The 51,238-nt window shown below is 69.6% G+C and carries 50 protein-coding genes (1 of these 50 cut by a window edge); 25 read left to right on the plus strand and 25 right to left on the minus strand.

Annotation, left to right across the window (positions count from 1 at the left end; genetic code table 11):
• The 3 genes in view from ACWDSJ_RS06645 to ACWDSJ_RS06655 are tightly spaced (at most 47 nt apart) and all read left to right on the plus strand, a layout consistent with a single transcriptional unit that may run on beyond the window.
• Positions 1-511, plus strand: the end of a protein-coding gene (locus ACWDSJ_RS06645) for a cytochrome P450 (protein ID WP_450029756.1). The gene continues 707 nt to the left of window position 1, outside the view; only the last 511 of its 1,218 coding nucleotides appear in the window; its start codon lies off the left edge, out of view; it ends in the stop codon at positions 509-511.
• A gap of 47 nt (positions 512-558) precedes the next feature.
• Positions 559-1,215, plus strand: coding sequence for a HEAT repeat domain-containing protein (locus ACWDSJ_RS06650; protein WP_450029758.1), 657 nt, complete (start codon positions 559-561; stop codon positions 1,213-1,215).
• Positions 1,202-2,206 carry a HEAT repeat domain-containing protein gene (locus ACWDSJ_RS06655; RefSeq protein ID WP_450029760.1) on the plus strand — a complete coding sequence of 335 codons (1,005 nt, stop codon included), beginning with the start codon at positions 1,202-1,204 and terminating at the stop codon, positions 2,204-2,206. The genes ACWDSJ_RS06650 and ACWDSJ_RS06655 overlap by 14 nt, the downstream gene beginning before the upstream one ends.
• A 152-nt stretch (positions 2,207-2,358) precedes the next feature.
• Here ACWDSJ_RS06655 and ACWDSJ_RS06660 read toward each other — a convergent pair whose 3' ends face one another.
• Both ACWDSJ_RS06660 and ACWDSJ_RS06665 read right to left on the minus strand, forming a co-directional pair.
• Positions 2,359-2,817, minus strand: a complete 459-nt coding sequence (locus ACWDSJ_RS06660) for a nitroreductase family deazaflavin-dependent oxidoreductase (RefSeq protein ID WP_450029762.1) — start codon at positions 2,815-2,817, stop codon at positions 2,359-2,361.
• 44 nt (positions 2,818-2,861) lie between these two features.
• Positions 2,862-6,287, minus strand: a complete 3,426-nt coding sequence (locus ACWDSJ_RS06665; protein WP_450029764.1) for a BTAD domain-containing putative transcriptional regulator — start codon at positions 6,285-6,287, stop codon at positions 2,862-2,864.
• A 78-nt stretch (positions 6,288-6,365) separates the two neighbouring features.
• Between ACWDSJ_RS06665 and ACWDSJ_RS06670 the strand changes: the two genes are divergently transcribed.
• Positions 6,366-7,040, plus strand: a complete 675-nt coding sequence (locus ACWDSJ_RS06670; RefSeq protein WP_450029766.1) for a hemerythrin domain-containing protein — start codon at positions 6,366-6,368, stop codon at positions 7,038-7,040.
• Between the two features lie 22 nt (positions 7,041-7,062).
• On the opposite strand, the gene ACWDSJ_RS06675 is transcribed toward ACWDSJ_RS06670, so the two are convergent.
• The 3 genes from ACWDSJ_RS06675 to ACWDSJ_RS06685 form a co-directional block, all read right to left on the minus strand.
• Positions 7,063-7,410 carry a hypothetical protein gene (locus tag ACWDSJ_RS06675; RefSeq protein ID WP_450029768.1) on the minus strand — a complete coding sequence of 116 codons (348 nt, stop codon included), beginning with the start codon at positions 7,408-7,410 and terminating at the stop codon, positions 7,063-7,065.
• A gap of 148 nt (positions 7,411-7,558) precedes the next feature.
• Positions 7,559-8,215, minus strand: coding sequence for a GAP family protein (locus tag ACWDSJ_RS06680; protein ID WP_450029770.1), 657 nt, complete (start codon positions 8,213-8,215; stop codon positions 7,559-7,561).
• Between the two features lie 7 nt (positions 8,216-8,222).
• Positions 8,223-8,627, minus strand: a complete 405-nt coding sequence (locus ACWDSJ_RS06685; RefSeq protein ID WP_450029772.1) for a DUF7144 family membrane protein — start codon at positions 8,625-8,627, stop codon at positions 8,223-8,225.
• 148 nt (positions 8,628-8,775) lie between these two features.
• Between ACWDSJ_RS06685 and ACWDSJ_RS06690 the strand changes: the two genes are divergently transcribed.
• Positions 8,776-8,991, plus strand: coding sequence for a hypothetical protein (locus ACWDSJ_RS06690; RefSeq protein WP_387370649.1), 216 nt, complete (start codon positions 8,776-8,778; stop codon positions 8,989-8,991).
• A 273-nt stretch (positions 8,992-9,264) separates the two neighbouring features.
• Positions 9,265-9,480, plus strand: a complete 216-nt coding sequence (locus ACWDSJ_RS06695; RefSeq protein ID WP_450029774.1) for a hypothetical protein — start codon at positions 9,265-9,267, stop codon at positions 9,478-9,480.
• Here the strand turns inward: ACWDSJ_RS06695 and ACWDSJ_RS06700 are convergent.
• Together ACWDSJ_RS06700 and ACWDSJ_RS06705 are read right to left on the minus strand one after the other, a co-directional pair.
• Positions 9,469-11,100 carry an SIR2 family protein gene (locus tag ACWDSJ_RS06700; RefSeq protein WP_450029776.1) on the minus strand — a complete coding sequence of 544 codons (1,632 nt, stop codon included), beginning with the start codon at positions 11,098-11,100 and terminating at the stop codon, positions 9,469-9,471. The two genes, ACWDSJ_RS06695 and ACWDSJ_RS06700, sit on opposite strands and share 12 nt — an antisense overlap.
• Before the next feature lie 196 nt (positions 11,101-11,296).
• Positions 11,297-11,716 (minus strand): hypothetical protein, encoded by a 420-nt coding sequence (locus ACWDSJ_RS06705; RefSeq protein WP_450029778.1) that lies wholly within the window; start codon positions 11,714-11,716, stop codon positions 11,297-11,299.
• 146 nt (positions 11,717-11,862) lie between these two features.
• Here ACWDSJ_RS06705 and ACWDSJ_RS06710 point away from each other — a divergent pair, with 146 nt between their 5' ends.
• From ACWDSJ_RS06710 to ACWDSJ_RS06745, 8 genes are all read left to right on the plus strand, one after another.
• Entirely contained in the window at positions 11,863-13,590 is a 1,728-nt protein-coding gene (locus tag ACWDSJ_RS06710) for a DUF3556 domain-containing protein (RefSeq protein WP_450029780.1), read from the plus strand.
• Positions 13,587-15,944, plus strand: a complete 2,358-nt coding sequence (locus tag ACWDSJ_RS06715; protein ID WP_450029782.1) for an acetyl-CoA acetyltransferase — start codon at positions 13,587-13,589, stop codon at positions 15,942-15,944. Before ACWDSJ_RS06710 ends, ACWDSJ_RS06715 begins: the two co-directional genes overlap by 4 nt.
• 546 nt (positions 15,945-16,490) lie before the next feature.
• Complete coding sequence (locus ACWDSJ_RS06720; protein ID WP_450029784.1) at positions 16,491-17,804, plus strand: NERD domain-containing protein; 1,314 nt, start codon at positions 16,491-16,493, stop codon at positions 17,802-17,804.
• A gap of 92 nt (positions 17,805-17,896) precedes the next feature.
• The gene (locus ACWDSJ_RS06725) at positions 17,897-18,808 is read left to right on the plus strand and encodes a manganese catalase family protein (protein WP_450029786.1); all 912 of its coding nucleotides are present in this window, start codon (positions 17,897-17,899) and stop codon (positions 18,806-18,808) included.
• A gap of 45 nt (positions 18,809-18,853) precedes the next feature.
• Entirely contained in the window at positions 18,854-19,654 is an 801-nt protein-coding gene (locus tag ACWDSJ_RS06730) for an SDR family NAD(P)-dependent oxidoreductase (protein ID WP_450029788.1), read from the plus strand.
• A 9-nt stretch (positions 19,655-19,663) separates the two neighbouring features.
• On the plus strand, positions 19,664-20,182 hold the full coding sequence (locus ACWDSJ_RS06735; RefSeq protein ID WP_450029790.1) for a DUF421 domain-containing protein: 519 nt from the start codon (positions 19,664-19,666) through the stop codon (positions 20,180-20,182).
• 136 nt (positions 20,183-20,318) lie between these two features.
• Positions 20,319-20,573, plus strand: a complete 255-nt coding sequence (locus ACWDSJ_RS06740; protein WP_450029792.1) for a hypothetical protein — start codon at positions 20,319-20,321, stop codon at positions 20,571-20,573.
• A gap of 69 nt (positions 20,574-20,642) precedes the next feature.
• The gene (locus tag ACWDSJ_RS06745) at positions 20,643-20,999 is read left to right on the plus strand and encodes a hypothetical protein (protein WP_450029794.1); all 357 of its coding nucleotides are present in this window, start codon (positions 20,643-20,645) and stop codon (positions 20,997-20,999) included.
• Here the strand turns inward: ACWDSJ_RS06745 and ACWDSJ_RS06750 are convergent.
• The 4 genes from ACWDSJ_RS06750 to ACWDSJ_RS06765 form a co-directional block, all read right to left on the minus strand.
• The gene (locus ACWDSJ_RS06750; protein WP_450029796.1) at positions 20,996-21,580 is read right to left on the minus strand and encodes a cysteine hydrolase family protein; all 585 of its coding nucleotides are present in this window, start codon (positions 21,578-21,580) and stop codon (positions 20,996-20,998) included. The two genes, ACWDSJ_RS06745 and ACWDSJ_RS06750, sit on opposite strands and share 4 nt — an antisense overlap.
• A 26-nt stretch (positions 21,581-21,606) precedes the next feature.
• Positions 21,607-23,013, minus strand: coding sequence for an MFS transporter (locus tag ACWDSJ_RS06755; RefSeq protein WP_450029798.1), 1,407 nt, complete (start codon positions 23,011-23,013; stop codon positions 21,607-21,609).
• A 154-nt stretch (positions 23,014-23,167) separates the two neighbouring features.
• Positions 23,168-23,614, minus strand: coding sequence for a MarR family transcriptional regulator (locus ACWDSJ_RS06760; protein ID WP_450029800.1), 447 nt, complete (start codon positions 23,612-23,614; stop codon positions 23,168-23,170).
• A gap of 63 nt (positions 23,615-23,677) precedes the next feature.
• Positions 23,678-25,312, minus strand: a complete 1,635-nt coding sequence (locus ACWDSJ_RS06765) for an acyl-CoA synthetase (protein ID WP_450029802.1) — start codon at positions 25,310-25,312, stop codon at positions 23,678-23,680.
• A 139-nt stretch (positions 25,313-25,451) separates the two neighbouring features.
• On the opposite strand from ACWDSJ_RS06765, the gene ACWDSJ_RS06770 reads away from it, so the two are divergent.
• The 6 genes from ACWDSJ_RS06770 to ACWDSJ_RS06795 all read left to right on the plus strand — a co-directional run bounded on the left by ACWDSJ_RS06770 (position 25,452) and on the right by ACWDSJ_RS06795 (position 31,128).
• Complete coding sequence (locus ACWDSJ_RS06770; protein WP_450029804.1) at positions 25,452-26,426, plus strand: Gfo/Idh/MocA family protein; 975 nt, start codon at positions 25,452-25,454, stop codon at positions 26,424-26,426.
• Between the two features lie 70 nt (positions 26,427-26,496).
• Entirely contained in the window at positions 26,497-27,366 is an 870-nt protein-coding gene (locus tag ACWDSJ_RS06775; protein ID WP_450029805.1) for a sugar phosphate isomerase/epimerase family protein, read from the plus strand.
• Complete coding sequence (locus tag ACWDSJ_RS06780) at positions 27,363-28,682, plus strand: M20/M25/M40 family metallo-hydrolase (protein ID WP_450029807.1); 1,320 nt, start codon at positions 27,363-27,365, stop codon at positions 28,680-28,682. Before ACWDSJ_RS06775 ends, ACWDSJ_RS06780 begins: the two co-directional genes overlap by 4 nt.
• Positions 28,679-29,800 (plus strand): Ldh family oxidoreductase, encoded by a 1,122-nt coding sequence (locus ACWDSJ_RS06785; protein WP_450029809.1) that lies wholly within the window; start codon positions 28,679-28,681, stop codon positions 29,798-29,800. Before ACWDSJ_RS06780 ends, ACWDSJ_RS06785 begins: the two co-directional genes overlap by 4 nt.
• Positions 29,797-30,702 (plus strand): Gfo/Idh/MocA family protein, encoded by a 906-nt coding sequence (locus ACWDSJ_RS06790; protein ID WP_450029811.1) that lies wholly within the window; start codon positions 29,797-29,799, stop codon positions 30,700-30,702. Before ACWDSJ_RS06785 ends, ACWDSJ_RS06790 begins: the two co-directional genes overlap by 4 nt.
• A gap of 12 nt (positions 30,703-30,714) precedes the next feature.
• Positions 30,715-31,128 carry a DUF6917 domain-containing protein gene (locus ACWDSJ_RS06795; RefSeq protein WP_450029813.1) on the plus strand — a complete coding sequence of 138 codons (414 nt, stop codon included), beginning with the start codon at positions 30,715-30,717 and terminating at the stop codon, positions 31,126-31,128.
• A gap of 24 nt (positions 31,129-31,152) precedes the next feature.
• Here ACWDSJ_RS06795 and ACWDSJ_RS06800 read toward each other — a convergent pair whose 3' ends face one another.
• Genes ACWDSJ_RS06800 through ACWDSJ_RS06855 form a run of 12 tightly spaced genes read right to left on the minus strand, consistent with a single transcriptional unit; the run spans position 31,153 to position 45,065 of the window.
• Positions 31,153-31,728, minus strand: a complete 576-nt coding sequence (locus ACWDSJ_RS06800; RefSeq protein ID WP_450029815.1) for a hypothetical protein — start codon at positions 31,726-31,728, stop codon at positions 31,153-31,155.
• Positions 31,725-33,134 (minus strand): PEP/pyruvate-binding domain-containing protein, encoded by a 1,410-nt coding sequence (locus ACWDSJ_RS06805; protein ID WP_450029817.1) that lies wholly within the window; start codon positions 33,132-33,134, stop codon positions 31,725-31,727. Before ACWDSJ_RS06805 ends, ACWDSJ_RS06800 begins: the two co-directional genes overlap by 4 nt.
• Complete coding sequence (locus ACWDSJ_RS06810) at positions 33,131-34,831, minus strand: AMP-binding protein (RefSeq protein ID WP_450029819.1); 1,701 nt, start codon at positions 34,829-34,831, stop codon at positions 33,131-33,133. The genes ACWDSJ_RS06805 and ACWDSJ_RS06810 overlap by 4 nt, the downstream gene beginning before the upstream one ends.
• Positions 34,831-35,103 (minus strand): acyl carrier protein, encoded by a 273-nt coding sequence (locus ACWDSJ_RS06815; RefSeq protein ID WP_387370699.1) that lies wholly within the window; start codon positions 35,101-35,103, stop codon positions 34,831-34,833. Before ACWDSJ_RS06815 ends, ACWDSJ_RS06810 begins: the two co-directional genes overlap by 1 nt.
• The gene (locus tag ACWDSJ_RS06820) at positions 35,096-36,592 is read right to left on the minus strand and encodes a PEP-utilizing enzyme (RefSeq protein WP_450029821.1); all 1,497 of its coding nucleotides are present in this window, start codon (positions 36,590-36,592) and stop codon (positions 35,096-35,098) included. Before ACWDSJ_RS06820 ends, ACWDSJ_RS06815 begins: the two co-directional genes overlap by 8 nt.
• Positions 36,579-37,577 (minus strand): SDR family oxidoreductase, encoded by a 999-nt coding sequence (locus ACWDSJ_RS06825; RefSeq protein WP_450029823.1) that lies wholly within the window; start codon positions 37,575-37,577, stop codon positions 36,579-36,581. Before ACWDSJ_RS06825 ends, ACWDSJ_RS06820 begins: the two co-directional genes overlap by 14 nt.
• A complete protein-coding gene (locus ACWDSJ_RS06830) occupies positions 37,574-38,722 on the minus strand; it encodes an SDR family oxidoreductase (RefSeq protein ID WP_450029825.1) in 1,149 nt (382 codons plus the stop codon). Before ACWDSJ_RS06830 ends, ACWDSJ_RS06825 begins: the two co-directional genes overlap by 4 nt.
• On the minus strand, positions 38,719-39,906 hold the full coding sequence (locus tag ACWDSJ_RS06835) for an acyl-CoA dehydrogenase family protein (RefSeq protein WP_450029826.1): 1,188 nt from the start codon (positions 39,904-39,906) through the stop codon (positions 38,719-38,721). Before ACWDSJ_RS06835 ends, ACWDSJ_RS06830 begins: the two co-directional genes overlap by 4 nt.
• A gap of 13 nt (positions 39,907-39,919) precedes the next feature.
• Complete coding sequence (locus tag ACWDSJ_RS06840) at positions 39,920-41,533, minus strand: class I adenylate-forming enzyme family protein (protein WP_450029827.1); 1,614 nt, start codon at positions 41,531-41,533, stop codon at positions 39,920-39,922.
• Between the two features lie 12 nt (positions 41,534-41,545).
• On the minus strand, positions 41,546-42,811 hold the full coding sequence (locus ACWDSJ_RS06845) for a nucleotide sugar dehydrogenase (RefSeq protein WP_450029829.1): 1,266 nt from the start codon (positions 42,809-42,811) through the stop codon (positions 41,546-41,548).
• Positions 42,808-43,917 carry a DegT/DnrJ/EryC1/StrS family aminotransferase gene (locus tag ACWDSJ_RS06850; RefSeq protein ID WP_450029830.1) on the minus strand — a complete coding sequence of 370 codons (1,110 nt, stop codon included), beginning with the start codon at positions 43,915-43,917 and terminating at the stop codon, positions 42,808-42,810. The genes ACWDSJ_RS06845 and ACWDSJ_RS06850 overlap by 4 nt, the downstream gene beginning before the upstream one ends.
• Positions 43,917-45,065 (minus strand): DegT/DnrJ/EryC1/StrS family aminotransferase, encoded by a 1,149-nt coding sequence (locus ACWDSJ_RS06855; RefSeq protein WP_450029832.1) that lies wholly within the window; start codon positions 45,063-45,065, stop codon positions 43,917-43,919. The genes ACWDSJ_RS06850 and ACWDSJ_RS06855 overlap by 1 nt, the downstream gene beginning before the upstream one ends.
• 139 nt (positions 45,066-45,204) lie before the next feature.
• On the opposite strand from ACWDSJ_RS06855, the gene ACWDSJ_RS06860 reads away from it, so the two are divergent.
• Complete coding sequence (locus tag ACWDSJ_RS06860) at positions 45,205-46,026, plus strand: SDR family NAD(P)-dependent oxidoreductase (RefSeq protein ID WP_450029834.1); 822 nt, start codon at positions 45,205-45,207, stop codon at positions 46,024-46,026.
• 2 nt (positions 46,027-46,028) lie between these two features.
• Here the strand turns inward: ACWDSJ_RS06860 and ACWDSJ_RS06865 are convergent, their stop codons facing one another.
• A complete protein-coding gene (locus tag ACWDSJ_RS06865; protein WP_450029836.1) occupies positions 46,029-46,916 on the minus strand; it encodes a helix-turn-helix domain-containing protein in 888 nt (295 codons plus the stop codon).
• A gap of 205 nt (positions 46,917-47,121) precedes the next feature.
• Between ACWDSJ_RS06865 and ACWDSJ_RS06870 the strand changes: the two genes are divergently transcribed.
• From ACWDSJ_RS06870 to ACWDSJ_RS06885, 4 genes are all read left to right on the plus strand, one after another.
• Positions 47,122-48,306: a helix-turn-helix domain-containing protein gene (locus ACWDSJ_RS06870; protein WP_450029838.1), complete on the plus strand. Its 1,185-nt coding sequence runs from the start codon at positions 47,122-47,124 to the stop codon at positions 48,304-48,306.
• A 69-nt stretch (positions 48,307-48,375) separates the two neighbouring features.
• Positions 48,376-48,939 (plus strand): flavoprotein, encoded by a 564-nt coding sequence (locus ACWDSJ_RS06875; RefSeq protein WP_450029840.1) that lies wholly within the window; start codon positions 48,376-48,378, stop codon positions 48,937-48,939.
• 65 nt (positions 48,940-49,004) lie between these two features.
• Positions 49,005-50,015 (plus strand): hypothetical protein, encoded by a 1,011-nt coding sequence (locus ACWDSJ_RS06880; protein WP_450029842.1) that lies wholly within the window; start codon positions 49,005-49,007, stop codon positions 50,013-50,015.
• 110 nt (positions 50,016-50,125) lie between these two features.
• Complete coding sequence (locus tag ACWDSJ_RS06885; RefSeq protein ID WP_450029843.1) at positions 50,126-50,284, plus strand: hypothetical protein; 159 nt, start codon at positions 50,126-50,128, stop codon at positions 50,282-50,284.
• Between the two features lie 368 nt (positions 50,285-50,652).
• On the opposite strand, the gene ACWDSJ_RS06890 is transcribed toward ACWDSJ_RS06885, so the two are convergent.
• Positions 50,653-51,238: tetratricopeptide repeat protein (locus ACWDSJ_RS06890; RefSeq protein ID WP_450029845.1), on the minus strand; the 586-nt coding region annotated here is incomplete at its 5' end.

Consider the following 51,238-nt stretch of genomic DNA (forward strand, 5'->3'; position numbering starts at 1 on the left):
GTTCCTGCTACTGCTCGCGGGCCACGAGACCACCGCGAACATGTTGGCGCTGGGCACCTTCGCGCTGCTCGAGCATCCGGAGCAGGCGGACCTGCTGCGCGCCGACCCCGAGCTGCTGCCCGACGCCGTCGAGGAACTCATGCGATACCTGTCGGTGGCCGACATCTTCTATCGCTACGCCACCGAGGACATCGAACTCGGCGGCGAGACCATCCCCGCGGGCTCGACCGTGGTCGTCTCGCTGCTGGCCGCCAATCGCGACCCCGAACGGTTCGAGGATCCGGACACCCTCGACATCCGCCGCAAGGCCCGCGGCCACCTGTCCTTCGGCCACGGCGTACATCAGTGCCTGGGTCAGCAGCTGGCCCGCATCGAGATGCGCGCCGGATTCGGCGGCCTGCTGCGCCGGTTCCCGGATCTCGCGCTCGCGGTGCCCGCCGACCAGGTGCCGCTGCGGACCGATATGAACATCTACGGGGTCCACGCCCTCCCGGTCACCTGGGGTTCTTGACCTTCACACCGTGACAAGGCGTTCACTGGCGGCCGGAGGTGATCATCATGAATTCGGTACTCGAGGCGCTGGCCGCGACGAATTCCTCGACGCGGTTGCGGGCCGCCCTGGCGATGGGGACGCGGCCCGAGCCCGGTTTCCTCGACGCGCTCGTGGATCGATGCGCGGTCGAACCGGACTTCTTCGTGCGGGACATGCTCACCTGGGCGCTGACCCGGCTCCCGGCCGAGCGCACAATGCCGCGGCTGCGGGCGGAGCTGCGGTCCGACCGCGCTCAGGCCCGCAGCCAGGCGTTGCATACGCTGTCCAAGATCGGGGATCCGGGTACGTGGCCCGCGATCACGCGGTCGCTGCTGCACGACGCCGACGACCAGGTGGCGCGCAGCGCGTGGCGGGCGGCGGTCGTGCTCGTCCCCGAGGACGAGCGGGCGGCGCTGGCGCGGGAACTGGCGGCCGAGTTCGGGCGCGGGGACCGGGAGACGCGGCTGAGCCTGAGCCGCGCGCTCGTCGCGCTCGGTGAGGTGATCGAGCCGGTGCTGCGAAAAGCCATGGCGGACAACGACTCCGCGGTGGCAGAGCACGCCCGGGCCACCGAACGGCTGTGGCACGATCCGGACGGCGGCTTCGACCTCGCCGTCGACGCGGCGAAACGGGTCGCGGCGCTCGGCCCGGACCGAGAGGAGAGGACCGATGCTGATCGGTGAGGTGGCGCACCGCTCGGGGGTGAGCGCCCGCATGCTGCGGCACTACGACACCCTCGGGCTGGTGCGGCCGACCGGCCGCACCGTGGGCGGCTACCGGGAGTACGCGCCGGAGGACATCCGGCGCATCTTCCACGTCGAGGGGCTGCGCTCGCTCGGGTTGTCGCTGCGCCAGATCGCGCGCGCCCTCGACGATCCCGAATTCGCCCCGGCCGCCCTGGTCGGAGAGCTCATCCGCGACACCGAGGAGCGGTTGCGGCGGGAGCGGGAACTGCTCGAACGCCTGCGCCGGGTCGACGCCGCCGACCCGGCCGGGTGGCCGGACGTGCTGCGCGTGGTGGAACTGCTGCGCGGGCTCGGATCGACGAATGCCGCACGGCGCCAACAGGTTCTGCTCACCGCGGCCGAGGAGGCGCCGATGCCCGCCGACGTGCTGGCCGAGGCGATCCTCACCGAATCCGATCCCAATGTCGCCGGGGCCCTGCGCTGGGCGCTGGCCCGGAGCGGCGACGACGCGGTCGCGAGCCTGTCACCCGGCCTCACCGCGGCCGACGCCGAGGTGCGGCAACGCGCCGCGCTGGCCCTGGCCGAACTGCCCGGCGACGAGTCCACCGCGCTGCTCACCGAGGCACTCACCGACACCGACCCGACCGTCCGCCGCACCGCCGCACTCGCCCTCGGCGCACGCGGCGACACCGCCGCGATCCCGACGCTGGTGGCCACCGTCGTCGAGGGCCCGAACGACGTCGAGGCGGCCGAGCTACTCGGCGCATTATCCCGAGACCCATTGTGGGCCAACCGAATCCTCACCGCCCTCACCGCCGAACTGGACGCCCACCCCGAACCCCCGATCCGCATCCGCCTCACCCAAGCCCTCGCCGAACTCCCGGGCACCCTGGCCCTGAACACCCTCCGCCGCCTCACCACCGACCCCAACCGAGCCGTCGCCCTGCTCGCCACGTCCCTGGTGTCGGCGCTCAGCCAGGCGGAATGAGCTGTACCGGAAGGCGACCGCGCTCCACCGGGCCGAGTAAGCAGCATCAGCCGAAGCCGAGGGCGCGCAGGCGCGCGGAGTGGGCAGCACCGGCCGAAACCGACCGCGCTCAGCCGGACTGAGTAAGCAGTACCGGCCGAAGACGACCGCTCTCAGCCGCGCGGAGTGAGCAGCACCAAGGGAATTCGCCGCGTGGTCCGCGCCTGGTAGGTCCCATAGCCCGGATACGCCTCGAGCACCCGCGGCCACAGCGCGTTCCGCTCGTCCGGGTCGAGGACGCGGGCGGTCATCGGCCGCGTCGGGCCGTGCTGGAACGAGACCTCGACGGCCGGGTCGGCGCGCAGATTGTGGTACCAGTCCGGGGAGACGTCATCCCCGCCGCGCGAGGCGACGATCAAATAGGTGTCGCCGTCCACGACGGGGACGGTCAGAATCACGGTGCGCGGCAAGCCCGTTCGGCGTCCCGTGGTGGTGAGGGCCAGGGTGGGCATCTTCTTGAAGCGGGTGCCGAGGCGGCCGCCGCTGAGGGTGAGCAGTGTGCGGTGCGCGGCGGTCGAGGTCTTCAGGAACAGGTCGGTGGCCGTCCGGCGGCGGCGGGTCGTTGTGGTCATGCCGGTAACGGTCCGGATGCGGCTTGTGAGCGACTAGGAGACCGTCAGCGTTCGAGCCGTTCGGTGGCGGCCGCGATCCATATCGGATTCCCGCAACGCCGGGCGACGGCCAGCCCGGCCCGGTAGTGCTCGGCGGCGAGTCCGATGTCCCCGCGCCGGGCGGCGAGATCGCCCAGCACGGTGTCGACCGGTCCGACCGCGTAGGCGCCGGTATCCGCGCCGCCGAGAAGATCGCGATACCGGAGCAGCTCCGCGTAGACCGCCGCGGCCTCCTCGTCCGTGCCCAGTTCGGCGGTGACCATGCCGCGCAGGGTGAGGAAGAACGACCGGAACAGATCGTCGCGCACCGGGCGCGACCGGCGGCGCACCCGTGCGGCCTCGGCGCGGTCACCCGCCCCGAGCAGGGTCAGCACCAGGAAGTCGACGAGGGCGTCGAGGGTCGCCGCGCTGCCCGTGCCCACGAATTCGGCGACCAGCCCGGCCAGTTCGCCGACCCGCCCCTGCTGGAGCCGCACCACGAACATGGCCATGGCCAGAATGCCGCCCGCGTTGAGAATGCCCGCGCGCGTGAGCATTTCGTCGGCACGCAGGTAATGCTGTTCGGCCGCGTCCGGATCGCCGGTGGCGAGCGCGACCAACCCGCGCGCCATCGTGTTGGCCACCTGCGCCTGCCGCCACTGGTAGCGATCGGCGAGCACGGTGGCCGCCTCGAGGTGTTCGACGAGCGCGGGGATGTCGGCGGCGAATCCCGCGGCCTGGATGGCGACGGTGTGTCCGAGCAGCAGGTAGTCCCCGCGCCCGGCGCGCCGCCCGATCTCGAGGAGTTCCGCGGCGAGCGGGCCGCGGTCGGCGTCGCGGTAGAGCGAGGCGCGGGCCTGCAAGGCGCGGGCGAGCAGGTCGTCGTCGCCGAGTTCGCGGGCCAGGGCCTCGGCCTCGGCGGCGGCACGCGCCGCCTGTTCGCCCGCCTCGCCGCCGATCTCGTCGACCAGGGTGATCAGCAATCGGCAGCGGTCGGCGGGGATGAGCCCGGGATGGCGCAGCGCGTCCTCGATCCACCCGATCACGCGGTGTTCGATCACGCCGTACAGGCGATTCATCCACGGGGTCGGGGTGTCCCAGGCGGTGCACGCCCGCACCACCAGATCGGTGCGCCCGGCCTCCTCGGCCAGCGCGGCGGCGCGATCGCGGGCGGTGCGGGCCGCCAGCCCGGCGCCGCCGGAGAGGTGGGCGCGCGCGGCCCGGCACAGCACGGTGACCCGTTCCTCGACGGTGTCGACTCCGGTCATCCGCTCGAGCGCCGCGACCGCGCGTTCGTATCCGGCCGCCGCGATGTCGTGGGCGTAGCGGCGCTCGGCGCGTTCGGCGGCGGCCACCGCGTAATCGGCCGCGCGCCTTGCTGTTTCGGGAGTCACGGATTCGACGTAATGATGGGCCAGGGCCGCGAGATCACCCGGATCGATCTCCTCGATGGCGGCCGCGATCCGCCGATGCCAACGGTCACGGCGGAGCCGGGACAGATCGCCGAGCAGCGTGTCCCGGACCAGCACATGAGTGAAACGCGCTCGGCCGCTGGCGGGTTCGTCCAACAGTCCGGCCAGCACCCCGGCCTCCACCGCGTCCAGCACGTCGTCCTCGGGGACCTCGGCCGCGCGCACCAGCACCGCGATATCGAATTCGCGCCCGATCACCGCGGCCAGCCGCAGCAACGCCACGCCGGTCTCGGGCAGCCGGGAAAGCCTGCGGCGCAAGACGTCCCGCACGCCGTCGGGCACCTCGGAGGCCGCGACCACCGCACCCTCGCTCCGCAGCAGCCGCGCGATCTCGGTGAGGTAGAACGGATTCCCACCGGTGCGCTCGTGCAGGGTTTCCACCACGTCCGCCGCCGGTGCGCTGCCGGTGCGGGCGGCGATCAGCCGAGCACTGTCGTCGATTCCCAAGCCGCGCAACCGGATTCGGGCGCGAACGGTGGTGGCGAAGGACGCGAGCGCCTCGGCCAGCGCGGGCGGGACCTCGTCGGGTCGATACCCGACGACGATCAGCCCCGGCACCCGGGTCGCCACGGCGGCGAGCAGGGCCGCGGTCTCGGTGTCGCCGCGATGCGCGTCGTCGAGCAGGATCGCCAGCGGTCCCCCGGCGGCCACCTCGGTGAGATATCCGCACACCGCGCGGTGCAGCAGGAACCGGCCGTGGGCGCCGTCGCCGTCCGGTGTTCCGGCGCCGTCGGTGAGCAGCGGCGCGAGGGCGGGCGCGAATTCGCCCGGGTCGTATTCGCGGGTCAGATCGCGCAGGATCTCCACCCATGGCCAGGCGGACGGGGCGGCGTCGTCCTCGGGACAACGCCCGACCACCACCCGGTGCCCGGACGCGCGCAGGGCCGCACCGAAATGCCGTAGCAGGGTCGACTTTCCGCTGCCCGCCTCACCGACGACGGTCGCCGCGCGGGAGCCGGTTCCGGTGGCGGCCTCACGCAGGGCCGCCAATTCCGCTGCGCGCCCGAGCAATTCGTCGCCCGGCTCGGACTGCGTTGGAACGTGAATTCCGCTATCCCCCACCGGTATCCGCTGGGCGCGGATGTCGCCCTCGAGCTCGACCAGCGCCGATTCCGGATCGATAACGTGGGCGCCGCTATCCCCCAACGGTATCCGCTGGTCGAGGATGTCGGCCTCGGACTCGATCAGCGCCGGTCCCGAATCGATAACGTGGACGCCCCTGTCCCCCACCGGGATTCGCTGGGCCAGGATGTCGCCCTCGAGCTCGATCAGCGCCGGACCAGGATCGATGCCGAGCTCGTCCGCGAGGACAGCGCGCGCCCGCCGCAGCGCCGCCAGCGCGTCGGCCTGGCGGCCCGCCCGGTAGCGGGCCAGCGCCGTCAGCCGCCACGCCTCCTCCCGCAGCGGATGCTCCGTGCACAGCACCTCGGCCTCGGCGGCGGCCAGCGCGAACTCGCCCAGGTCGAGCAGGGTGGCGGCGAGCCGCTCCCGGGCGACCAGCCGCAACTCCTCGAGCCGGGCCGCCTCCGCGACGGCCCACGGCTCCGCGGCGAAGGCCGCGTAGGCGGGGCCACGCCAGCGGGCCAGCGCCCGTTCGAGCACGCGTCGCCGCTCACGCGGATCCGATTGCCGCCCAACGGCTTCCAGTTCGGCCCCGAACTCCCACGCGTCCACATCCGCGGTGGCCAACCGCACCGCGTACCCCGGGGCCCGGCTGATCAGCACCGTGGCCGGGGCGCGCGGGGCGCGCTCGGGTTCCAGCAGCCGCCGCAGATTCGAGACGTAGGCCTGCAACGCGCCCAAGGCCCGCGGCGGCGGCTCACCCCGCCACAGATCGTCGATCAGGCGGTCGACGGGCACCACCTCACCCCGCGCGACCAGCAGCCGCGCCAGCACGCCGCACTGCCGCGGGCCGCCGAGATCGAGTTCACCACGCTGGTCCGCCGCGGTCAGCGCGCCGAGTACCCGGATCCGAACCATGACCCGCCAAGTCTAAGGACACGGCCCGCGCAGCGCCTTACAAGTGACCCGCAAGCGGCGCGCCGCACAGTCGGAGCCATGCACAGCACCACCACCGCGACCGCCCGCCCCGACACCTACGACATGGTCGTCGTCCACAACGCCTTCCGCCGCCACTGCACCGCCCTGCCCGGCCTCGTCGCCGCGGTCACCCCCGGCGACGTGGCCCGCGCCCGCCGCCTGGTCACCTTCTTCGACGAACTCGGCACCGGCCTGCACAGCCACCACACCGGCGAGGACGAACTCATGTGGCCGATCCTGCTCGACCGCGCGCCCACCGACGCCGGGCTGGTGCTGCGCATGGAGGAACAGCACGAGCGCATCGCCGAACTCACCGACCGCGCCCGGCGCGAGGCGGCCGAATTCGCCACCGCCGCAAACGTTTCCGTGCGCGACCGCCTCGCGGCCACCCTGCGCGCGCTCGCCGAGGCGCTCGACGAGCACATGGCCGAGGAGGAGCGGCACATCCTGCCCCTGGTCGAGGACGTCATGACCGTTCCCGAGTGGCAGGCGCTCGGCGAACGCGGCCGCGAGCACCTGCCCAAGGACCGGCAGCTGGTCTTCCTCGGCTTCATCCTCCAGGGCGTGCCCGCCGCGGACCGCCGCAAATTCCTCGCCGAGATGCCGCTGCCCGCCCGTCTGGCCTGGCGGTTGCTCGGCCGCCGCGCCTTCGCCAAGGAGTACCGCGAGATCTACCTCAGCGACCCGGAGTGAGTGCTCAGGCGTGCCTCGACGCTCAGCCCGCGTGCCGCCGCCCGCCCAGCGCCGCCGCCGTGACCACGCGCACGAGCCGCCCCCCGGCGCGCAGTTCGTACAGCCCGTCGGGCCGATGCTCCTCGGCGGGCACCACCACCAGGGCCACCCGCGGATCCCGGGCGGCGGCCCGGGTCAGCGCCGCCACCGTCTCCCCGTGCGTATTGCGGTCGAGAAACGTTCCGCCCCAATCGAATTCCCAATCGACGGCGCTCACCCGCATCGACGACCCCAGCGCCCAGGGACCGTCCCCGGGCGGAAGATGGCGCGCGTTGATGTAGCCGAGCACAACCAACGCGGGCTCATCCAAGGGCTTGCGCTTCGGGAGCATGGACAACTGCCTTCCAACCCCAACTGTTCGGTCCGGACACGATCGACTGGCCAGACGACGATAGCCGCCGATCCTTCCATCCGGACGAACCGCGCCACCCCTGGTGAAAGGTCACAAAACGAACCGGTCACTTCCCTATCGATCTTGGTCAGAATCCTCCGATTCCCTTGCCCAGCACCGCCGCTCCCAGCACCACCAGCACGATGGCCAGCACGGCGTGGTTATTGGCCTGCAACCAGCTCCGGGTCGTGCCGAGCACCCCGCGCAGGCGGTCCGCGGCGACGGCGTAGGCAAGGACGACGGCCAGGACGGAGGCCGCGGCGAGCACGGTGAAGACGACCACCGCGACGACCTTCCCACCCGAACCCAGCGCGCTCGTCCCGATGGTCACCCCCGCCGAGAGACACAGCAGCAGATTCTTCGGATTCACCGCGGCGAGCAGCGCGCCCAGCCCCGCGGCGCGCGGCGGACTCAAACCGTCGAGGGCGCGCATCCAGGCGGGCGGTTCGGCATCGGAGCGGCGACGCCACTGCGCGGCGGCCGCGCCGAACAGCAGCACCCCCAGAACGATCTTGATCCAGGACACCGCGGCGGACGGCTCCCGCGCATTCGTCGAACCTAACGCCGCCGCGACCACCACGAAAACAGTTGTGGCCGCGGCGATTCCGATGACCCAACCCCCGGCGTATCCGGCCGCCCGCGCGGCCGAACCCGACAGGATCACCAGAATCGCCGCCACCATCGGGATCGGCGAGATCGCCACGCCCACGGCGAGCGGCAGCAGATCCCCGAGGACCGGGCTCATCGACGGGTCAGATCTGCGGGCGCCAGGTGGCGACGGCCCAGATGACCACGACGTCGAGGGCGATCACCGCGACCGACCACCACGGGTAGAACGGCAGCCACAGGAAGTTCGCGAGGATCGACAGCGCCGCGATCCCGATCGCCGCGCCCCGCGCCCACGCCGCACCCGTCATCAGACCGAGCGCGCAGACCGCGAGAATCACCCCGAGAACGATGTGGACCCAGCCCCACCCCGTGAGATCGAATTTGTACACGTAGTCGGGCCCGGTCACGAACAGATCGTCGTTCGCGACCGCCGAGACGCCCTGGAGAAACGACAGCACACCCACGGTGAGCAGCAGCACCGCGGCACCGACCGAGGTCCCCGCGGCGATGCCCTGTCGAACCGAATGGTCTTCCGACGTGGTTGCCATAATGTGCTCCTTCCTGATCTCGCGACTGTCGCGCAGCTCGCCCGACCGCGCGTCACCCGAACAGGGTGAGCCGACCGAACTCATCCCGCGCGGATGAGGCGCACCCCCGCCCCCGGCACCAGGCTCACGCCCGAGGAGGTGAACGCCGGTGGCCGATTCCGTCCGATACCAGTTCGTCGTCGAGGGCGAACTGTCCGACCGCGCCTTGGCCGCCTTTCCCGAGCTGAATCGCAGCGAGCGTTCCCTGTCCGGTACCACCACGTTGTTCGGGGCGGTGCCCGACAGCAGTGCGGCGCGTGGGGTGCTCGCGCGTATCGACTCGCTGGGGTTGACGTTGTTGGAGATGTCGCGGTTGCCGGATTAGCTTGCGGTGCAAGCATTTTCGGTAACCCAGTGCGCCTGCACGCCGATGTACGCGACATCGGATACGGCCGTGGACGAGCCGGTGACGGTTCACATTCTGGCAGTTTTTTTCATTACCGAGGACGCGTTAACATTCGGTCACGCATGTTAGAAAAATCATTCAACGCTCCCCTCTACGACACCAGCGCCGTACACTGAGCCGAAAGCACCGCGACGAAAGGGTTCGAGTGAGCGTTATGGCCCATTTGCCCGCTCGCACCCCCGGGGAGCAGAAATGACTGACGCAGAAATAGCCTATCTCGAGAAGTTGGGCGATGAAGAGGTAGCGAAAGCGAAGGCCGACGGTATTTTCGATCCCGACGACCTCGCATGGATCAGGGAAGTATCCATAAAGCACGAACAGACCCTGTTGAGCCAAGCTCGGGGGGATTGGAAGGCGCTGCAACGCGCACTGGCGAACCCTTGGCGAAGCGCGGGCTCACGGTCGTAACAACTCCTGACCCACATCGGTCAGTTTTCGGACAACGGATTCAGCGGCCGTCGCGATCTTCATCGGAATGTTCGTGCCGTTCTTCGCTCGCATGGCGGCGAGCGTGACGATGCCGACCGTCAGCTTGGGATCGTTGTCGGCATCGAGCCGGATAGGTACGGCCAGGTACCGGTCCCAGCGCCCGCCGAGGTGGAGGATCCATTGCCGCCGTCGCGGACTCACCTCCGGCTTGTCCCGATCCGCTCGATCGAGCCAGACCGGTTTCCCCTCGATGAAGCTGCGCACCGACGCGTTGTCGGTGGTCAACTCGATATCCTCGAACTTCAAAATCTTTCGGTCGCTGAGTATGCCCATCGAACCGCCCCACAGGGCCAAACGGCGAGTTCCGTTCTCTCGGGGCAGATATCGTACCCAGAGTTCCAGCTTGTAGACCTCATTGGGGTCCTTGCCCCAAGTCTTGATCGATTTGAGTTCTTCGAGTCGAGCGATGAGCGTGCTGTGGATCTTGTCGTGGTCGCCAGCCACTTCACCCGCAATCCATCGGTCCCACCACGCACAGAGTCGCTCGCCGTACCGTTCCGGAGCCTTCGGCGACGCGCAGGCGTACTTCTCCAGATCCGCTCCCATTTCCGCGCAGGTGAGTATTTCTTGGCAGAATTGCGCGATCTGACTGTTGAAGTCCGGCATGAGAAGCTCGACGCCGTAGCGGTTCATCCGCTGCGCGAAATGCTCTCCGAGCCTGGGATAGGCATCCTTGCCGAATTTCGTCAAACCCGTCGCGCTGGCGGGCATGAGAGCGTAACGGCCCGGGTCGCCGCCGCTCGGAGCCCTGTCCCTGGTGGCGTGCAGACTGGCGAGCAAGGGCGGGTCGGTCAGGCTGGCCCCCAGGATCAGAATGCTCGAGCCGTCGAAGCTCGCGGTGAGTCTGCGGGTGACCGCCGACCGAACCGAGTGATAATTTCGCTCCGAAACCACAAGGGTACCGGTCGCGTTGTCCTTCGGCGGAACCCTTCCGTGGACGTAGACTATTTCGATCACTCCGCCCCCGTGAATCGAGGGCACCCGCCGAATCGGATCTTTGACGCCGAGACATCTCACGACGAACCCTGGTGTCCGGCACACCCTTCCGAGGGGCGCGAACTTTCTCAGATACGCGAAGAGTTCGTCCTCCAGGTAGGTGTCGTAGTTCGTGGTGATTACCGTGATACTTTTTCCCAGGACTGTGAGCCCTACGGCCAGTCGCACCACATTGCGGACCAGTACTCCCGACTTCCACACGGTCCCCTTGTAGAGTTTCTGCTGGAGAATGGGCACATGCGGGTTGACCAGGCCCGCATCCTCCGCATACTGCTCGTAGATCGACGACAGATCCAGCGGCGACAAGGTGTCCCGAAGATGAATCGCCTCCTCTTCGGTCAGATCGTTCGAGGACGTGTGATCACACAACTGCTTCAGCAGCTCGAATATCAGATCTCCCCACCCGAGCCCGGTCCGGTCGATGGTGACGCCCGCCCCGCAGTAGATGGTCAACTTCTCCGCTTTCGCGAGATCCACCACCGCTTTCGGGGTTTGATCGTTCGAGAAGAACGGATTGCTCGCACGGGCGTACTCGGAATTCATCGAAACACTTTCTTAACCGACCGTTCAGTTCGGTTGCCGACAGCTCACAGCACTCGGCGCTTTGCGGTCCGGGTATCCACGGTACTGCCGCCCTGGAAACCACGCAGAGAATTATGCCGAATCGAGAGCAATCAGGTCTCGTCATGCGACAACTCGACATGTCCAGAGGTTTCAGTACCCGAACCTGAGAAGCAATTCAGCAGATCGGAGCCGAGTTGCCCTCGAAGACCAGCACGGCACAGAAGGTCTTCGCGGTGACCCGCCAGATCGCCCCGGCACGGACAGCCGCGCCCTGCTGACCCGTCAGGGCCGGTTTCCCGTTGACCACGAGCGTGAAGGTGATGTCCGCGTGGTCCGGTGCCGTCTCGGCGACCCGCTCGACGATCGCCGTAGTCCCCTTGACTATCGGAGCGTCGGCCCGCGCCCGGAGGGTGTCGGCGAAGGCCCTGCCGTTCTCGACCAGGTCGATCTTCTCGTCGGTGGGGCTGTGGCCGTCGAAGAAGCGCTGGTAGGTCTCGGCAACCGTGAGGTTGGGCGGTCGTTCGGCAGAGCTGGCACAGGCGGAGATGAGCGCACACGCCAAAAGCGTTGCGCGGGTGGGGAATCGGCGGGCCATTGCGCGGGGTCCCTCAAAGGAAGCGGGGAAGCGGGGTCGGGCGCGAGAGTACCCGCGCGGACCGAATCGGTGAATCCGATGTCCCCACACTTCTGTAACGTGTTCTAATTCCCTGGTATCCCCATGATCGTCCGACGGAGAGTGCGATGGGATTTGTCGAGCCCGAACTGCCCGTGGTGGATGTGGCGCAGTGGAGCAAGGGCACGCGGAGTGAGCGGATTCGGCCGATGGCCGAGCACTGGGCACAGGTGGGGTTCGGGACGCCCGTGGTGCTGCATCTGTTCTATGTGGTGAAGATCTGTCTCTACGTTCTCGGAGCTTGGCTGGTCGTGCTGACCACCGATGGGATCGACGGGTTCACGCGGGCCGGGGCGTGGTGGTCGGAGCCGATCGTGTTCGAGAAGGTCGTGCTCTACACGATGCTGTTCGAGGTGGTCGGGCTCGGATGTGGGTTCGGGCCGTTGAACAATCGGTTCTTCCCGCCCATGGGATCGGTTCTGTACTGGTTGCGGGCGGGAACGATACGGCTGCCACCGTGGCCGCGGTACGTGCCGTTCACCTCGGGAGATGGCCGCACGCCGGTGGATGTCGCGCTGTACGCGGCGCTGCTGGTGACACTCGGGTGGGCGTTGGTGGCGGACGGGTCCGGGCCGTCGGCGGAGCTGGACAGCGCGGTCGGGCTGCTGCCGTGGTGGCACGTCGCGATCGTGCTCGGCGTGCTCGCGGTGCTGGGACTGCGCGACAAGGTGATCTTCCTGGCCGCGCGCGGCGAGGTCTACGCGTCGCTGGCGGTGGCCTTCCTGTTCGGCGGGGTGGACGCGATTGTGGGCGCCAAGGTCGTCTTCCTCGTCATCTGGATGGGCGCGGCGACCTCGAAACTGAACAAGCACTTCCCGTTCGTGGTGTCGACGATGATGTCCAACAGTCCGGTGGTGCGGCCGCGGTGGCTCAAACGCAGGTTCTTCGAACGCTTTCCGGAGGATCTGCGGCCGGGCCGGTTGTCCCGCGTCGTCGCGCACGCCAGTACCGCCGTCGAGATGCTCGTGCCGCTGGTGCTGTTCTTCTCCGGCGGCGGCTGGCCGACCGTGGTGGCCGCGATCCTCATGGTGTGCTTCCATCTGGCGATCCTGACCGCCATCCCCATGGGCGTGCCGCTGGAGTGGAACGTCTTCATGATCTTCGGCGTCTTCGCGTTGTTCGTGGCGCACGCCGACATTCGACTCGAGGATCTGCATCGTCCGCTGCTCGTGGCGCTGCTGTTCGTCGTCCTGGCCGGAACCGTCGCCGCGGGAAACCTGTTCCCGCGCAAGGTCTCCTTCCTGCCCGGCATGCGCTACTACGCCGGGAACTGGGACACCACCCTGTGGTGCGTGAAACCCTCGGCCGCCGCGAAGATCGGCACCGGCATCGTGGCCATCGCGAGCATGCCGCAGGCCCAGCTCGAGCGGTATTACGGCAAGGACCGCGCCCAGATCCCGCTGTATCTCGGCTATGCGTTCCGCGCCATGAACACCCACGGCCGCGCGCTGTTCAGCCTCGTGCACCGCGCGCTGCCCGCCGGTCGCCAGGACGAGTACACGATCACCGACGGCGAGCGCATCTGCAGCACCGCGATCGGCTGGAACTTCGGCGACGGCCACATGCACAACGAACAACTCATCGCCGCGATGCAGAAGCGATGCAATTTCGAGCCCGGTGAGGTGCGCGTGATCCTGCTCGACGCGCAGCCCATCCACCGCCAGGAGCAGCGGTATCGGTTGGTGGACGCGGCGACCGGGGAGTTCGAACGCGGTGTGGTGCGGGTGGCCGACATGGTGACCCGGCAGCCGTGGGCCGACGACGTGCCGGTCCACGATGTGAAGGAGACGCGTTGAGCGACAATCGAATTCCGGTCATCGTCGGTGTGGGTCAGGTGTCGGAACGGTTGGACGATCCGGATTACCGCGCGCTGTCGGCGGCCGAACTGGCGGCGCGGGCGGTGCGCGCGGCGGTCGCCGACACCGGTGCGGCGGACGCGGAGATGATCGCCGCGCTCGACACGTTCGTCGCCGTGCGCGCCTTCGACGCGTCGAGCCCGTACGCGCAGGCGGTCCTCGGCGCGCCCGACAATGTGCCGCGCGCGGTCGCCGCCCGGATCGGGGCCCGGCCGCGGCGGGCGATCCTCGGCCCCACCGGCGGGCAGGGGCCGCAGCAGCTGGTGACCGAGTTGTGCGAGGCGATCGCGGCCGGAACATCCGACGGCGCGGTGCTTTTCGGCGCGGAGGCGATCTCCACGGTCCGCTCCCTCGCGACCCGCCCGGCCGACGAACGCCCGGATTTCACCGAGCGCGTCGCCGGGTCGCTCGACGACCGCGGTTACGGCATCGAGGGCATGACCCCGGCCCAGGCCGTCCTGCACCAGCTGGTGGAACCGGCGGTGTCCTACACCGTGCTGGACAATGCCCGCCGGGCCCGGCTCGGTGTGTCGCGGGCGGACTACGCGCGGGCGATGGGCGAGTTGTTCGGCCGCTTCAGCGCGGTCGCCGCCGCCAATCCCCATGCGGCGTCGCCCATTTCGCGCGACGCGACCGCGTTGATCACCGTGGACGATCGCAATCGGCGCATCACCGACGCCTACACCCGGCTGCTGGTCGCGCGGGAGCAGGTCAATCAGAGCGCGGCGATCGTGCTGGTGTCGTTGGAAACCGCGCGGCGGCTGGGCGTTCCCGAGGACCGGATGGTGTTCCTGCGCGGCCGCGCCGACCTGACCGAGCGCGAACTGTTGCGGCGCCCGGACCTGAGCCGTAGTCCGGCCGCGGTCGCCGCGGTGCGGACCGCGCTCGACATGGCCGGGATCACGCTGGACGACGTCTCGGCGCTGGATCTGTACAGCTGTTTCCCGATCGCGGTGTTCAACCTCTGCGACGGGCTCGGCCTGGCTCCCGACGATCCGCGCGGGCTCACCGTCACCGGCGGGCTGCCGTACTTCGGCGGGCCCGGCAACAACTATTCGACCCATGCGATCGCGGAAATCGTTGCGCGCGTGCGGGATCGGCCGGGAAGTCACGGGCTGGTGGTGGCAAACGGCGGGATCCTCAGCAAGCATTCGGTGGGCGTCTACTCGACCGCGCGCGGGCCGTGGGAACCGTCTCGTTCGGCGCTCGCGCAGGACGAATTGAACCGCGCGCCAATGGTTTCGGTGGTGTATCACGCGGACGGCGAGGCGACGATCGAGAGTTACGCGGTCCGCTACGAACGGGACGGCACGCGGGTCGCTGTCGTGGTGGGCCGGCTCGACGACGGCCGCCGGTTCCTCGCCAATCCGGCCGATGACGAGCTCGCCGACGCCCTGGCGGGCGACGGTGAGCCGATCGGCACGCGCGTGGTGGTTCGCGCCACCGACGCGGGCAATCGGGTCGCCCGTAGCAGGGCCGTACTGGACCAGCGCCTCGGCCGTCCGAACCCGGTGATCCGGGACGACTACGCGCATATCGCCGTCTCGCGCGGCGAGCATGTGCTCGAGGTGGTGATCGATCGGCCCGACAACGGAAACACGCTCACCGCGGCGGCGCAGCGCGAGCTCGACGAGATCTTCACCGCCTTCGAACGCGACAAGGACCTCTGGGTCGCGATCCTCACCGGCGCGGGTGAGGAAACCTTCTGCACCGGAACGGATTTCGACGAGATCGCCTCGCCGTTGCAGCTGTTGTCTCGCTCCCCCAACGGTTTCGGCGGTCTGGCGGCCCGGCGGATGTCCAAACCGATCATCGCCGCGGTGAACGGCCGCGCCGACAGCGGCGGCCTCGAACTCGCCCTCGCCTGTCATCTGATCGTGGCCGACGAGTCCGCGTCGTTCGCCTTGCCGGACACCGCCTTCGGCCAGGCTCCCGGTCCCGGCGTGCTCGCCCGGCTCCCCCGCGCGGTCGGCCGGGCCCTCGCCCACGACATGATCCTCACCGGCCGCCGCCTCGACGCCACCGAGGCCGCCGCCGCGGGACTGGTCGCCCGCACCGCCCCCACCGGCAAGGCCCTGGCCGTCGCCCGCGACATCGCCGCCGACATCGTGTCCCGCTCCCCCATCGCCCTTCGCGCATCGCTGACCTTCCTCTCCGAGACCGAGACCACCGATCCAGCCGAAGCGGCAGCCCACCCCGAGCCCCTCCTCGACACCCTCATCGCCCACCACGACCCGGTCGAGGGGCTCGCCGCCCGCCGCGAGGGCCGGGAACCACGCTGGCGCAACAGCTGAACGCCCCTGCCCGCACGGCCCGCCCGGACGGGCTTGGTCGAGCGGCTGGCCACCCAACGCGCGGCCCGGGAACCGCACTGGCACAACAGCTGAACACCTGCCCGCGCCACTCACCCAGACGGGCTCGGTCGAGGGCTGGTCGCCCGGCACGCGGGCGGGGAGCCCCGCTGGCGCAACAGCTGAACGGCCCTGCCCGCGCGGCCCCGCCCGAACGGGCTTGTTGAGCGGCTGGCCGCCCTCCGCACCGTCCGCGAAGCGCGCTGGTGCAACAGCTAAACGGCCCTGCCCGCGCCGCTCGCCCGGATCGGCTCGGTTGAGCGGCTGGTCGCCCGGCACGCGGGCCGGGAACCGTGGTGGCGCAACAGCTGAACGGCCCTGCCCGCGCCGCTCGCCCGGATCTGCTTGGTCGAGCGGCTGGCCGCCCGACGCGCGGCCCGGAAACCACGCTGGCGCAACAGCTGAACGCCCCTGCTCGCACCGCTCGCCCGGATACGCTTGGAGCAGCGCCTGTTTCGGCGTGTTCGCACGAGTAGGGGGTGTGACGGCGTGCTGGTCGTGAATGGTGAGCGCCGTGGGATTCCGCCGACCGAGCGTATGGTGCTGGACTGGCTGCGCGGGTGGAACGGTACGTACAAGATTGTCGGCGTGGCTGTTTCGGGGTGTTATGTGCCCGATCGGCGTGGTGGGACGCGGGCCGACGAGACGGATCTGGTGGTCATTACTCCCGAGGCGTGTGTCGTCGTGGAGGTCAAGGGGATTACCGCACCCGTGGGCGGGATCCTCGACTGTCCTCCCGGTGGGCCGTGGACGCTCGAGGGTTTCGACGGGAGTCCGCTGCACGTCCGCGCGGGCGACCAGAATCCGCTGGATCAGGTGAGCGGCGCGATGTACGGGCTGAAGAACCTCACCAAACGGCTGGGCCTGGAGACCTTCGTATCCGGCCTCGTCCTGATCATGACCCAGCCGGGCCAGGAGATCACCCTGCGCAAGGAGCAATCACGCACCGGCATGGACGTTCTCGTCGCCGACCCCGCCGAACTCCGCGCCTGGTTCCGCCGCGCCGCCCGCCGCAAATCCGTCCGCGGCGCGGAGCAGACCCACGCCCTCCTCGAGGCCCTGAACTTCGGCCGTTCACTCACCATCGCCGACCTCGTCGCCGAGGGATTCGACTCGGAATCCCCTGCGCCGCAACATGACTGGCCTACCCAGCCGCCGCACCCCTCCGACCAGTCCCCACCCATTACCCGCCTCCCAACCGGCGAACCCTCCCCCCAGATCCCACCTTCCGCCACCGCAAACCCCGATCCGGAACCATCCGCCCACCGCCTGACGATTCCCCCGGGCCTGAAGTCCACCCCCAACCCCGCTTCAGGCGCGGCCACCCCCACCGACGAGCCGTCCCGCCACCCGAAGACGCCGGGGCTGAAACCCACCCCACCTCCCGAAACGGCCGGCCCCACCCACCGCCTGACGAACCCACCCGGCCTGAAATCCACCCCGACCCCCGGCCCCTCACCGAGCACGACCACCCCCACTGACGGCCCCACCCGCCGCCTGACAACCCCGCCGGGCTTGAGATCCTCCCCACCACCCGAACCCCCGCCGACCACGACCCCACCCGCCCGCAGCCCAGCCCGCCGCCGCGTCCCGGGATTGCAAGCCGTAGTAGCCGTCGCACTTCTCGCCGTGGTGGCAGTCGTCTTTTGGCTCGTGGTGCACGGCCGCGTCGGAGTCGGCCCCGGCGGTGCGGGTACGACCACACCCGTCACCCCGTCGGTCGTGGAGCAATCGCCCCAACCACCGCAGGCACCCCCACCCCCACGGCCGACCGCGTGTTACCCCTTGCAGCCGAACTGTTGAGCCGACCCTCGACGATCGAACCGCGACCGTTTCGAATTCGCGATCCGAGGTAGCCGGGCCCCGAAGGTTCCAGAGCGACCAGGAGGTCAGGCGTGTTCCGTCATACGGACCATCTTCAGTTCGACGTCAAGCCGGAGAAGCCGGACCCCGTGTACGCGCGCAAGCTGCAGGAGCTGATCGGTGGCGCCTACGGCGAGATGACGGTGACGATGCAGTACCTGTTCCAGGGCTGGAACTGCCGGATGCCGGGCAAGTACAAGGACCTGATCATGGATGTGGCCACCGAGGAGATCGGCCATGTCGAGATGATCGCCACCATGGTCGCGCGCCTGCTCGAGGGCGCGCCAGCCACCCACGCGACCCGATCCGCGCTGAACGATCCGGTGATGGCCGCGGTGCTCGGCGGAATGGACCCCCAGCAGGCGATCGTCTCCGGCGGCGGCCCGGTGCTGGCCGATTCCAACGGGGTGCCGTGGAACGGCCGCTACATCGTGGCGAGCGGCAATCTGCTCGCCGACTTCCGGGCCAATGTGGCCGCCGAGGCGCAGGGCCGGATCCAGACCGCGCGGCTGTATCACATGACCGACGACCCGGGCGTCAAGGACATGCTGAAGTTCAACCTGGCCCGCGACACCTACCACCAGAACATGTGGTTGTCCGCGATCGCGCAGTTGAAGGCGGACGGCGTGGAGGACACGGTCGCGCCGAACGCGCTGTTCGACGAGGAGTACGCCGAACACGCCACCAGCCTGTGGCACCTGTCGGACGGCGCGGCCGCCGATCAGGGCGCGTGGGCGCACGGTACCGCCCCCGACGGGGTGCACGAGAACGGCTTCATCCCGAATCCGGAACCGTTGGGCGAGAAGGCATCCGCACCCGCGCCGGACCCGAAGCTGTACGCGACCTACGACGGTTCGATAGGCGACCCCCGCTCCACCGCCTTCGGCACCGAGGGCGGTCTGATGGGCAAGATCAAGGACGCGCTCGATCCCGAGAAGCCTTGAGCGACAAGGCGATACGATGCCCGACTCACACGAGATGAGAGACCCATGACCGACACACCTCCGCTCGCCCTCGTCACCGGCGCGTCCAGCGGTATCGGGTTCGAGATCGCCAAGCAGTTCCAGGCCCGCGGCTACGACCTTGTGGTGGCGGCCGAGGATGTGGCGATCGAGACCGCGGCGGCGGCGCTCGATGGGGGGACCGCGGTCCGGCCGGTTCGGGTGGATCTGCGCACGCCCTCGGGGGTCGAGCAGCTCTACGCGACGGCCGTCGAGGGCGGGCGCGGGCTGGACGCGGCGGCGTTGAACGCGGGCGTGGGGCGCGGTGGGCTGTTCGCCGAGACCGCGCTCGCCGACGAACTCGACATCATCGATCTCAATGTGCGTTCGACCGTGCACCTGAGCAAGCTCGTCGTACGGGACATGGTCGCGCGGGGCGGGGGCAGGCTGTTGTTCACCGCGTCGATCGCGGCCACGATGCCCGGGCCGCGGCAGGCGGTGTACAACGCGTCCAAGTCGTTCGTGTTGTCCTTCGCCGAGGCGCTGCGAGACGAGTTGCGCGACAACGGGATAACCGTCACCGCCCTGCTGCCGGGCCCGACCGACACCGACTTCTTCCGCCGCGCCAAGATGCTCACCACCCGAATCGGCCAGGGCCCCAAGGACGATCCCGCCGCCGTCGCCCGCCAGGGCGTCGAGGCCCTGCTGCGCGACGACCGCAAGGTGGTGGCCGCCTCGGTCGCGGTCAAGGCCGCCGCCCTGATGAACCACGTCCTCCCCGACCCGATCAAGGCCCGGATGAACCGGATCGTCTCGGCCCCGACCGATAGCGACCGCACAGCGGGGTAACCGGTCGGTGTGATCGACTGGGAGGCCCTGTTCGCTCCGCAGACCCCGCCGCTCGAGATGGTGCTGCGGGGCACGGTCATGTACCTCACGCTGTTCGCGCTGCTGCGCGTGGTCCTGAAGCGGGAGACGGGCGCGACCGGTATGACCGATCTGCTGGTGGTGGTGCTCATCGCGGACGCCGCGCAGAACGCCATGGCCGGGGACTACAAGTCGATCACCGACGGCGTGGTGCTGGTGGCGGTCATCGTCGGCTGGTCCTATCTGCTGAATTACGCGGCGTACCGGTGGCATTGGGCCGCCCGGCTGATCCGCCCCGAACCGCTGCGCCTGGTCCGCGACGGCCGCCTGCTCCGTCGCAACATGCGCCAGGAATTGATCACCGAGGCCGAACTCCTGGGCAAGCTGCGCGAACAGGGCATCGACGATCTGACCGACGTCCACCAGGCGTGGATGGAGTCCGACGGCCAGATCAGCCTGATCACCCACTCCCGCGACCAGCATGCGCGTCGTCGTCGCCCCGAACTCTGAGCGGGCGCACGGCTTTCACAGCTCGCGTCCAGTCGGCTTGCAGCCGAGCTCCATCCGCGGCCTCGAAGATCGGGGCGTGGGCCGAGAACGGGCCATCCGAGCCGGACCGGGAATCCGGGTGATGGGAGGAATGCGCATGAGGACGAGGGCGAGACTGATGAGCGTCGCCGTGGGCGGCGGAGTGTTGCTGGCCGCGCTGGGTGCCGGGGTGGCGAGCGCGGATCCCGCGCCGGGCCAGCCCGACGGTCCGGGGACCGGGCAGTGCCCGCCGCCGGGTGATCCGCAGGGGCCACCCCCGGGTGATCCGCAGGGTCCTCCGCCCGGCGACCACCAGGGCCCGCCCCCGGGCGACCCCCAAGGCCCGCCGCCGTGCCCCGCGCCCGGCCACTGAGACACGACGCAGCGAAAGGCCCCGCACCACCCGCGGGGCCTTTCCCGTATCGCCCCTACACTGAACGCCATGCTCGAATTCGGTTCGCGGACACGGACTTTGCCGCCGCCCCCGCACGTGGTGTGGGAGTCGCTGACCGAACCGCGACGTCCGGGCGCGCGCCCCTGGCTCGACCTGCTGGCCGACGAGACCGCCCCCGCGGTGCTGACGGCCGTCGCCCCGCACCTGGTCATGTGGTCCTCGCTGTGGCCCACCCGACCCGACGTCCGACTGCGCTTCGATCTCGCGCCCGCGGGCGGCGGCACCGCGCTGCGCTTCACCCTGCTGACACCCGGCCCGCTGCCCGACGAGAGCGTGATCGGGCACCTGCGGTACCGGGTCAACACCCTGCTGTTCGCGAATCTCCGCTATTCGTACGGCAATTAGCCGAACAGCGCCGCCAATTCGGCCGTGCCGGTCACCCGGGCCTGCCGGGGGAAGATCCGCTCCACCAGGAACTCGTGCACTTCCGCGTCGCGATCCGCGCAGGCGTCGGCGAGGACGGCCAGCCGGTAGTCGCGGTCGGCGGCGTCGCGGAGGGTGGACAGCACCGCGCCGCTGGTGGCGACCCCGGCCAGGATCAGCGAGTCGATCCCGGCGGCGCGCAATCGGTCGTCGAGGTCGGTGGTGGTGAACGCGCCGACCCGCGTCTTGCGCACGACGATGTCCTCCGGTTCGGGCGCGATCCGGTCGTGGATCGCGGTGGTCGGCGCGTCGGCGTGCAGGGCGGCGCGGCGTTCGGGGGTGGCGGCGGCGGCCATGGCGCTGGTGGCGGGCATGGTGTCGTAGTCGGCGTCGGTGAAGGCGACGCGCACGTAGCCGATCCGGCCGCCGCGCCCGCGCACGTCCGCGATCGCGGCGGCGGCCGTGTCCAGCAGCGCCGGGGCCTGGTCGAGGGAGCCGAGGATGCCCGGCTGGTAGTCCAGCACCAGCAGGGCGGTGCGGCGCGGGTCGAACACATCGGTCATGGGAAATCCTTTCGGGACAACGGTTCTCAGTCGACGGCGAGATGCCGGAGGCTGCGGTCGACGACGGTGACGAGGAAGAACAGGGCCGCCGCGGCGACCATGAACCAGGCCAGGTGATGCAGTCCGGCCGCGCCCGAACCCGGCGTCAGGAAACTGCCGCTGGCCGCCGCCGAGCCGATCGCGCCGAGGTAGAAGAACGTGCGCTGCAACCCGGCCGAGGACGCGGTGCGCGCGGGATCGGCCTGATGGTAGACGGCGTTCTGGATGGCGAGCGTGTTCAACCCCTGCGGAATGCCCATGACCAGCGCCGCGACCAACGGCAGCCACAGCGGCGCGGCCGGGGTCATGAACAGCAACAGCGAGCACGCCACCAGCTGGCCAGCACCGCCGACGAGCAGTTTGCCCCGAATTCTGTTGCGCCGCCCCGTGATCGCCGAGACCCCGATCGCGGTGAGCGACATCGGCAGCAGCATCAGCCCGGCCACGGTCGGGTTCAGCCCGCGCCCCTCCTCGAGCCATTGCGTGAAGCCGTACAGGAAGCAGTACGCCACGGTGGCCGTCAGCAGCGACCGCAGATAGGTCACCAGCAACGGCACGCTGCTCGCCAGCGCCCGGACGTCGAGGAACGGCGAGGCGGCCCGCGCCTCCCACCCGGCCAGCGCGACCAGGAGCACGATCGCGAGCGCAGCCCAATACCAATGCGCCACTTCCGGTTTCATCAGGAACAGCAGCAACGAGACCAGCATCCCCGCGAACAGGACCATGCCCGGCACGTCCAGCCCGGCCCGCGCCGCGCGCGGCGCGACCCTCGATTTCGGCAGCCACAGCGCGCCCACGACCAGACAGGCGACCGCCAGCGGGATATTGATGGCGAAGGTGGTGCGCCAGCCGCCGACGTGGATGAGCAGCCCGCCCAACGTCGGCCCGATCACGGCGATGGTCTGATTGGCGACGGCCAGCACGGTCATCACCGAGGTCTGCGCCGGGCGCCCGGTGCGGTCGGCCTCACTGCGCAGCAGATGCATGGCGGCGGGATAGCCCGCGCAGGTGCCCAGCCCGAGGATCACCCGGGCCAGCACCAGCACCCACAGCGAGGGCGCGGTGACCCCGAGGACGCCCCCGAGCCCCGTGAGCGCGGTCCCCGCGAGGAACAGCGGGCGCGGCCCGAACAGATCGATCAGCCGTCCCATAGCGGGCTGCCCGACCGCCGTCGCCACGTACAGCCCCGACACCAGCCACGCCGTCTGTGAGGGCGGCGCGCCGAACGCGATGCCGATCGGCACCAGCGAGACAGCGAGGATGGAGGTGTTGATCGGATTCAGGATCGACCCGAGCACCATCGGCAACAACAGTCTGCGATCGAACCCCTCGGCCCACCCGGCCCCGCGCGGTGTGGACTTCACGGCCGCACCGGCCCCGCGTGTGGAGGTCACTTCCGCACCGGCCCCGCGTGCCCCGGGTGGTGGGACGTCACTGCCGCACCAGCCCCGCGTAGCGCGTAAGTCACTGCCGCACCAGCCCGGCGCACCCCGCGTAGCGCGGAAGTCACTTCGGCACCGGCCCCTCGTATCCCGTGTAGCGCGTAAGTCACTGGCGCACCAGCCTTTCCAGCAGTTCCACCGCCGTCAGGATGTGCTGGCGTTCGGCCTCGGTGAAGCGCTGGTCGAGTTCGGCGGCCAGCCATTCCTGTCCGGCCTGGGCGCGGCCCTCGATGAAGTCGCGGCCCGTCGGGCTCAGCGACAGTAGTTGGCGGCGGCGGTCGTGTGGGTCGGGACGGCGCTCGACCAGGCCGCGCTCGTCCAGCACGGTCAGGCTCGCGGCGATGGCCTGCGGGCGCACTCGCTCGGCGGCGGCGATATCGCTGGCGGAGGCGTCGCCCTTCTTCAAGCGGCTCAGCACCGCCATCTGCGATGCGGTCAGCTCGCGGCTGTCGGACGCCTCCAGGAAGCGGCGGCGCAACCGGCCGATGAGCATCCGCAGTTCCCGCGCGGCCGCGGTGGCCGACGGGGAGGGGGGCCGCGCGTCTTCGGTCATGCGGCCAGGGTATTCCTTCAACCCAGATTGTTCAATTCAGATTGAACAACTGGGGTTGGCGGTTCAGCCCGGCACGTCGAGTTCGGCGAGCGGTGTGCGCAGCAGTTTGCCGGTGGCGTTGCGCGGGAGTTCGTCGAGGAAGATCACCTCGCGCGGAACCTTGTAGCGGGCCAGATTGGCCTTGACGTAGTCCTTGATCTCCTGGGCATCACGCGAGCTGTCGGGCGCGGGAACGACGAAGGCGCGCAGGCGTTTTCCGAATTCGCGGTCGTCCACGCCGACGACGGCGGCCTCGAGGACGTCGGGCCGGTCGGCGATGAGGTGCTCGACCTCCTGGGGGAAGACGTTCTCGCCTCCGGAGACGATCATGTCGTCGTCGCGACCGTCGAGGAACAGCAGCCCGTTCTCGTCGAAGTGCCCGACGTCGCCGGAGGAGATCATGCCGTCGACGGTCTCCTTGCCGCGCCCGTCGGTGTAGGTGCGGTGGGCGTGCGGATTCGCGATGAAGATCGTGCCGGTCACGTGCGGCGCGGTGATGCGCCGACGGTTCTCGTCGTAGAGGGCCAGCCGGATCCCCACGGGTGGGCGACCGGCGGTCGTCGGCGCGGACCGCAGTTCGGCGGGGGTGGCGACCGAGATGACGGTGCATTCGGTGGAGCCGTACATATTGTGGAGGATGTCGCCGAAGTGGTCGAGCGCGCGGATCACCAGATCGGGCGCCATGGCAGAACCCGAGGCGACGATCACCTTCAGCGACGAACAGTCGTGCGCGGCAAGCCTTTCCGGATCGAGGTTCAGAATGCGCTGCAACATGGTGGGGACCAGGACGAGCGCGTCGGCCCGGTGGCGCGCGACATTCGCCAGGGTGCGCTCGGCGTCGAATCGGCGCTGCTGGAACACGATTCGATTACCGAGGGCGAGACCGAGGGAGAACTGCGACAGGCCGGTGCCATGGAAGATCGGCGCGGCCATCACGATCGTGCCGTTGCGCGGCAATGGAATTCGATCCACGAACTGCGCGGAGGCGAACGGGCTGGTCTTCTCGCGCGGCGTGCCCTTGGGGGTGCCGGTCGTACCGCTGGTGAGCATGACCATCCCGCCCGGCCGGGGTGGTCTGGGCACGGGATCGGTGGCATGTCCGGCCGCCAAGGCGTCGATGGTCGGGGTGGCCGGGTCGATCTCGTCCCCATCGTCGACCCAGGTCAGCACGCGCGACATCGCGGCGGGGAGCGCGTCGGTCAACGGCGTGAACTCGCTGTCGTGCAGTACCGCGCGCACCCGCTCGCGGGCGGCGACGGCGGCCAGTTGCGGCGCGGCGAAACCGGTGTTCATCAGCACCGCGCGCACCCCGAGTTTCCCCGCGGCCAGCAGGGTCAGCACCATGCCGCGATGATCGCGGGCCAGTACCGCCACGACATCCCCCGGCCCCCAACCGTTTTCGGCGAGCCCGCGAGCGAGGGCATTGGAGCGCCGGTCGAGTTCGCCGAAGGTCAACTCACCTCGTTCGTCGACGATGGCCGCCGCGTCCGGGGTGACCCGGGCGCCCTGCATGACGACCCCGGCGAAGGGGCCGTAGCGGGTGACATTGCGCGCGGTGCCGAGGGCGTGGCCGGGCCGCAGCGGATCGAACAGTCCGCGGCGCCGCATCACGTCGACACCCCGTGCCAGATCGGCCAATGCGCGGAGCGTGCCTGCCATGTCTCGACAGTCGGCGAATTCCCGCGCGAAGGCATTAGCAAATACTTGCCACGCCGGAGACATTGCCCCGGAATCGCTTTCGATAGAGCGTTGTAGGCGGGCTCTCGGCCCGCAGCCATCCGAATTCGAGGACCAGATATTGCGCGCCTTCATTATCGGTCTCGGCCATGCCGGGCGGAATCTGCATCTGCGCGCGCTGCGCGGTATTCCCGAGCTGTGCGGCGGGGTCGAACCGCTGGGTTACGACCCGCTCCCCCGGCCGGTGGCGGGCGTGCGCCCGGTGCGCTCGCCGCGCGAGGCGCTGCGCCACACCGATCCTCGCGACACCGTGGTCCACCTGTGCACCCCGCCCGCCGTTCGTATCGAGCCGATGACCGAATTGGCGGCGCTCGGGTTCCGGACCTTCCTCGTGGAGAAGCCCCTGGCCCCGACCGGAAAGCAGGCCCGCGAACTCCTGGCACTGGCGCGGCGGCACGGACTGCGCGTGACGGTGGTGGCCCCGTGGCTGTCCAGTGCTGTGACACAACGCATTCGGGACATCGTCGCATCGGGTGAGCTGGGCGCCGTCCGCCGCATCGCCTTCCGGCAGACCAAACCGCGCCTCGCGCACACCGCCGCCTCGACCGCCCACGCAGACGCCTTCGAGGTCGAACCGCCGCACAGCGTCGGCGTCGCGCTCGCCCTCGCCGGGGACGCGGAGCCCGTCGCCGCGTGGCTGCGCGACACCCCGCCGGTCGAGGGCCGCGTCTTCCCGGGAATGGGCGGAGCCGGACTGACCCTCGCCCATCACGGGGGCGCGGTCACCGAGATCGTGTCCGATCTGACCGATCCGCTCCGCACCCGCCGGATCGAGGTGGACTTCGAGCGCGGCCGCGTGACCGGCCACTACTCGCCCAGCGCCGACGACCTCACCGGACGAGTGGAGGTCGGCGGCACCGTCGAAACGTTCCCCGACGACGCCCTGCGCACCCTGTTCACCCAGGTCTACACCCGCGCGGACCACACAGATCCCGCCGACCTCGAATCGCAGTGCCGCGTTGTCGAACTCCTCGAGGCCGCGCGTGCGCTGGCCCGTGCCGCCGTCGACGAGGGAGAGCATCGTGCCGCCCGCTGAGCAGAAATCAGCCGACAACGGAGGCAACGCCCCATCCGCTGAGCAGAACCCAGCCGACAAGGGAGGCAACGTGCCACGCGCCAAGCAGAACCCACCGGACATGCGCATCGCCGGAATCGGCGACGAGGCGCACGCCGAGCTGGGGCAGCAGATCGCCGCCGTGCGGAAACTGGGCTGGAACCGGCTCGAGCTGCGCAGTATCGGCGGGGTGCCGCTGGCCGATCTGCCCGGCGAGCGATTCGAGCGGTACGCCGAGCAGATCGCGGCAGCGGAAATCGAGGTGGTCTGTCTCGATTCGCGAATCGGCAACTGGGGCCGCCCGATCACCGATCCGCTCGCCACCGACCTCGATGAACTGCGCGTCCTGCTCGGGTACGCGCGCACCCTCGGCTGTCCCCGCATCCGAATCATGTCCTACCCCAATAACGGTCTCTCCGAACGGGATTGGCGCGCGGAGGTGATCCGCCGCCTGTCGGAGCTGGCCGCGGTGGCCGCCGACCACGGCGTGGTGCTGGTGCACGAGAACTGCGCGGGCTGGGCGGGCACCGATCCCCGCCGCGCGCTCGACCTGCTGCACAGCGTCGACTCCCCCGCCCTGCGCCTGCTGTTCGACGCGGGCAACGGCCCCGCGCACGGCTACACCGACGTCGACTATCTCGCAGCCGTGATCGATCTCGTCGAGCACGTGCACGTCAAGGACGCGATCGATACCGCCGAGGGGGTGCGGTACGTCCTGCCCGGCCACGGCCGCTGCCGGGTCGCCGACAGCGTGCGCATGCTGCTCGACCACGGCTATCGCGGGGTGTTCTCGATCGAACCGCATCTGACCCTGCGCCCGCACGAGACCATGACCGAGCTGACCGACATCACCGAATTCGTCGACTACGGAACATGTTTCGAGGAACTGCTCGCCGCCGTCGTGGCCGGGAGACCGTCGTGAACACCTCTGCCTTCGGCCCCGCGGATCGCGATCTGCTGCTGGATCTGCTGGCCCTGCCGACCGCCGGACCTCTCGAACATCCCGACGGCCCGCCGCCGCGCCTGTGGGAGGCGGGGCAGCGGATCGCCACGCACGCAGCGGGTTTCGGTTTCCACGTCGAACGGCACGCCCCTGCCGACCCGGCCTGGCTGCGACGGCCGGAAGTCCCCGAGATCGTGCGCCGGGCCGCCGCCGAACGCCCCGATTTCCTCGCCTGTCAGCCGAATCTGGTGCTGCGCTGGGGAATCGACGCCCCACTCGACCGCACACTCATGTTCAACGTGCACCTGGACACCGTCGCCGATGTGCCCGCCCCGCGCGTCGAGGGCACGCTCGTGCACGGACGCGGCGCGATCGACGCCAAGGGCCCGGCCGTCGCTCTGCTGGCCGGACTGCGGGCCGCGCTCGCCGATCTGGATCCCGAACGAGCCGGTATCCGCGTGCTGGTGCAACTGGTGGCCGGTGAGGAGGGCGGGGCCATGGGCGTTTTCGGCACCCGCCCGCTGGTCGCGGACGGTTACGTGGGCCGGATCAATGTGTTCTGCGAGCCGACGGGCGGTCGGCTGCTGCCGCGCAGCACCGCCGCCATGACCGCGCGCATCCGGGTCCGCGGCGAGGACGCCATCGACGATCACCCCGAGGCCGGGCACAATGCGACGGTCCTGCTCGGCTACCTGGCCCACCGCCTCGCCCTCACCGAGCCCGACTGGGCGGCCGGGGCTCGGGTGTGCGTCGCGGGGTTGCACACCGGGCACCTGCACAATCGCGTCTACGGGCGTGGCGATCTGCTGCTCAATATCGCCTACCGCGACCAGGACACCGCGCGGCGTGCCCGCTCGGGTCTCGAAAACCAGTGCGCCGCAGCAGTTTCCGAGTTCACCGCCCTGCACGCCTCCCGTCCCGCCCTGGCCCGCACCGCCGCCGACGCCGCCGAGCTGGTCGGCGTCGACTGGCTCAAAAGCGGTCTGCCGACGCTGGATTCGGCCGACCCGTGGGCCGCCGAACTGGTCGCCGGATCGACCCTCCCGTGGTGGCCGCCCGACGCGGACCCCTTCACCTGCGACGCCATCTGGCTGGGCGAGGTCCCCGGCACGTACACCGTGGTGTTCGGCCCCGGCGACCTCGACCGTAACCGCGCCCACGCCGACGGCGAATTCGCCGACCTCACCGACCTCGCGGCCTATTCGGCCGAAATCGCCGCGCTGGTGGGCCGTTTCGCGGACGCCCACGCGCCACACCCCGTACCCGCTGCCGAACGAATGGATGGGAACCGATGATCGAAGTCGAGACCGCCGACCGGCTGTCGGTCGACCACGACGAGTTGGTCGGCTTCGTGGCGAAGATCTTCGCCGGACGCGGGGTGCCCGCGGATCGGGCCGCGCTCGCCGCGCGCGCCCTGGTCTACGGCGACGCCGCCGGGCTCGGCTCGCACGGGCTGGCGAATCTGACCCGGCTGTATCTGCCGTTGTTCGACGATCGGCGGGTCGCGCCCGCCGCCGATCCGACGGTGGTGGCCGATCGGGGCGCGGCCGCGGTGGTGGACGCCCAACGCACACTGGGACTCTGGACCGCGTCGGCGATGCTGGACGACGCGGCCGAGCGGGCGGCGCGGCACGGGGTGGGAGTGTGCTTCGTGCGCAACGCCACCCACTTCGGCTGCGCCGGATTCCACACGCGTGCACAGGCTTTGCGCGGTCGCGTCGCGCTGCTGTCGTCGAATTGCGGGGCGCAGCGCATCGCCCGGCCGCCGGGGGGCCGGTACGCCATGCTGGGCACCAATCCGCTCAGCATCGCCGCGCCCGCGGGCGACGCCGATCCGTTCGTCCTGGATATGAGCACGACCGCGGTGCCGACCGGCAAGATCCGGGCCGCCGCCCGGCGCGGGGAGCCGATTCCGGAGGGCTGGCTGGTCGACGCGGCGGGCGAGCCGACCACCGATCCGGCGGCGCTGGATCGCGGCGACGGGTTCCCGACCTGGCTGGGTGGGCGGCCGGAGACGGGCGCGTACAAGGGTTACGGGCTCGCCTTGCTGGTCGAGGTGCTGTCGGCGCTGGTGTCCGGGGCGGCGCTGGGGCCGGACGCGGCCGCGTTCACCGGCTCCGGCGGACCCACCGGCCGCGACGACGATATCGGCTATTTCGCCATGGTCATCGATCCGCGTGCGCTGCACGGGAATTCGTCCATGGCCCCCGCCGCGGCCGCCATGTTCGCGGCGCTGCGCGACTGCGCCCCGATCGATCCGGCTCACCCCGTCGGCTATCCGGGCACGCGGGAGGGCGAGCGGGTGCGGGCGGCCGAGCGCGACGGGATCGTCCTCGACGCCGCGCTGTGGACCGAGATCGTGGACGTCGCCCGCGCCGAGGGCGTGGACGCACCCGCGGGGGTGCTGCGATGAGCGGCCCGCTGCGCGTCGGCCTGGTGGGTCTCGGCGTGATCGCCCCCTACTATGTGGCCGCCTTCGATCAGGTCGCCGACGCGGAGCTGGTCGCGGTGTGCGATCTGCGGCCCGATCGCCTCGACGGCGTCCGGGCCGACCGCTACACCGACCATCGGACCATGCTGGCCGAGGCCGGGCTGGACGCGCTGATCGTCAACGTGCCCAACGACGTTCACGCGACGATCTGCGCGGACGCCCTCGCGGCGCGGGTGGCGGTGTGCGTGGAGAAGCCCCTCGCCACCGAGGTCGCGGCCGCCCGCGAGTTGTGTGCGGCGGCCCGCGCCGCCGGCACCACGCTGTTCACCGCCTTCCATCGTCGCTACAACGACAATGTGCTGGCCCTGCGGCGGGCGGGCCGCGCGCACGGGCCGGTGCGCGCGGTGCGCGTGCACTACGACGAGCTCATCGAGGACCACGTCGGCGACGACCGCTGGTATCTGGACATGGAACGCTGCGGCGGCGGCTGCGTCGCCGACAACGGCCCCAACGCGCTCGACGTCGTCCGCATGTTCCTGCCCGACCTCGCGGTGAAGGACGCGCGGATCGAGCGCGACGCGGCAGGGGTGGACCGCACTGCCGACATCACCCTCGCGGGCGACGACGGCGCCACCGCGCGCGTCCTGCTGGACTGGTCCTATCCCCACGGCGAACGCAAGACGGTGGACGTCGAATACGCCGACGGCACAATGCTCTCCGCGGATATGTTGGCCGGATTCACGGGATTCAAGAGTTCGCTGTGGCACGAATACGTCGGCATTCTCACCGATTTCACGCGCGCGATCGGCGCGGGCGGCGAATACGGCGACGACGGCCTGATCGCCCTCGAATTGGTGACCGACAGTTATGCCCGCGCCCGATGAAGGAATGACACGATGAACGTATTCGAAGACGGCGCCAAATACGCGGTGTCCGGCGCGCTGGTGAAGGTGTTGCGGCACCGCCGCGACGATCGGGGCATGTCGGTGTCGGAGTGGGCCAGCCGCTGCGTCACCCGCGGCGAGGTGCACGAACTGGTGACCACCGACCACACCGACGCGAGCACCGGCGCGCGGGTGGATCGGGTCGGTTTCCTCGGTTTCGCGGAGATCACCTCGGCCGGGGTCATCGATCGCGGCGACGAGGTGCGTGTGGACGGCATCGTGATCGGCTCGGTGCTCGGATTCGACTGCTGCCACTACCCCAACCACTACAACGTGCTCATCCACACCGACCAGCCGCTGACCGGCGTGGGCCTCGGCCTCGCTCCGGGTTCGTCGGTCACCTTCACCCAGCCGGAAGCGCCCTGATCGCGCCGGGTTCGCCGGTCACCTTCACCCGACGGGAAGCGCCCTGATCGCCCGCAGGTCGCGGTGCAGCAGATGCCAGACGGTGTGGTAGCTGTCGAGCAGCGGGGAGGCCACGTGATCGAGGTTCCCCGCCTCGACGACCGCCACCGCCCTCCGGAAGCGATCCGGATACCCGGACCACAGGACGCTGGCCGCGCCGATCCGATCGATGAGATCGGTTCGGGCACGGTGGAATTCGATGATCGCCGCCGCGCCCGCCGCGTCGCGGGTGCGCTGGAAGGCGGTGACCCGCTCCTTCAGCACCGGATCGGAGCGTTCGAAGTCGGCGAGCAGGTCGGCGACGACCGACGCGGCGGGCACGTCCACCGCGCCTGCGGTGAGTGCCGAATCGACCTGAAGCACAACACCTTCCGCGAGTCCGAACAATCGCCCCTGCGGCGTATCCACCGCTTTGAGCAATCCCCGGTCCACCAGTTCCTCGATCGCTTCCGCCGACTCCGGCACCCACGCCGCGATCCGCTTCGCGCTCAACCAACCGCCGACCCGAACCGCGTGCAGCACCCGCACATCCAGCGCGGCGATCTCGATCTCCGTCGTCATCGTTCCTCCTCGATACCCGCCGCGGCGAGCACCGCCCGCAGCCGCGTCAGCCGGTCGCCGTCGGCCGGGGCCGGGCCGAGCAGATCCTCCGGCCAGTCCACGGCCGGGCGAGATATGGCGGGAACCGTTCCCGCCCAAACCTTTCCGGTGGTGCCGCACACCGTCACCGTCGCCGATTCGCTCTGCCAGTCCGGGTCGGCGAAGCGCGCGCCGACGACCGCGGGGCGGCCGAGTTCGCGGGCGACCACGGCGGCGTGCGAGCCGAAACCGCCCTCGAGAGTGATGATCCCGGCCGATTGCGCCATGCCGAGGAAGTCCTCCGGTTCGGTGGTCGGCCGCAGCAGCACCGTCGGCTCACCGATCCGGTCCAGCACCTCGGCCACGGTCCGCACGACCGTTCCCGTCGCGACACCGCTCGCGGCCCCGATGCCGGTGGCCAGCAAGGTTCCGTGGCCGGGCGCGGCCTCGCGACGGGTCTGCGTGCCCAGCGCCTCGGGTGAGAGCCGCGCCAGCGCCGTCGTGCGATCGAGCAGCCCGGCCCGCCACGCCTCGATCGTGATGGTGGTGTGCACCGCGTCCGAGGCGGTGGCCGCGCGCAGCTGCACCAGCCACAACCGCCCCCGCTCGACGACGAACTCCACCTCGATCAACACCCGCTGCCAGGCGAACAGCTCATCGACCACGCGCGCCAATTCGGCGTAGGCGTCCGGACATTCGCGGGCCAGCCCCGCCAGACCGTCGGGTGTGGCCTGCCCGCCGACCAGCGCCGCGCCGGTGCTGGCGGTCAGGTACTCGCCGTGCAGGCCGCGTTCGCCGGTGAGCGGGTCGTGACTGAACACCACCCCGCTGCCCGATCGCGCCCCGAGTCCGAAGGCCATGGCCTGCACGACGACGGCCGGTGCCAGCTCCTCCGAAATGCCGTGCGCGCGACGGTATTCGCGGGCGCGATCGTTGTGCCAGGAGTCGCGGACCGCCGTGACGGCCGCGTGCACCCGGTCGACCGCCGTCGTCGGCACGGCCGACCCGAGGTGGGTGCGCAGGTCGCGCTCCCCGATCGCGAGCAGGTCGTGCGCGAGTTCCGCGCCGCCGAGCCGGTCGGCCAGCGCGGGCACCGCCGACTCGTCCACGCCCAGGCCGAGCAGGGTGTCCATCATCCCGGGCATACTCACCGGCGGACTCGACCGGACCGCGAACGCGACCGACTCGGGGTGCACGCCCATCCGCTCGGATGCCCGCGCCCGCAACCGGTCCAGCAGTCGAGCGACGGCCGAACGGTCGATTCCGGCCCGGACCGCCGGGCCGTCCACGACCTCGAACGGCGGCACCGGATAGCCGCGCTCCCGCAGCTCCCATAGATGAAAGCCTTTGTTGCCCAGACGTTCCCGCGAGATCTCCGGGGCGCTCATCCCAATGCCTCCCGCAGCGGCGACCGCGCGCCCACGTGACACACCCGCGCCGCCACCGCGCCGATCTCCAGCAGCCGCCACAGCTCGGCGCGTTTGGGTTTGCCGCTGGTCGTGCGCGGCACCGCGCGCGGCGCGATCACGGTCAGCGCCGCGCGGTCGGCGGGCAGACCCATGCGGGCGAGCACCCCGAGCGCGGCGTCGACCTTGTCCGGCGGCACCCGCTGCTGGAAGATCAGCAGCGCCGCGACGGCATTCGGTTCGCCGAGATCGCGCAGCACCGCGGTCACCTTGTCGTGATGCAGCCCGAGCCGCTCGGCGAGCGCCATCTCCACATCCTCGGCGGTGACGAAATTGCCGTTGATCTTCACCGAATTGCCCAGGCGCCCCAGCACATAGATCTGCCCGTCGAGCAGGAACCCCAGATCGCCCGTGGGGTGACGGGTGGGTTTGGCGGCCGCGTCCACGCCGAGATAGCCGCTGTAGATCGCGGGCGATTCGACCACCAGCTCACCGACCAGGCTGTCGGACAACGGTTTTCCGTCCTCCCCCGCGACCGTGACCCGCACGCCCGGCAACGGCTGCCCGCAGCCGACCACCCGCACCGCGTCGGCGTCGGCGTCGCCGGGCGGGTCCAGCGTCTCCCGGCCCACGATCGGCACCTCGACGCCCTCCCGCAGCCGCGTGCCGTCCACCAGCAGCGCGTGCGGCGATTCGCCGGGTCCGATGGTGGACACCGCCAGGGTGGTCTCGGCCATGCCGTATCCGGGTTTGAGGCAGTCCGCGCGCAGGCCGAGCGGGGCCAGCAGGTCGTACAGCGCGCGCAATGCCCCGATATTGATGCGGTCGGAGCCGACGATGACGGTGCGCCAGGTGCTGAAGTCCATGCCCGCCAGGCTGTTCGGGCTCACCACCCGCACGATCCGCTCCAGCGCGAAATTCGGTGAGGCCGAATGGTTCACGCCGTGGCGGCCGAACAGCTCCAGCCACAGCATCGGCCGCCGCACGAACTGTTCGGGCCGCATCAGCCACAGATCCTTGCAGTGACTCACCGGCGTCAGAAACGTTCCGATCAGGCCCATGTCGTGATGCATGGGCAGCCACGACCCGAACGAGTCCGGATCCTCGGCGGGCCGATCGTGGAACACCGTCTTGAACATCTCGATGTGCGCGACCACCGCCGCCGAGCTCAGCCGCACCGCCTTGGGCGCGCGCGTGGAACCGGAGGTGAACTGGATGATCGAAATATCCTCGCCCAGTGCGGGATCGATGAGGGTGTCGGAACTCTCCACCACCGGCTCGCTCGCATCGATCCGCAACGGCTCGGCCCCCGGCCGCTCCGGGAGCAGCGCGAGCGTTTCGGGCTCGGCGATCACCGCCCGCGGCTCCAGGACGCGCAACAGGGTCGCCGCGTAGTCGCCGTAGTCGGTGCTGCCGTGCAGGCCCGGCGGCGCGATGACCGTGGGTATCGCGCCGACGGCCAGCGTGCCGAAGAAGTACCGGACGAACGCGCGCCCGGTGGGCAGGATGATCGCCACCCGATCGCCCTTGCGAATGTCGCGCTCGCGCAACGTCTCCGCGACACCCAGCGACTCCCGCGCCAGGATCGGGTAGGCGGTACTGCGCCATTCCGCGCCCTGATAGAAGGTGAGCGCCGTATCGGGGACGGGTTCGACGACCCAGTCGACGATCGATTTCATCAATCCCCCTCGGCGCCCACGGCCTCGCGGCGCACGCGCTGGATCAGCGCCACCATATCCCCGACGGTTCGCACGCCGCCGATCTCGGGGTTGTCGATGAGTTCGATCCCGTAGTGGTCCTCGACCCGGGTCAGGGCCTCCATCAGCGACAGCGAATCCAGGTCGATGTCGTCGCGGATCGAATCGGTCATGCGCAGATCCGGCCGGGGACGGCCGACACCGAGCTGGTCCTCGATCACCGACAGCACGGCCACGTCGTCCTGCTCAATCAAGAATCGTCACCTCTCCCTTGTCCCCGTCCACGTGGACGCGTTGTCCGGATTTGATCTCCGCGGCCAGCGGATGCGAGACGACCGCGGGGATCCCCACCTCGCGGCAGATGATCGCGATGTGGGAGTACTGGCTGCCGCGCGCGGTGACCACCGCCGAGACGAACGGCAGCAGCGGCATGATGTTGGCGTCGGCGCTCTCGCACACCAGCACCGCGCCCGGCGCCTGCGGCAGTTCGTCGAGACCGATGGCGATCCCGTCGTACACGCCCGCCGACACCCCGCGCGGTCGGCGCACGGGCCGGAAGTGTTGCGGCGCACCGGGAGTGCGGTCCAGGTAGTCGGGCATATCGATGGCCAGCGCGTCCTCACAGGCGAGTCGGCGCGCCTCGAGTTCGTCGGGTCCGGGCAGGGTGCGGGCGCGCAGTTCGGCCATCGACAGGTACGGCCACTGGTCGGCGCGCAGCCCGCGCAGTTCCGCGAGCCGGGGCACGAAGCGGCGGTGTGCGTGCAGCAGCCGCATCGCCAGCGACTTGCTGTGCTCGCGCAACGCCATGACGTCGCCGAGGAACAGCACGGTCGCGTCGATACCGAGTCCGCGCCAGCGGCCCTGCATGCCGACCAGCGCCTCGCGGGGCGAGACCTCCACGGCGTCACCGCCGCCGCGGGTCACCTCGCCCATCGGCGGCAGCGTGTAGTCGCACCAGGGCGCCTGGGTGTCGGCGACTTCGTAGAACGGATGCCGCACGAAGTCGGCCGGGCCGCCCGCGATGGGCGCGAGGTCGGCGAGCGGACCCCACGGCAGCTCGGCGGGTTCGCGCAACCAGTTGAGCAGCGAATTGCCGTGCGCCGCAAGGCGATGCACGGTCGTGCGTTGCAGCACGTCGGCGGCGATGGAGCCGGAGGTGCCGATGATGTGCAGGTGCCAGGCCCGTTCCAGCAGGGTGTTGCCCACTTCGGCGAGTTCGCCCAGCCGCCAGGTGCTTTCGCCGCGCACCACGTCGTCCACGAGATTCTCGAAGTCGAACACCCGCTGCTCGAGTTCGATCACGCGGGGCCGCAACGTGATCAGCTCGCGCATCATCCGATACGTGGCGCGATTGCGGCTGACCCGGCCGGGTCCGCGCCCCAGCACGGTGCGCGGCGGTTCGATGCCCTCGAAGTAGGCGGCGGTCACGTCCTCGGGCGTGAGCAGGTCGACGTGTTCGGCGATATGGCAGTAGGCGCTGAGATTGTGGTACGGGCGGCAGTTGAAGTAGCCGGTGAACACGTAGTGGGATCCCGTGGCCCACACCGGATCCCGCAGGATGTCGGACACGAACGTGCGGGTGCCCAGTTCCATCGGGCGCCCCACCAGCGACCACGACATCGGCGAGAGCCGCTCGGGCGCGATCTCCCCGAAGTTGCCCGCGGAGTACACCCGCAGCACGGGATGCGCGGCGGTGTCGACGCGGCACCGGTCGGGTACGGCCGTGGCATCAGCTGAGGACACGATCGGCTCCCCTCTCCTCGGCCGGGGCCGCGTCGCGCAGCACCCGGCCCGTCGCGGCCAGATAGTCGGGGGTCGACGGCACCGGCCCGCAGGGCAGCGCGTCGAGGATGCCGGGCTCGAAATCGACCAGGGGCCGGGCGTATTCGACGACCTCGGGATCGACGCCGAAGCGGCGGGCCAGCCCGCGCTGCACCACCCGCGCCAAACCCCCGGTGTCCACGAGTTTCGGGGTCACGCCCCACGGGCGGCACAGCTCGGCGAGCACGCGGGCCATGGTCGGCAGCTCCGGATCGAAATAGGTGTAGGTCGCGGGCGGCGCGTCGTCGGTGAGCAGGCTCGTCACCACGGCCGCGGCGGCGGCGATGTCGGTGGCGTAGACCGGATACTCGCCGCGGCGCTCCAGCATGGCGGGCAGCCCGCTGAGGACGTGCGGCAGCACGGCCACCGGACCGCCGTGCCGGGGCACGAGCGGCGCGGGCGCCGCCCCGAGCAGCGTGCCCAGCCGCAGCACGGTCACCGGCAGCGCGCGTTCCCGCCGAATCGCTTGTTCCGCACGGTATTTCGCGTACTCGTACCAGTTGCGGAAGGTCTGTCCCCGCGCCAGGTCGCGATTGCCGAGTTCGCCGCTCGCCCGGCCCAGCGCGAGCACGCTCGACACGTGCACCACCCGCCGCAGCGCCGCGCACTCGCGCGCGAAGTCGAGCACATTGCGCGTCCCGGTGACGTGCACGGTGACCACCTCGGCCGGATCGGCGCCCATGCCCACCGAACCGAAGCAGGACACGATGCCCGCCACATCCGCTAGCCGCACCCGATCGTCGGGATCGAGTCCGAGGCCGGGCATCAGCACGTCGCCGCGCACGCCGACCCCGACCCGGGCGCGACCGGACCGGCTCAGTTCGATCACGTCGTGCCCGGCCGCGCCGAGCGCGCGCACGACCGCGTGCCCGAGATAGCCGGTGGCTCCGACGACGAGGACCCTCATGCGAACCTCCCCAGCGGCAGTCCGGCGAAATCGTCTGTGACCGGGGCGGAGTCGAGACCGAAGGCGATGTCGAGGATCTCGTCGACGCCCACCGCCGGGGTCCAGCCGCCGGTGAGCGCGCCCAGCCGGGTGCGTTCGAAGGCGCGGTCGATGGACACGTAGCGCAGCCCGTGCAGCCGGTTGCCCATCTCCCGGCTCCACCGCGCGTACTTCAGCACCACGTTCTCGCCCAGGCGCAGCACGCCCGGTGACGCGGTGACCAGACGCGGTGGGCGGTAACGCTTCTCGACGTCCTTGGATTCCAGCAGCGCCAGCAGGGCGGCGAGGGTCGGGGCTTGTTCGCCCGCGCACAGATGCACCAACGCCCCGCCGCGCCAGGCGCGGAAGTCGGTCGCGGCGGCCCGGGACAGCAGGCGCACCAACCCCTCGCCCACCACATCGCGCGGGAGGATGTCGACCCGCGCGCCCGGCCGTACCGGCAGCACCGGCAGCTGCCCGCGCGACAGCGGTGCGACCAGCTGATACAGCGAGCTGTACCGGGTGGTGGAGCGCGAGGCCGAACTGCCGATCACCCCGCCGATGCGGGCCACGAGCACCGGGTGATCGGTCTCGCTCGCCGCGCGCAGCAGGTGCCGTTCGGCGAACCATTTGCTCAGTTCGTAGGGGGTGCGGTCGGGGTGCGGGGCGTGCTGCTGTTCGGGAATCCGGCCGCCGAGGGTGCCCGCCACGTAGGCGGTGCTCGCGTAGACGTAGGGCACCGGATGCCCGACGCGTTCGGACAGCGCGCGGGCCACCTCGAACCCGGTGACCGCGCCGAGGTAGTTGATCCGGTCCATATCGGCCTGCGACGCGGTCCAGTCCACGATCCCGGCGAGATTCACCACCGCGCGAATGTCGTCCGGCGCGGCCAGCTCGTCGAGGTCCAGCCCCCACGCGGGCCGGGTGACGTCGCCGAGCAGTTGGGTGATGCGGGTCGTGCCCGGCGCGTATTCCCCGCCCAGGTTGCGGCGTTGCCGCCGCCGCACGAGCGCGCGCAGCTCGAAATCCGTTGCGGCGTCGCCGGTTCCGGTGAGAGCGGCCTCGGCGAAGCCTTGGCCGACCTGACCGCTCAGCCCGGCGACGAGGACGCCTCCGGCGGCCGTCATCGGCTGATCCTGATCAGGCGGTCGTACATCTCGGCGTCGCCGCGCAGGGTGTCGCTGACGATGGCCAGCATCATCTCGTCGGTGCCCGCGCCGATCCGGGAGACGCGAATGTCGTTCCAGTACTGGCCGAACGGGGTCTCGGCGGTCAGATAGCCGGGGCCGCCGAAGGTCTGCATGGCGTCGCTGATCACCCGCTCCCCCGCCCGCGCCGCGCACAGCTTCAAACCCGCTATCCGCGAAATCAATTCGCGGTCCAGCGGTCGGGACATCAACTGGCGGGCCACATCTCGCACCGCGCCGCGCAGCACCTCGATCTCCGCGCTCAGTTCGGCGAGACGGAAGGCGAGATACTGGTGGTCGCGCAGGCGGCAGCCGAACTGTTCGCGGCGTTCGGCGTGCTCGACCGCGAGCCCGATGGCGGCCGCGCAACCCCCGGCCACCTGCGCGGCGATGGCCAGCCGCTCGAAGGACAGGCCGTAGTTGAGGTTCAACACGCCCAGACCGCGGCGGCCGAGCAGCGCGTCGTGCCCGATCTCGACGTCCCGGAACTCCACGGCGACGGTGTCGAGCGCGTGGGTGCCGAGCTTGTCGTGTTCGCGCACCCGCACGGCCTTCGACAACTCGACCGCGAAGGTGGCGTGCCGGTCGGTGGGCGTGCCGTCGGCGGCGGCCAGGCGGCACAGCACGACCGCGAAATCGGCCACCGCGCCGAGGGATACGTACTTCTTGGCCCCGGTGATCACCCAGCCGTCCGGGGTGGGCCGGGCCAGCGTGGTCACGGCCGACAGATCGCTGCCGCCGGTGGGTTCGCTCGCCGCGATCGCGCCGACCAGGGTGCCGTCCAGTGCCGCCTCGCGCAGCCGGTGCAGGTATTCGCTGGTACCGGCGAAGCGGTGCAGCAGCGACAGCACGGTCTCGGTGTGCAGCGACACCCCGATGGCGATGCCCGCGGGCGCGCGGGTGCTCAGCGCGTCGCCCAGGGCCACACCGTATTCCACGTCGCCCGCCGGTCCGGCCTCGGTCCGCCAGCGTCGCCGCAGCACGCCCGCCGCGCCCAGATCGCGCAGCACCGAGCGCGGAAAGCGCCGTGCCGCAACGGCATCCGGTACCCGGGACATGGCGTCGTCCACCAGCGCCGCCAGCTCGCCGGGACGCGTGTCCTTCGTCTCGACCACTCCGGTCATCGTGTTCCCTTCCTCAGGTCCAGCGGCCGGTGCCGTACACGGCGTCGGTGCCCAGCACCGAGGCGCGCAGCTCGTGCCTGCGGACCTTCCACGTCGCGGTGCGGGGCAGGTCCTGCCACGGGACGATGATCGGATCGGCCAGCGGCGGCAGATCGGCCACCGCCGCGCACCAGCGCCGCTCGTCGAGCCGGTCACCGTCCACGCACAGCACCGGCACCGGCAGCTGTCCGGGCACGCCGAGCACGGTCACCTCGGTGGCCTCCGGAATCCGGTCCAGCAGCGTGCTCTCCAGCGCGAGCCCGCTGGTGCCGGGGATGATGTCGACCTCGCGATCGACCAGCCGCAGCCGCCACAGCCAGTCGCGGTAGCCGATATCGCCGGTGTTCCACCACTTTCCGCCGTCCTTGCGGTCGTGGCGTTCGCTCTCGCCGAGATAGTTCAGGCAGCGGGCCCGGCTCGACGCCATGAGCAGTCCCGGCCGCCCGAGGCCCCGGCGTTTCCCGGTCTCGGGATCGGTGACCCGCACCCGCGACACCGTCGGCACGGTCCAGCCGACATCGCTGGTGACGGGGTTGCCCAGGCGGCGCAACCGGCCCCGGGTGAAGATGGCGCTGGAGATCGGGCCGACCTCGCTCTGCCCCCACGACGCCACCCACAGCGGCAGTCGCCGCCGCGAGACCTCCAGGAACGAGCGCACCGTCGGCGGATGCACCATGTCGAAGGTGCTGATGTACAGGCGAACTCCCGCCAGGGCGTCGGCGTGGGTGCGGGTCAGACCGCGCCAGCGCTGGAAGATGTTGGGGCACGCCTCCATACACGTCGGCCGGTACCGGTCCAGCAGTTCGCCCACCCGGTCCGGTTCGTGGTCGGCGACCGCGACGAGGGTGTGCGGCGCGAATTTCGTCTGGGCGATGGCCCAGGTGATCGCGCGCCAGTGCGCGAACGAGATCGATGACAGCACAACGTCTTTGCGGCGGCTGACCACGAACGGAATGGGCATGAGTTCCAGGCGGCTCGCCGCGCCGAGCGTGCGCGGCGACTGCACCACGAGTTTGGGGACGCCGGTGGTTCCGGAGGTGTGGGTCATCAACAACGGCTCGTCGTCGCCGACGAACCGGACGGGCGCGGCGGCGGCATTGCGGACGTCGTTCAAAGGCGTTGCCATGCCCGGTATTTCGGCGCGTTCGACGTGCGCTCTCGCGCTCGGCAGCACGATCGCGCGGCGGTCGCCCAACACGTCGTCCCCGGCGTCGATCGCGCGGCGCAGAACGCTCGCCGACAGCACCACCAGCGCCGGATCGAGCCGCTCCAGCAGCGCGCGCACGGCGGGAAGGCTGTTGGCGGCGGCGATATTCGCCGGGACCGCGCCGATCCGGGTGGCCGCGGCGGCGAGCAGCACGAAGTCGAAGTGGTTGTCCTTGACGACGCCGATCCGGTCGCCCGGCCGCGCCCCGGCGGCGTACAGCGAGGCCGCGGTGTCGTCGACCAGCCGGGCCAGCGCCGCGGCGTCGTAGACCAGGCCGCCGTCCGGGGCGATGTCGAACGGCCGGTCCAGATGCAGGGTCGTCTGCTTCGCCTGCTCGGCGTGGTCGTGGAAGACCGTGCCGATATTGATCGGTCGTGCCATGGCGATTCACTCTCAGAGCAGTTCGACACGCGGGCGGCCGGGTAGCCGCCGCCGGGTGTCCAGGACGTAGGGCGCGTGGTCGGCGACGAGGTCGTAGTCCACGTAGTCGTGATCGGTGAGGATCACCACGGCGTCGCTCGCGGCCAGATCCTCGGCGGTCACCTCACCGCGGGCGAGGCCCGACAGCTCGGGCTTCTCCGCGATCAGCGCGTCGGCGTAGCGCACCTCGGCGCCGGCGGCGACCAGGCGGCGGCACACCTCGAGCGCGGGCGAGCACCGCACATCGGCGACATTGGGTTTGTAGGCGAGCCCGACCGCGAGAATCCTGGCCCCCGACAAGGCGATTCCCCGGGCATCCAGCCCGCGCTCGATCCGGCTCACGACATAGTCGGGCATCTCCGCGTTGATCCGGTCGGCCAGCTCCACCATCCGGAACGGCCGCCCGGTCTCCTCGGCCACCTTCCAGTACAGGTAGACCGGGTCGATCGGCAGGCAGTGCCCGCCGACCCCCGGGCCGGGCAGGAACTTCATGAACCCGAAGGGTTTGGTGCCCGCCACCTCGAGCGCCTGCCACACGTCGATGCCGAGCCGGTCCGCGTGCACGGCGAGCTCGTTCACCAGCGCGATGTTCACCTGCCGGAAGGTGTTCTCGAAGACCTTCGCCAGCTCCGCCACCCGCGGGGTGCCCGCCGCCACGATCTCGTTCAGGAAGCCGCCGTAGAAATCCCTTGTGCGCGCGAGGGATTCGGCGTCGACGCCGGACACCACCTTGGGCGTGGACTCGATCGTCCAGGTGACATTGCCCGGATCGATCCGCTCGGGGCTGAACCCGAGCGCGAAATCGGCGCCCGGCTCGAGCCCCGACTCCGCGCGCAGGATCGGGGCCACCACCTCCTCGGTGGTGCCCGGGTAGCTGGTGGATTCGAGAATCACCAGGCAGCCGGGCCGCAGCCGCCGACCCACCTCGGTCGCGGCGGCCTGCACATGCCCGAGGTCCGGGAGCCGGTCGGCGTTGAGCGGGGTCGGCACGGTGATGACCGCGATATCGAAGCCGGACAGTTCGTCGGGATTGTCGGTGGCCCGGTACCGGCCCGCGTGCAGCAGGCCCGTCAGGCGCGCCGAGGTGACGTCCGGGATGGGCGACAAGCCCCCGGCGAGAGTGCGCACGCGTTCGGGGTCGGAGTCGTAACCGATGACGCCGTAACCGTTTTCGGCCGCCGCGACGGCGAGCGGCAGACCCACGTGTCCCTGTCCGAGCACCACCACCTTGGCGGTCATGACACGAACTCGCAGACGCTGTCGGCGATGTACTCCACCTGGGCGTCGCTCAGGTGTGGCCAGATCGGGATGGCGAGATTGCGATCGGACACCGACCTGGCGCGCGGCCACGCGCCCTCTCCGGCCCAGGCCGCGAAGGCGGGCTGTTCGGGCAGCGGCACGGGATAGTAGACGTGCGTGCCGATCTCGCGTTCGGTCAGCCACGCCCGCAGGTCCTGGCGGCGGTCCACCAGCAGCGAGTACACGTAGTAGCAGCGGCCGTTGCGGCCCGGCGGCGGGGCGAGGATCCCCTTGTCGGACAGCTTGGCGAAGCGGTCGGTGTAGTAGTCGGCGATCCGCGCGCGGCGCTCGAGACGCTCCTCGAAGCCGTCCAGCCGGGCCAGCTGGAAGGCGGCGATGATCTCGTCGAACCGCTTGTTCTGCCCGATGACGTGGTGCAGGAAGCGGGTCTTGCCGTCCTGGCCGTGGTTGCGGTGCATCCGAACGGCGTTCGCCAGCGTCTCGTCCCCGGTGAGGACCATGCCGCCCTCGCCCGCGGTGCCCATCGCCTTCACCTGGAAGAACGAGTACACCCCCAGATCGCCCCAGCGTCCGGCCGGGACGTCGTCGAGAATCGCGCCCTGCGCGACCGCGGAGTCCTCGATGAGCGTGAGCCCGTGCCGCCGCGAGATCGCTTGCAGCCGTGGCATATCGGCCATGATCGAGAAGACGTGGGCGGCCATGATCGCCCGGGTGCGCGGGGTGATCGCGGCCTCGACGGCATCGGGGTCGAGGACCATCGTCCACGGATCGACATCCACGAAAACCGGTGTGGCACCGGCGTTCACGACGCAACTCGCCACCGGCTGACAGCAGAAGGCGGGCACGATCACCTCGTCGCCGGGGCCCAGACCCAGTGCGGCGATACACAATTCGAGGCCGCCGGTGCCGCTGGAGCAGGCCACCGCGTACCGCGCGCCCGTGCTCCGCGCGATCGCCGCCTCGAATTCGGCGGTGCGGTCGCCGAGAATGAATTTCTGCTGTTCGCCGGTCCCCAATTCGAACAACGCCTCCAGCAGCGTGCCGCGATCCGGTTCGAAGAGATCGGGTGGAAAGAAGGGAATCATCACCGGCCCCCTCGATAGAATTCGGAAATCGCCGAGCACACCGCGTCGATGTCCGGCTCGGTCAGATCGGGATAGAACGGCAGCGCGATGGCCCGGGACGCGGCCGCCATCGCGTTGGGGAAATTCTCCGGCCGATTCCGCTCCCCGGCGAAACAGGGTTGCAGCGGAAGTGGTCGGGGATAATAGATTTCGGTGCCGATTCCGCGCGCGGTCAGGTATTCGGCGAGTTCGTCGCGGCGTTCGACCTCGATCAGGTAGACGTAGTAGACCGGCGCGGTGGGCCGCACCACCCGCGGCGTGCGCGTCACCCCATCGATACCGGCCAGCCGCTGGTCGTAGGCCGCGGCCAGTTCCGCGCGGCGGGCGATGTCGGCGTCGAGCGTGGCGAGTTTCGCCAGCAGCACGGCGGCCTGGATGTCGTCCATCTTGCTGTTGGTGCCCGAGACGCCGGACAGGTTCGAGATGCCCGCGATGTGGTCGACGGTGCGGCCCATCCGCCCGTGATGCCGCAACACCTGCACGTCGGCGGCGATCGCGGCGTCATCGGTGATCACCATGCCCGCGTCGCCCAGCGCGCCGAGGGTCTTGGTGGGGAAGAACGACAGCACGCCGCCGCGGCCGTGCAGTCCGGCGTGAATCCCGTTCCAGCGCATGCCGATCGCCTCGGCGCTGTCCTCGAGCAGGTCGATGCCGTGCCGGTCCGCGAAGGCGGTCAGCGCGTCGAGGTCGGCGAGCTGGTGGAACAGGTGGACCGGCATGATCGCGCGGGTGCGCTCGGTGACGAGTCGGCTCGCCGCGTCGAGATCGATCGCGTAATCGCCGGTGTCGGTGATGTCGGCGAAGACGGGGGTGGCGTGCACCAGGGCGACCGCCGAGGCCGTCGCGAAGAACGTGTAGGCGGGCACGATCACCTCGTCGCCCGGCCCGATGCCCGCCGCGCGCAACAACAACACCAGCGCGTCGGTCCCGCTGTTCACCGCGACCGCGAATTCCGCCCCCGTGTATTCGGCGACGGCCCGCTCGAACTGCGCGACCTGCCTTCCGTGCGAATACTTTCCGCGATCGAAAACCGCGTCGACGTTCTTCTGGATTTCCGGCCAGGATTCACGGAACGAACGCGCCTGAGAAAAGAACGGTACCGGGTGCATCTCAACGTCCGATCCTGATCATGTGCCCTCCGCGAACTTTCGCCTGAGTTAGACGTTATGTCCGCGGGTTGTACGGGTGCACTAGCAAGAAACTGCCGTTGCTGGCGTGTGGCCCCGGTGACGTGGTTGTATCTATCCCATGAGGACGTCGGCCGCCCTGCTCCGAACCCCCACGCGCGCCGGTCGATTCAGGGCCGGGCGGGCGGTGGCGGGAATGCACATCGTCATCACCGGGGCCTCGTCCGGGGTCGGGCGGGCGGCGGCGCTGGAGCTCGCCGGGCAGGGGGCGCGGGTGTACCTGGTCGCGCGGCGCGGCGACGAGCTGGAGCTGGTGCGCAAGCAGATCGTCGAAAAGGGCGGGGAGGCAACGTGTTTCGCCGCCGACCTGTCGGTGCCGGACGAGGTCGACCGGGTGGTGGGGTGGCTGTCCGAGGTGCCGGTGGATGTGCTGGTGAACAATGCCGCGCGGTCGATCCGGCGGCCGGTGACCGAGTCGCTGGACCGGTTCCACGACTACGAGCGGACGATGGCGATCAACTACTTCGGGGCGGTGCGGCTGACCCTCGGCGTGCTGCCCGGTATGTTGGCGCGGGGCAGCGGGCATCTGGTCAATGTCGGGACGTGGGGGGTGGGCTTCGAGACCTCGCCGTACTTCTCGGCGTATCTGGGATCGAAGGCGGCGTTGGTGGCGTTCGGGCGCTGCCTCGACGCCGAATTGGGGCCGCGCGGGGTGACGACGACGGCGGTGAACTTCCCGGCCGTGCGGACGCCGATGCTCGCGCCGACCGCGCACTACGCGAAGCTGCCCGCGCTGACCCCGGAACAGGCCGCCGGGTGGATCGTGACGGCGGTGCGGAAGCGGCCTGTTCGGATGGAACCCTATGCGGTGCATGTGATTCGGGTGGTGTCGTTGTTCTCGCCGCGGGGGGCGGCGCGAATGTTGTTGCGGTTCGGGATGTGAGTTCAGCTCCCGTCTGATATCGCCAGGATCCGGGCAGCGGAATCGCTTTCGCTCAGTGCCACGCGCCTGAGCTCGGTGATCGCGGATTTGTAGCGGTCGACTTCCGCGGTGCGTTCCAGGTAGAGGTCGCCGGTGTACTGCTCGATGTGGACGATCGGGCGTTCGACGAAGCGGGTGTGGGGCAGGAGGGGGAATTCGAGCAAGGCGAAGGAGCCCACCAGAGCACCGAGGTGACCGCGGGTTTCGAAGGGCACGAGACGAATCGAAACGTTCGACCGCTGGCCGATCTCGATGAGGTGGCGACGTTGTTCGGCCATGACGGCCGGGCCACCCCATTCCTCCCTGACCGCGGCTTCGGACAGAAAGATTTCCACGGCGAACGCGGAATCCTCCAGTCGGCCCTGCCTTTTCGCGGACCGTTCGAGGCGCTCATCGATCTCGCGCGAAGGCAGGTTCGGGCAGGCGGTCCAGGCGACCGCGCGCTGGTAGTCGAGAGTCTGGACGATCTCGGGCAGCAGGATGACGTGCCATGCAGTCAGGCGCAGAGCGGCGTCGTCGAGGAACACGCGCGGATCGAAATCGTCTGCGGGACGGTCCATGTGGGCCCGCCACCAGCCGCCGCCGTTCCTGGACGAGGCGCGAGCTTCCCGGGCCATCGCGAGAATGGTTCGGCGCTGGTCGTCGGGGACGTTGTAGTGGTCACACAGGGCGTTCATGTAGAGGTCGTTGGTGGACGGGACGGACAGGCCGTCTTCGAGGCGGGCCATGGTTTGGGGGGAGATTCCGATGATTTTTGCGGCGCGGTTCTGGGAGAACTCGGCCGCCTTGCGGAGTTTCTCCAGCTGGCGGCCGAGGGCACGACGGGCGATGGTGGAACCTTCTGCGGGCATTTCTCATCCTCTCGAATTCGGATTTGATCGAATTACCACCGGACCGAACGGCAATGGTGTGCGAACCCCAACGCGGAAGACTGCCGAACGACGGCTGCCACGACAGTAAGCGGGAACCAACCGGAGGGAGGGACACCGAGGGTGCCCCTTTCCGCGATCTCCCCGAGCTATCGTCGGATCAAGGGCCGACACCGGAGGAATCCCCATGGAAACGCTGGGCACTCGCATCCGCCACGCACGCGGCAAGCTGATCACTCAAGCCGGACTGGCGGAGCTGACTGGAGTGAGTACGTCATTCATCAAGAAGGTGGAGGGCGGCACGAAGATGCCCTCGACGCCGGTGCTTCAGAAGATCGCCCGGGCCCTCGATGTCAGCATCGACGATCTTGTCGGTAACAGGCCCGCGTTTCCCACGGGGGACCTCGACGCGGGAATCATCGCCCTGCGCAGAGCCCTCACGCCCATCGATGATCTGACGAGTGACGCCGAGGCCGCTTCGCTGTCACTCGCGGAAGCACAACGCGAGGTGGACAAGGCTTGGGGCGCTTACTGGTTCGGGCGTTTCGAGAAGCTGACCGGCGACCTGCCCGCGGGCATCTCCACTTTGCGCGCCACCGCACGCCGAACGGAAAAGCCTCGCGCACATGAGCTTTACGCCGACATGCTCTATCTGGCGGCATGCACCCTCGTCCATCTCGGCCAGCCGGACCCGGCATGGATAGCCATACGCACGGCCCTGGAAGAGGCGAGGAAGGGCGACGATCCGCTGCTCGAGGCAACCGTACGAGGAAGCATCGGTTGGCAACTCCTGGTGCAGGGCCGGTACCGCGAATCGCAGGACGTCGTGCTGAAGGCCGCGGAAGATACCGAGCCTCGCGGCGACGTATCCGACCAGCATCTGTCAGTGCACGGCGGCCTGTTACTACAGGGCGCCGTCGCCGCCGGACGCGGCCAGCGAGTACGAGAGGCGCTGGCCCTCGCGGGAGAGGCGGAGCGCTGGGCGGAGCGCCTCGGTCGTGAAACCAAGTACTACGAAACCAATTTCGGCCCTTCCCAGATCGTCATGCAGACCGTCGATATCCATGTGTCGTCGGAGCAGTATGTAGAGGCGATGACCGCCGCCAAGAGAATGCCGAAAGGCGGCCTGGACATGACCACCATTTCCCAGGGACGTCATCTGATCGACAAGGCCGCCGCCGCAGCCAATCTCGGTCAACATGAAACCGCCCTCCACATGCTGCTGACCGCGGAACGTATCGGCGGCGAGGAATGGGTGAAGTACCAGACATTGCTACGCAACGTCCTCGGTGTCCTGCTGCACCACGACCGGCACAACAAACTGCGCGCCTTCGCCCAACGTGTGGGTGTTCTGGGTAGTTCGGCTCTGTGAGAACCCAACTCAGCATCACGATCGACTTCGCCGCCTGGTGCGGCATCAGCCGATGAGTCCGGAGGGACGATGAACGACCAAGGAGCACCCGTCCTGTACGCGATCGTGACGGGTTCGCCCGCCGCCGTCGATGTCGGCAAACTGGTCGATCTCGCGCAGGCCGACGGCTGGGACGTCTGCGTCGTCGCCTCGCCGGACGGTCGGCGCTTCATCGATGTCGCCGCACTGTCCACCAAGACCGGACACACGGTGCGCAGTCAGTACAAAGAGCCCGACGCACCGGACGTCCTTCCTCTAGCGGACGCCATGATCGTCGCGCCCATCACCTGCAATTCCCTGGCGAAATGGGCAGCCGGAATCTCTGACACGCTCCCGCTGGGCCTGTTGGTCGAAGCTGTCGGCAAACGCCAGCCCGTGGTCGCGATGCCTTTCTCCAACTGGGCGCAGATCAACTTCCCCGCGATCCAGGAGGCGATACGCAAGCTATCCGATTGGGGCGTAACGGTTTTGGTGGGTGACGAGGTCTACAAGCAGCACGAGCCGGGGACAGGGGCGAACTATATCCACCTCTTTCCGTGGGAGCGTGCGTGGCACGCGCTGCTCGCGCATCCGTGGCTCGCGCTCGATTCCTGATTCGGTGTCGTGGCGACCCGGATACCGTAGAGAGGGAGTTCTCCGGGCGGGAAGGAGGGGATCCCATGGAGCGCAAGACGTTTCTGCAAGTCCTCACTGGATCGGTCACGGTCCTGGCATTGGGTGGTGTCGAAACTCACGAGCGCTTGATCCGCGCCATCGACGACCCTTCACGCGTTGATGCCGCTCTCATAGAACACCTGGACCGCATCTGCGACTACTGCCGTCGCCAGGACGACATCCAGGGCGCACAGGCTGTGCTGGCCCTGACGCGGGCGCAGCTGAGCCTGGTGCACGCCATGGGGGCGGACTGCCCGACGCGGCTGCGACCCGAATTGCTCGCGGTCTTCGGCAAGTTCGCGGGTTTGGCGGGATGGCTGTCGCTGGACTCCCGCCAGCTGTACAACGCCTGGCGCTATTTCGAGATCGCGCACGCCGCGGCCGAGGAGGCTGGCGCTCCCGCGCTCGTCGGATTCACTTTGGCTCGCATGAGCCATGTCGCCAAGGCTCAGAACCGGATCGACCTCGCCACCACCTACGCCGCGGCGGCGGTCCGCGCTGCGCAGCGGGCCGAGCCGTTGGTGCGAACGTTCACCTACGACCAACTGGCCAGGGCGCACGCCAAGGCGGGAGACGAAACCGAGTGCGTCGCGGCGCTGGAACTCGCTCGAACCACCTACGACAGAGCGAAAAACGCTGACACACCGCCAAATTCATCATTGGCCTACTTTTACGACGATGGCTTTCTACCCCACACCGAGAGCCAGTGCTACCTGAACCTGAACCGCCCCGACGTAGCGGTGGAACGAGCCGAACAAGCGCTCGCCCTCCATGACCCGAACATGGTGCGCGACAACGCTTTCTCCGCTCTGTACCTTGCCACCACCTACGTCCGATCCGACCAACCCGAACCACCCGTGAATGCCTTGATGTCCGCCGCGAGCTCCGCCCGACAGAATCGCTCGGTACAACTCGCCGAACGCATTCAGACCGTTCGAGCGTCGATGGGGTGTTGGAATGGGTCGCCTCTCCTCACCGAGTTGGATGGTTACCTGCGGGAACAGCACACCACCTAGGCTCCCACCCCTCAAACAACGCCAGGAGCGTCGATACCCATGATGGAACTGAGCGGCGCCTCGGTCACCGGCGCCGACCTCGCCCCGCTGGCCCTGGTCAGCTACGGCCATTGTTCGGCGCGACCTACTACCGTGCCCTCGCCCAGCGGGCTGGATTCGATGACGCGCTGCTCGCCGAATCCGACGGCACGATCAACGAAATCGCGCAAGCAACATCGCTTTCATCACTCAGGACGGCGCTCTTGTCTGGCCGCAAGCCGAGGCTCTGATCGGCATCACCATGCAGCTCATCAAACAGGTCAGCAGCATAGACACGGTCATTAAACGCGTCACTCTCCCAACTCGACCGATTCGCCAGTGCCGTGGCGACCAACCCTGCGGTCGGCGTGCGACCCGTGACCGCGATCGATCACCTTCATTTGCCGGTCCATGAACTGATGCCGATCCTGCGGGAGAGTTATGAATCCATTCCGCCAGAGCACGTTTGATCCTCCGCTTGTGCTACTACACCAGCCGCTTGACTCTATGAACTGAAATCGGTATTAACAATCGGTCGATGAGAACACCTGTCGGCCAGTGGTTCGAGCCGATCAGACCTTCGGAAAGGGACATAGCGGAACGCACTGCCCCACTTCGGCTAATAAAGCTGGATGGCATTACCGAGCTGCGTCGTCGCCTCGTAGAGCGAGGCTAGGTCGTTCCGGGACTTGAGTGTGTCAGGGTGGTCGGAGCCGAGCACACGCTCCTGATTGCGGAGGGTCACCTCAAGTAGCTGGATGGCTTTGTCGATCTGTCCCGCCGACCCGCACACGCAGCCAAGGTTGTTGCGGGATTTGAGTGTGTCAGGGTGATCAGAGCCGAGCACACGCTCCCGATCGCGGAGGGTGCCCTCCAACAGCACGATGGCTTTGTCGAGCTGCCCCGCTGCCGCGCACGCGGTGGCGAGGTTGTTGCGGGATTTGAGTGTGTCAGGGTGATCAGAGCCGAGCACACGCTCCCGATCGCGGAGGGTGGTCTCGTGCAGCGGGATGGCTTTGCCAAGCTGCCCCGCCATTCGAAAGGCGGTGGCGAGGTTGTTGCGGGATTTGAGTGTGTCAGGGTGATCAGAGCCGAGGACACGCTCCCGATCGCGGAGGGTGGTCTCGTGCAGCGGGATGGCTTTGCCAAGCTGCCCCGCCATTCGAAAGGCGGTGGCGAGGTTGTTGCGGGATTTGAGTGTGTCA

Source organism: Nocardia sp. NPDC003482, from assembly GCF_053588115.1.

Bases quoted from the DNA above. Each gene is read 5' to 3' on its own strand.
- ACWDSJ_RS06650 (WP_450029758.1), top strand. From the start codon at position 559: ATGAATTCGGTACTCGAGGCGCTGGCCGCGACGAATTCCTCGACGCGG.
- ACWDSJ_RS06785 (WP_450029809.1), top strand. From the start codon at position 28,679: ATGATCGAAGTCGAGACCGCCGACCGGCTGTCGGTCGACCACGACGAG.
- ACWDSJ_RS06810 (WP_450029819.1), bottom strand. From the start codon at position 34,831: ATGAAATCGATCGTCGACTGGGTCGTCGAACCCGTCCCCGATACGGCG.
- ACWDSJ_RS06685 (WP_450029772.1), bottom strand. From the start codon at position 8,627: ATGGCAACCACGTCGGAAGACCATTCGGTTCGACAGGGCATCGCCGCG.
- ACWDSJ_RS06660 (WP_450029762.1), bottom strand. From the start codon at position 2,817: ATGACCACAACGACCCGCCGCCGCCGGACGGCCACCGACCTGTTCCTG.
- ACWDSJ_RS06760 (WP_450029800.1), bottom strand. From the start codon at position 23,614: ATGACCGAAGACGCGCGGCCCCCCTCCCCGTCGGCCACCGCGGCCGCG.
- ACWDSJ_RS06765 (WP_450029802.1), bottom strand. From the start codon at position 25,312: ATGGCAGGCACGCTCCGCGCATTGGCCGATCTGGCACGGGGTGTCGAC.
- ACWDSJ_RS06700 (WP_450029776.1), bottom strand. From the start codon at position 11,100: ATGAATTCCGAGTACGCCCGTGCGAGCAATCCGTTCTTCTCGAACGAT.
- ACWDSJ_RS06665 (WP_450029764.1), bottom strand. From the start codon at position 6,287: ATGGTTCGGATCCGGGTACTCGGCGCGCTGACCGCGGCGGACCAGCGT.
- ACWDSJ_RS06860 (WP_450029834.1), top strand. From the start codon at position 45,205: ATGAGGACGTCGGCCGCCCTGCTCCGAACCCCCACGCGCGCCGGTCGA.
- ACWDSJ_RS06790 (WP_450029811.1), top strand. From the start codon at position 29,797: ATGAGCGGCCCGCTGCGCGTCGGCCTGGTGGGTCTCGGCGTGATCGCC.
- ACWDSJ_RS06695 (WP_450029774.1), top strand. From the start codon at position 9,265: ATGACTGACGCAGAAATAGCCTATCTCGAGAAGTTGGGCGATGAAGAG.
- ACWDSJ_RS06830 (WP_450029825.1), bottom strand. From the start codon at position 38,722: ATGACGGCCGCCGGAGGCGTCCTCGTCGCCGGGCTGAGCGGTCAGGTC.
- ACWDSJ_RS06655 (WP_450029760.1), top strand. From the start codon at position 1,202: ATGCTGATCGGTGAGGTGGCGCACCGCTCGGGGGTGAGCGCCCGCATG.
- ACWDSJ_RS06865 (WP_450029836.1), bottom strand. From the start codon at position 46,916: ATGCCCGCAGAAGGTTCCACCATCGCCCGTCGTGCCCTCGGCCGCCAG.
- ACWDSJ_RS06795 (WP_450029813.1), top strand. From the start codon at position 30,715: ATGAACGTATTCGAAGACGGCGCCAAATACGCGGTGTCCGGCGCGCTG.
- ACWDSJ_RS06745 (WP_450029794.1), top strand. From the start codon at position 20,643: ATGCTCGAATTCGGTTCGCGGACACGGACTTTGCCGCCGCCCCCGCAC.
- ACWDSJ_RS06675 (WP_450029768.1), bottom strand. From the start codon at position 7,410: ATGCTCCCGAAGCGCAAGCCCTTGGATGAGCCCGCGTTGGTTGTGCTC.
- ACWDSJ_RS06840 (WP_450029827.1), bottom strand. From the start codon at position 41,533: ATGGCACGACCGATCAATATCGGCACGGTCTTCCACGACCACGCCGAG.
- ACWDSJ_RS06710 (WP_450029780.1), top strand. From the start codon at position 11,863: ATGGGATTTGTCGAGCCCGAACTGCCCGTGGTGGATGTGGCGCAGTGG.
- ACWDSJ_RS06680 (WP_450029770.1), bottom strand. From the start codon at position 8,215: ATGAGCCCGGTCCTCGGGGATCTGCTGCCGCTCGCCGTGGGCGTGGCG.
- ACWDSJ_RS06880 (WP_450029842.1), top strand. From the start codon at position 49,005: ATGGAGCGCAAGACGTTTCTGCAAGTCCTCACTGGATCGGTCACGGTC.
- ACWDSJ_RS06870 (WP_450029838.1), top strand. From the start codon at position 47,122: ATGGAAACGCTGGGCACTCGCATCCGCCACGCACGCGGCAAGCTGATC.
- ACWDSJ_RS06740 (WP_450029792.1), top strand. From the start codon at position 20,319: ATGAGGACGAGGGCGAGACTGATGAGCGTCGCCGTGGGCGGCGGAGTG.
- ACWDSJ_RS06730 (WP_450029788.1), top strand. From the start codon at position 18,854: ATGACCGACACACCTCCGCTCGCCCTCGTCACCGGCGCGTCCAGCGGT.
- ACWDSJ_RS06805 (WP_450029817.1), bottom strand. From the start codon at position 33,134: ATGAGCGCCCCGGAGATCTCGCGGGAACGTCTGGGCAACAAAGGCTTT.
- ACWDSJ_RS06750 (WP_450029796.1), bottom strand. From the start codon at position 21,580: ATGACCGATGTGTTCGACCCGCGCCGCACCGCCCTGCTGGTGCTGGAC.
- ACWDSJ_RS06835 (WP_450029826.1), bottom strand. From the start codon at position 39,906: ATGACCGGAGTGGTCGAGACGAAGGACACGCGTCCCGGCGAGCTGGCG.
- ACWDSJ_RS06875 (WP_450029840.1), top strand. From the start codon at position 48,376: ATGAACGACCAAGGAGCACCCGTCCTGTACGCGATCGTGACGGGTTCG.
- ACWDSJ_RS06800 (WP_450029815.1), bottom strand. From the start codon at position 31,728: ATGACGACGGAGATCGAGATCGCCGCGCTGGATGTGCGGGTGCTGCAC.
- ACWDSJ_RS06850 (WP_450029830.1), bottom strand. From the start codon at position 43,917: ATGATTCCCTTCTTTCCACCCGATCTCTTCGAACCGGATCGCGGCACG.
- ACWDSJ_RS06670 (WP_450029766.1), top strand. From the start codon at position 6,366: ATGCACAGCACCACCACCGCGACCGCCCGCCCCGACACCTACGACATG.
- ACWDSJ_RS06705 (WP_450029778.1), bottom strand. From the start codon at position 11,716: ATGGCCCGCCGATTCCCCACCCGCGCAACGCTTTTGGCGTGTGCGCTC.
- ACWDSJ_RS06825 (WP_450029823.1), bottom strand. From the start codon at position 37,577: ATGAGGGTCCTCGTCGTCGGAGCCACCGGCTATCTCGGGCACGCGGTC.
- ACWDSJ_RS06855 (WP_450029832.1), bottom strand. From the start codon at position 45,065: ATGCACCCGGTACCGTTCTTTTCTCAGGCGCGTTCGTTCCGTGAATCC.
- ACWDSJ_RS06845 (WP_450029829.1), bottom strand. From the start codon at position 42,811: ATGACCGCCAAGGTGGTGGTGCTCGGACAGGGACACGTGGGTCTGCCG.